The organism is Mesorhizobium sp. CA5 (assembly GCF_020165105.1).
GTDB lineage: Bacteria > Pseudomonadota > Alphaproteobacteria > Rhizobiales > Rhizobiaceae > Mesorhizobium.
The window spans coordinates 111,141-161,319 of sequence record NZ_JAIUHJ010000016.1 but is presented as its reverse complement, the minus strand read 5'-3'; the positions used below and the strand labels follow the sequence as shown (position 1 = coordinate 161,319).

The 50,179-nt window shown below is 63.9% G+C and carries 54 protein-coding genes and 1 pseudogene (1 of these 55 running past the window's edge); 28 read left to right on the top strand and 27 right to left on the bottom strand.

Features of this window, described 5'->3' with window-relative positions:
• Nucleotides 1–293: 293 nt before the first annotated feature.
• The 4 genes from msrB to LB529_RS20905 form a co-directional block, all read right to left on the bottom strand.
• Nucleotides 294–797, bottom strand: a complete 504-nt coding sequence (gene msrB, locus LB529_RS20920) for a peptide-methionine (R)-S-oxide reductase MsrB (protein WP_224712195.1) — start codon at nucleotides 795–797, stop codon at nucleotides 294–296.
• A gap of 233 nt (nucleotides 798–1,030) precedes the next feature.
• Nucleotides 1,031–1,588, bottom strand: coding sequence for a fasciclin domain-containing protein (locus tag LB529_RS20915; protein ID WP_224712194.1), 558 nt, complete (start codon nucleotides 1,586–1,588; stop codon nucleotides 1,031–1,033).
• A 207-nt stretch (nucleotides 1,589–1,795) separates the two neighbouring features.
• A complete protein-coding gene (locus tag LB529_RS20910; RefSeq protein WP_224712200.1) occupies nucleotides 1,796–2,512 on the bottom strand; it encodes an anti-sigma factor domain-containing protein in 717 nt (238 codons plus the stop codon).
• The gene (locus LB529_RS20905; RefSeq protein ID WP_140845335.1) at nucleotides 2,509–3,048 is read right to left on the bottom strand and encodes a sigma-70 family RNA polymerase sigma factor; all 540 of its coding nucleotides are present in this window, start codon (nucleotides 3,046–3,048) and stop codon (nucleotides 2,509–2,511) included. Before LB529_RS20905 ends, LB529_RS20910 begins: the two co-directional genes overlap by 4 nt.
• A gap of 153 nt (nucleotides 3,049–3,201) precedes the next feature.
• Between LB529_RS20905 and LB529_RS20900 the strand changes: the two genes are divergently transcribed.
• Together LB529_RS20900 and argB are read left to right on the top strand one after the other, a co-directional pair.
• Nucleotides 3,202–3,618 carry an RNA polymerase sigma factor region1.1 domain-containing protein gene (locus LB529_RS20900; RefSeq protein WP_181174873.1) on the top strand — a complete coding sequence of 139 codons (417 nt, stop codon included), beginning with the start codon at nucleotides 3,202–3,204 and terminating at the stop codon, nucleotides 3,616–3,618.
• 99 nt (nucleotides 3,619–3,717) lie between these two features.
• The gene (argB, locus tag LB529_RS20895) at nucleotides 3,718–4,611 is read left to right on the top strand and encodes an acetylglutamate kinase (protein WP_140845333.1); all 894 of its coding nucleotides are present in this window, start codon (nucleotides 3,718–3,720) and stop codon (nucleotides 4,609–4,611) included.
• 43 nt (nucleotides 4,612–4,654) lie between these two features.
• Here the strand turns inward: argB and bchE are convergent, their stop codons facing one another.
• Entirely contained in the window at nucleotides 4,655–6,223 is a 1,569-nt protein-coding gene (bchE, locus tag LB529_RS20890) for a magnesium-protoporphyrin IX monomethyl ester anaerobic oxidative cyclase (protein WP_224712193.1), read from the bottom strand.
• Nucleotides 6,224–6,325: 102 nt separating this feature from the next.
• Complete coding sequence (locus LB529_RS20885) at nucleotides 6,326–6,802, bottom strand: Lrp/AsnC family transcriptional regulator (RefSeq protein WP_095769494.1); 477 nt, start codon at nucleotides 6,800–6,802, stop codon at nucleotides 6,326–6,328.
• 135 nt (nucleotides 6,803–6,937) lie between these two features.
• Between LB529_RS20885 and phhA the strand changes: the two genes are divergently transcribed.
• Entirely contained in the window at nucleotides 6,938–7,774 is an 837-nt protein-coding gene (phhA, locus tag LB529_RS20880) for a phenylalanine 4-monooxygenase (protein WP_224532159.1), read from the top strand.
• Nucleotides 7,775–8,392: 618 nt separating this feature from the next.
• On the opposite strand, the gene LB529_RS20875 is transcribed toward phhA, so the two are convergent.
• The 3 genes from LB529_RS20875 to LB529_RS20865 form a co-directional block, all read right to left on the bottom strand.
• Nucleotides 8,393–9,832, bottom strand: coding sequence for a GMC oxidoreductase (locus LB529_RS20875; protein WP_224712192.1), 1,440 nt, complete (start codon nucleotides 9,830–9,832; stop codon nucleotides 8,393–8,395).
• Nucleotides 9,829–9,987, bottom strand: coding sequence for a hypothetical protein (locus tag LB529_RS20870; protein ID WP_224532161.1), 159 nt, complete (start codon nucleotides 9,985–9,987; stop codon nucleotides 9,829–9,831). The genes LB529_RS20875 and LB529_RS20870 overlap by 4 nt, the downstream gene beginning before the upstream one ends.
• A 173-nt stretch (nucleotides 9,988–10,160) precedes the next feature.
• Nucleotides 10,161–10,922, bottom strand: coding sequence for a GGDEF domain-containing protein (locus LB529_RS20865; protein WP_224712199.1), 762 nt, complete (start codon nucleotides 10,920–10,922; stop codon nucleotides 10,161–10,163).
• Nucleotides 10,923–11,072: 150 nt separating this feature from the next.
• On the opposite strand from LB529_RS20865, the gene LB529_RS20860 reads away from it, so the two are divergent.
• Nucleotides 11,073–11,780: a pyrimidine 5'-nucleotidase gene (locus LB529_RS20860; RefSeq protein ID WP_140725294.1), complete on the top strand. Its 708-nt coding sequence runs from the start codon at nucleotides 11,073–11,075 to the stop codon at nucleotides 11,778–11,780.
• Nucleotides 11,781–12,177: 397 nt separating this feature from the next.
• On the opposite strand, the gene LB529_RS20855 is transcribed toward LB529_RS20860, so the two are convergent.
• From LB529_RS20855 to LB529_RS20845, 3 genes are all read right to left on the bottom strand, one after another.
• The gene (locus tag LB529_RS20855) at nucleotides 12,178–12,639 is read right to left on the bottom strand and encodes a hypothetical protein (RefSeq protein WP_224712191.1); all 462 of its coding nucleotides are present in this window, start codon (nucleotides 12,637–12,639) and stop codon (nucleotides 12,178–12,180) included.
• Complete coding sequence (locus LB529_RS20850; protein WP_095769486.1) at nucleotides 12,639–13,091, bottom strand: hypothetical protein; 453 nt, start codon at nucleotides 13,089–13,091, stop codon at nucleotides 12,639–12,641. The genes LB529_RS20855 and LB529_RS20850 overlap by 1 nt, the downstream gene beginning before the upstream one ends.
• A 191-nt stretch (nucleotides 13,092–13,282) precedes the next feature.
• Complete coding sequence (locus LB529_RS20845; protein ID WP_176477154.1) at nucleotides 13,283–13,699, bottom strand: hypothetical protein; 417 nt, start codon at nucleotides 13,697–13,699, stop codon at nucleotides 13,283–13,285.
• Nucleotides 13,700–13,808: 109 nt separating this feature from the next.
• Between LB529_RS20845 and LB529_RS20840 the strand changes: the two genes are divergently transcribed.
• A complete protein-coding gene (locus LB529_RS20840) occupies nucleotides 13,809–14,630 on the top strand; it encodes a sensor histidine kinase (protein ID WP_224712190.1) in 822 nt (273 codons plus the stop codon).
• Nucleotides 14,631–14,922: 292 nt separating this feature from the next.
• Nucleotides 14,923–15,546, top strand: coding sequence for a response regulator (locus LB529_RS20835; RefSeq protein ID WP_246673605.1), 624 nt, complete (start codon nucleotides 14,923–14,925; stop codon nucleotides 15,544–15,546).
• 37 nt (nucleotides 15,547–15,583) lie between these two features.
• Here LB529_RS20835 and LB529_RS20830 read toward each other — a convergent pair whose 3' ends face one another.
• Nucleotides 15,584–16,423, bottom strand: a complete 840-nt coding sequence (locus LB529_RS20830; protein WP_224712198.1) for an LOG family protein — start codon at nucleotides 16,421–16,423, stop codon at nucleotides 15,584–15,586.
• A 144-nt stretch (nucleotides 16,424–16,567) separates the two neighbouring features.
• Between LB529_RS20830 and dapD the strand changes: the two genes are divergently transcribed.
• The 3 genes from dapD to LB529_RS20815 are packed head-to-tail and all read left to right on the top strand — an operon-like array spanning nucleotide 16,568 to nucleotide 18,592.
• A complete protein-coding gene (dapD, locus tag LB529_RS20825) occupies nucleotides 16,568–17,422 on the top strand; it encodes a 2,3,4,5-tetrahydropyridine-2,6-dicarboxylate N-succinyltransferase (protein WP_140845325.1) in 855 nt (284 codons plus the stop codon).
• Nucleotides 17,423–17,446: 24 nt separating this feature from the next.
• Complete coding sequence (locus LB529_RS20820; protein WP_095769482.1) at nucleotides 17,447–17,818, top strand: DUF805 domain-containing protein; 372 nt, start codon at nucleotides 17,447–17,449, stop codon at nucleotides 17,816–17,818.
• Between the two features lie 6 nt (nucleotides 17,819–17,824).
• Nucleotides 17,825–18,592 carry a hypothetical protein gene (locus tag LB529_RS20815; RefSeq protein WP_224712189.1) on the top strand — a complete coding sequence of 256 codons (768 nt, stop codon included), beginning with the start codon at nucleotides 17,825–17,827 and terminating at the stop codon, nucleotides 18,590–18,592.
• Here the strand turns inward: LB529_RS20815 and LB529_RS20810 are convergent.
• The gene (locus LB529_RS20810) at nucleotides 18,501–19,535 is read right to left on the bottom strand and encodes a 2-dehydropantoate 2-reductase (protein ID WP_224712188.1); all 1,035 of its coding nucleotides are present in this window, start codon (nucleotides 19,533–19,535) and stop codon (nucleotides 18,501–18,503) included. The genes LB529_RS20815 and LB529_RS20810 overlap by 92 nt on opposite strands.
• Before the next feature lie 173 nt (nucleotides 19,536–19,708).
• Here LB529_RS20810 and dapE point away from each other — a divergent pair, with 173 nt between their 5' ends.
• Both dapE and LB529_RS20800 read left to right on the top strand, forming a co-directional pair.
• The gene (gene dapE, locus LB529_RS20805) at nucleotides 19,709–20,908 is read left to right on the top strand and encodes a succinyl-diaminopimelate desuccinylase (RefSeq protein ID WP_224712187.1); all 1,200 of its coding nucleotides are present in this window, start codon (nucleotides 19,709–19,711) and stop codon (nucleotides 20,906–20,908) included.
• Nucleotides 20,909–20,910: 2 nt separating this feature from the next.
• Entirely contained in the window at nucleotides 20,911–21,516 is a 606-nt protein-coding gene (locus tag LB529_RS20800) for a transporter (RefSeq protein WP_224709311.1), read from the top strand.
• Nucleotides 21,517–21,854: 338 nt separating this feature from the next.
• On the opposite strand, the gene truA is transcribed toward LB529_RS20800, so the two are convergent.
• From truA to def, 5 genes and pseudogenes are all read right to left on the bottom strand, one after another.
• A complete protein-coding gene (gene truA / locus LB529_RS20795) occupies nucleotides 21,855–22,619 on the bottom strand; it encodes a tRNA pseudouridine(38-40) synthase TruA (RefSeq protein ID WP_224712186.1) in 765 nt (254 codons plus the stop codon).
• A 23-nt stretch (nucleotides 22,620–22,642) separates the two neighbouring features.
• Nucleotides 22,643–23,149 (bottom strand): GNAT family N-acetyltransferase, encoded by a 507-nt coding sequence (locus tag LB529_RS20790; protein WP_224712185.1) that lies wholly within the window; start codon nucleotides 23,147–23,149, stop codon nucleotides 22,643–22,645.
• Nucleotides 23,146–24,081, bottom strand: a complete 936-nt coding sequence (gene fmt, locus LB529_RS20785; RefSeq protein WP_224712184.1) for a methionyl-tRNA formyltransferase — start codon at nucleotides 24,079–24,081, stop codon at nucleotides 23,146–23,148. The genes LB529_RS20790 and fmt overlap by 4 nt, the downstream gene beginning before the upstream one ends.
• Before the next feature lie 57 nt (nucleotides 24,082–24,138).
• Nucleotides 24,139–24,267 (bottom strand): annotated as a pseudogene (locus tag LB529_RS20780) (plasmid stabilization protein); the annotation flags it as partial.
• A gap of 108 nt (nucleotides 24,268–24,375) precedes the next feature.
• On the bottom strand, nucleotides 24,376–24,906 hold the full coding sequence (def, locus tag LB529_RS20775) for a peptide deformylase (protein ID WP_224712183.1): 531 nt from the start codon (nucleotides 24,904–24,906) through the stop codon (nucleotides 24,376–24,378).
• Between the two features lie 103 nt (nucleotides 24,907–25,009).
• Here def and LB529_RS20770 point away from each other — a divergent pair, with 103 nt between their 5' ends.
• Nucleotides 25,010–26,263, top strand: coding sequence for a DNA recombination protein RmuC (locus LB529_RS20770; protein WP_224712182.1), 1,254 nt, complete (start codon nucleotides 25,010–25,012; stop codon nucleotides 26,261–26,263).
• A 249-nt stretch (nucleotides 26,264–26,512) separates the two neighbouring features.
• Here the strand turns inward: LB529_RS20770 and LB529_RS20765 are convergent, their stop codons facing one another.
• Together LB529_RS20765 and LB529_RS20760 are read right to left on the bottom strand one after the other, a co-directional pair.
• Complete coding sequence (locus LB529_RS20765) at nucleotides 26,513–26,917, bottom strand: GFA family protein (protein ID WP_140845317.1); 405 nt, start codon at nucleotides 26,915–26,917, stop codon at nucleotides 26,513–26,515.
• A 35-nt stretch (nucleotides 26,918–26,952) separates the two neighbouring features.
• Nucleotides 26,953–27,912 (bottom strand): cation diffusion facilitator family transporter, encoded by a 960-nt coding sequence (locus LB529_RS20760; protein WP_224606653.1) that lies wholly within the window; start codon nucleotides 27,910–27,912, stop codon nucleotides 26,953–26,955.
• Between the two features lie 198 nt (nucleotides 27,913–28,110).
• Between LB529_RS20760 and LB529_RS29045 the strand changes: the two genes are divergently transcribed.
• Both LB529_RS29045 and sugE read left to right on the top strand, forming a co-directional pair.
• Entirely contained in the window at nucleotides 28,111–28,236 is a 126-nt protein-coding gene (locus tag LB529_RS29045) for a hypothetical protein (protein WP_095769470.1), read from the top strand.
• A gap of 187 nt (nucleotides 28,237–28,423) precedes the next feature.
• Complete coding sequence (sugE, locus tag LB529_RS20755) at nucleotides 28,424–28,738, top strand: quaternary ammonium compound efflux SMR transporter SugE (protein ID WP_140544826.1); 315 nt, start codon at nucleotides 28,424–28,426, stop codon at nucleotides 28,736–28,738.
• Between the two features lie 74 nt (nucleotides 28,739–28,812).
• On the opposite strand, the gene LB529_RS20750 is transcribed toward sugE, so the two are convergent.
• On the bottom strand, nucleotides 28,813–29,241 hold the full coding sequence (locus tag LB529_RS20750) for a DUF6481 family protein (protein WP_095769468.1): 429 nt from the start codon (nucleotides 29,239–29,241) through the stop codon (nucleotides 28,813–28,815).
• Between the two features lie 228 nt (nucleotides 29,242–29,469).
• Between LB529_RS20750 and LB529_RS20745 the strand changes: the two genes are divergently transcribed.
• Nucleotides 29,470–30,531 (top strand): LLM class flavin-dependent oxidoreductase, encoded by a 1,062-nt coding sequence (locus tag LB529_RS20745; RefSeq protein ID WP_224712181.1) that lies wholly within the window; start codon nucleotides 29,470–29,472, stop codon nucleotides 30,529–30,531.
• Nucleotides 30,532–30,558: 27 nt separating this feature from the next.
• Here LB529_RS20745 and LB529_RS20740 read toward each other — a convergent pair whose 3' ends face one another.
• Together LB529_RS20740 and LB529_RS20735 are read right to left on the bottom strand one after the other, a co-directional pair.
• Nucleotides 30,559–31,398 (bottom strand): helix-turn-helix domain-containing protein, encoded by an 840-nt coding sequence (locus LB529_RS20740; RefSeq protein ID WP_224712180.1) that lies wholly within the window; start codon nucleotides 31,396–31,398, stop codon nucleotides 30,559–30,561.
• Nucleotides 31,399–31,536: 138 nt separating this feature from the next.
• On the bottom strand, nucleotides 31,537–32,100 hold the full coding sequence (locus tag LB529_RS20735; protein WP_224712179.1) for a carboxymuconolactone decarboxylase family protein: 564 nt from the start codon (nucleotides 32,098–32,100) through the stop codon (nucleotides 31,537–31,539).
• Nucleotides 32,101–32,361: 261 nt separating this feature from the next.
• On the opposite strand from LB529_RS20735, the gene LB529_RS20730 reads away from it, so the two are divergent.
• The 4 genes from LB529_RS20730 (at nucleotide 32,362) to LB529_RS20715 (ending at nucleotide 36,367) form a co-directional block, all read left to right on the top strand.
• Nucleotides 32,362–33,528 carry an AI-2E family transporter gene (locus LB529_RS20730; protein WP_224712178.1) on the top strand — a complete coding sequence of 389 codons (1,167 nt, stop codon included), beginning with the start codon at nucleotides 32,362–32,364 and terminating at the stop codon, nucleotides 33,526–33,528.
• A gap of 147 nt (nucleotides 33,529–33,675) precedes the next feature.
• Nucleotides 33,676–34,497, top strand: a complete 822-nt coding sequence (locus LB529_RS20725) for an arylamine N-acetyltransferase family protein (protein WP_224712177.1) — start codon at nucleotides 33,676–33,678, stop codon at nucleotides 34,495–34,497.
• A gap of 3 nt (nucleotides 34,498–34,500) precedes the next feature.
• Nucleotides 34,501–35,499: an LLM class flavin-dependent oxidoreductase gene (locus tag LB529_RS20720; protein WP_224712176.1), complete on the top strand. Its 999-nt coding sequence runs from the start codon at nucleotides 34,501–34,503 to the stop codon at nucleotides 35,497–35,499.
• Nucleotides 35,500–35,566: 67 nt separating this feature from the next.
• Entirely contained in the window at nucleotides 35,567–36,367 is an 801-nt protein-coding gene (locus LB529_RS20715) for an inositol monophosphatase family protein (RefSeq protein WP_224712175.1), read from the top strand.
• Here the strand turns inward: LB529_RS20715 and LB529_RS20710 are convergent.
• The gene (locus LB529_RS20710; protein WP_095769456.1) at nucleotides 36,357–37,376 is read right to left on the bottom strand and encodes a LacI family DNA-binding transcriptional regulator; all 1,020 of its coding nucleotides are present in this window, start codon (nucleotides 37,374–37,376) and stop codon (nucleotides 36,357–36,359) included. The two genes, LB529_RS20715 and LB529_RS20710, sit on opposite strands and share 11 nt — an antisense overlap.
• Nucleotides 37,377–37,594: 218 nt before the next feature.
• Here LB529_RS20710 and LB529_RS20705 point away from each other — a divergent pair, with 218 nt between their 5' ends.
• From LB529_RS20705 to LB529_RS20665, 9 genes are all read left to right on the top strand, one after another.
• Nucleotides 37,595–39,190, top strand: a complete 1,596-nt coding sequence (locus LB529_RS20705) for a sugar ABC transporter ATP-binding protein (protein ID WP_224712174.1) — start codon at nucleotides 37,595–37,597, stop codon at nucleotides 39,188–39,190.
• Entirely contained in the window at nucleotides 39,187–40,482 is a 1,296-nt protein-coding gene (locus tag LB529_RS20700) for an ABC transporter permease (RefSeq protein WP_224712173.1), read from the top strand. Before LB529_RS20705 ends, LB529_RS20700 begins: the two co-directional genes overlap by 4 nt.
• A gap of 18 nt (nucleotides 40,483–40,500) precedes the next feature.
• Nucleotides 40,501–41,469 (top strand): substrate-binding domain-containing protein, encoded by a 969-nt coding sequence (locus LB529_RS20695; RefSeq protein WP_224712172.1) that lies wholly within the window; start codon nucleotides 40,501–40,503, stop codon nucleotides 41,467–41,469.
• A 521-nt stretch (nucleotides 41,470–41,990) separates the two neighbouring features.
• Nucleotides 41,991–43,907 carry a molecular chaperone DnaK gene (gene dnaK, locus LB529_RS20690; RefSeq protein ID WP_140845306.1) on the top strand — a complete coding sequence of 639 codons (1,917 nt, stop codon included), beginning with the start codon at nucleotides 41,991–41,993 and terminating at the stop codon, nucleotides 43,905–43,907.
• Between the two features lie 201 nt (nucleotides 43,908–44,108).
• Nucleotides 44,109–45,236 (top strand): molecular chaperone DnaJ, encoded by a 1,128-nt coding sequence (gene dnaJ, locus LB529_RS20685; RefSeq protein WP_095769451.1) that lies wholly within the window; start codon nucleotides 44,109–44,111, stop codon nucleotides 45,234–45,236.
• 146 nt (nucleotides 45,237–45,382) lie between these two features.
• Entirely contained in the window at nucleotides 45,383–45,988 is a 606-nt protein-coding gene (gene pmtA / locus LB529_RS20680; RefSeq protein ID WP_224712171.1) for a phospholipid N-methyltransferase PmtA, read from the top strand.
• Nucleotides 45,989–46,342: 354 nt separating this feature from the next.
• A complete protein-coding gene (locus tag LB529_RS20675) occupies nucleotides 46,343–46,939 on the top strand; it encodes an NADPH-dependent FMN reductase (protein WP_224712170.1) in 597 nt (198 codons plus the stop codon).
• Between the two features lie 23 nt (nucleotides 46,940–46,962).
• A complete protein-coding gene (gene pyrF / locus LB529_RS20670; protein ID WP_224548898.1) occupies nucleotides 46,963–47,646 on the top strand; it encodes an orotidine-5'-phosphate decarboxylase in 684 nt (227 codons plus the stop codon).
• Nucleotides 47,647–47,687: 41 nt separating this feature from the next.
• Complete coding sequence (locus LB529_RS20665) at nucleotides 47,688–47,975, top strand: DUF1330 domain-containing protein (protein ID WP_140725241.1); 288 nt, start codon at nucleotides 47,688–47,690, stop codon at nucleotides 47,973–47,975.
• A 253-nt stretch (nucleotides 47,976–48,228) separates the two neighbouring features.
• Here LB529_RS20665 and LB529_RS20660 read toward each other — a convergent pair whose 3' ends face one another.
• Nucleotides 48,229–49,281, bottom strand: coding sequence for a D-alanine:D-lactate ligase-like protein (locus tag LB529_RS20660; protein WP_224712169.1), 1,053 nt, complete (start codon nucleotides 49,279–49,281; stop codon nucleotides 48,229–48,231).
• A 533-nt stretch (nucleotides 49,282–49,814) separates the two neighbouring features.
• A protein-coding gene (locus tag LB529_RS20655; protein WP_224712168.1) for an SMP-30/gluconolactonase/LRE family protein crosses the window boundary here: on the bottom strand, nucleotides 49,815–50,179 show its 3' portion. It continues 508 nt past the right edge of the window; the window shows 365 of its 873 coding nt (coding positions 509–873); its start codon lies off the right edge, out of view — the gene reads right to left on this strand; the stop codon is at nucleotides 49,815–49,817.

The window sequence follows — 50,179 nt, the reverse complement described above, 5'->3', positions numbered from 1 at the left end:
TCACCGGTGGGAAGGGACCGAGCCATGCCACGGCCTGTCCGAAAGGACGACCAGGATTCATTCGGTCTCCTTCCCACCTCAACCATACACCGGAACCAACACACAGGATTCTATGGTCTGCGCCGCGTCGCTTCGCTCCTTGCTCCGCCATAGAATGACGAGGTTGGGGGCGGCTTCAACCAATCTCCGGCGTTTGCGCTGATTTCACGCGAATGAACGGAAAATCTTGCATCAAGACAAACGGCAACCTTAAAATCCCTGTGTCGGGGACTAGACACTTTTCCTGGAATTGCTCAAGCCGCCGCCGACTTGAAGCTTAGCGCCACGCCGTTGATGCAGTGGCGCAGGCCGGTCGGCGGCGGGCCGTCGTCGAAGACATGGCCGAGATGGCCGCCGCAGCGCCGGCAATGCACCTCGGTGCGGGTCATGCCGAGCGAGCGGTCTTCGGTCTTGCCGATGGAGTTCGGGATCTCCTGCCAGAAGCTCGGCCAGCCGGTGCCGGAATCGAATTTCGTCTCCGACGAATAGACAGGCAGGTCGCAGCCGGCGCAGGCGAAGATGCCCTTGCGATGCTCGTTGAGCAGCGGGCTGGTGCCGGGATATTCGGTGCCTTGCTTGCGCAGCACGTCGAAGGCCTCGTCCGACAGAATGGCGTGCCATTCGGCATCGGTCTTGGTGATTTCGAACGTCTCGGCGGCGAGAGCGGGCTTCGGTCCGCCGGCACGCAGCATCGCTGCGGATCCGACGATGAGAGCGGTGGCGGCGGCCCCGCTCCAGAGAAAATCGCGACGGTTCATGGCCGTTCCTCCTGACGCATTTTGCCAAGATAGAGCCCGGGCCGGAAATCAAAAGCCGGTGACGCCCCATCTCTTCGTTCGAGCAATTCCGGACAGAACCTTCCTGGAACGCTCCGGATGCTGCTCCGCGCCGCCCTTGCGGGACGGACGCGGAGCACACCCCTGCCGGCGGCGCGAATCTTGAATGATACGGCCAGCGCTCAGCCATGTCTTCGCCGGCCAGGCCCGCTTTGTTACATCTTCGGCAAGAGAACCTTGTCGATGACATGGATGACGCCGTTCGACTGGCGGACATCGGCGATGGTGACATGGGCGACATTGCCGTTCTCGTCGGTGACGGTGACCTTGCCCTTCTCCGCCTTCAGCGTCAGCTCGCAGCCGCCGACCGTCTTGACCTGGTGGGCGCCGCCATCGGCCTTGGCCATCTTGGCGACGTCGGCGGCCAGCGCCTTGGCGGCGACGACATGGCAGGTCAGCACCTTGGTCAGCTTGTCCTTGTTCTCGGGCTTGAGCAGCGTGTCGACCGTGCCGGCCGGGAGCGCCGCAAAGGCCTCGTTGGTCGGCGCGAAAACGGTGAACGGACCGGCGCCCTGCAGCGTGTCGACCAGGCCGGCGGCCTTGACGGCGGCGACCAGAGTTGTGTGGTCCTTCGAATTGACGGCATTCTCAATGATGTTCTTCTTGGCATACATCGGCGCGCCGCCGACCATCGGATTGGCAGCGTAGGCAACGGCGCCGAGCGTCGAAAGGCCAAGTGTAGAGGCAAGCAAAAGGGTAGCGAGTTTACGCATGATGTCAGTCTCCTCGGGTTGTTTTCTTCCCGTCCGTGGGAACACGAGGAGATACGGGCCCGAAAAACGTTAGTTTCACGAAGGGCGCGCGATTTTTATTCGGGTGCTTTATTGCATCTGTGTCACTGATGGCGACAGCGAAATTTTACCGCCTAGAAAGGGCAGGATGTAGACTTCAGTTAGTCTTCGGTAACCGGCTGACCAGGGTCAGATGCCCTTCAGGTCACCCGCGGCGACGACCGGACCGGTAGGCTGGCCGGTCGGCGAACCGCCAGAGGGCTCGAGGCTGACGGCGAGCACGGCGCCTTGCGCCAGCTTCTGCTGGACGGCCGGCGTGACCGCCATGCGCGCGGTCGGGCCGGCGGGAATGACACCCATCGAGACCGGCGCGTTCTTGCCCTCGATCATCCAGAGCTCGAAATCCTTGCCGGCGCCGCGGTCGCCGGAGACCAGCGATAGGCCGACCTCGTGGCGGGCGGCGTCATAGACGGCAAGATATTTGACGTTGCTGTTGTCGGCGGCCAGAGAGGCGACCAGCCTGGTCTCGGGCGGCTGGACCGGCTGGTTGACGTAAGGCAGGGCGACATAGACGGCCAAAGCGGCGACGGCCGCCGCGGCGAGGCCGCGCCAGAAGGCAAGGCTCGCCCACAGGCCGCCGCTGGGCGCCGTGGACGCGGACGAAGCAAATAGGCGGCGGTCGATTGCCACTTTCACGGAAGCCGGCGGCTCGACCGCGGCATAGGCGGCGGCCATCGGCGCGAAATGGGCTTCCCAAGCGTCGACCAGGCGGGCGAATGCCGCCTCGGCATCGATGCGACGGGAAGCGATCTGGCGCTCGTCGGCTTCCAGGACGCCGAGAACGTATTCGGCGGCGAGCAGGTCGTCGCCTCCACGTTCCGGTCCGTTGTCCTCTGCCAGCGTCATCTTTCCAGGCATTCTCTCAGTTTCAGCAGGCTTCGCCGCAGCCAAGTCCGCATCGTGTTCAGCGGAACCTTGAAGCGCTCCGCCAGCTCGGCGTAGCTTTCGCCGCCCAGATAGGCGCCCCGGACGGCCGCTGCCCGGTCTTGTTCCAGTTCGTCGAGGCAATGGTAGATGCGTTCGGTCTCGCCGCCCGCCACAGCCATGGCCTCGGGTCCCGGCGCCGGATCGGCGACGTCGAGGGCCGTATCGATGTTGGCAGAAGGACTGCGCCGCGACCGGATGCGATCGATCGCATGATTGCGCGCAACGGCCACCAGCCAGGAAATCGGGCTCAGATCGGAAACCGCGAAACGATCCGCCTTCGTCCAGATCTTGACGAAGACCTCCTGCAGCGCTTCTTCCGCATCACCCCGGTCCCTCAAGACACGAAGGCAGACGCCGAAAAGTTTCCCGCTGGTCTGCTTGTAGAGCAGATCGAACGCCGCCCGGTCCTTCATCGAAGTCCGAACGATCAGCTTGCTGATGTCCTGAGGCCCCATGCAGGCAAATTAGAAGATTGCGATCTAATTGCAACGGGCCGCCCAGTCTTACTGATGTGAGAAGAGGCTTTGTCCGCCGAAGATTGCCGTGCCGTTGGTTTTATCGAATCCCGATTCGATTTGCGATAGATTTTGGCTAACGAGGGGATGCGGATGTCGATCGAGCGGGTGCTTTGGGAACAGGATGCGACCGGCCTTGCCGAGCTCGTCCACAAAGGGGAAATTGCAACGCAGGAGCTGGTCGACGCGGCGACGAGGAAACGCTGTTGTCTTTCGCCGAGCAGATGGAGAAGCATTCGGGGTGGCTGGGACGGCGGGCCCGCTCAAGGTGCCGCAATAGGCCAGCGCCTTGAAAATTATCCGCGCCGCCCGATTTCTGCGCGGATGACCAATTTGCCAGACCAAATCAGAAGCGCGATCCTCGATTTGATCGGCCGGTGCCAGGAGCGCGGGTCGGTCACGCTGGACGAACTCAATCTCGTGCTTGCGCGTCATCATGACCTGGATTCGGACGACATCGACGGTGTCTTTGCGTTGATCGTCGACAGCGACTTGCGGATCGAAGAATAGGCCGATCGCATCGCACATAATGTTGCTTGCCGAACCATTTGCTCCGCGCGGCAATTCCCGCTAAGAGGCCGCCATTCACGCTAGCTGGGATCGATACCGATGACGGACATCGCCGCCAACGCCGAAATGCAGGCCGCGCTGCTCTCTCGCGCGCTGCCTTATATGCAGCGCTACGAGAACAAGACGGTGGTGGTGAAATACGGCGGGCATGCCATGGGCGATACGGAGCTCGGCAAGGCGTTCGCCCGCGACATCGCGCTGTTGAAACAATCCGGCGTCAATCCGATCGTCGTGCATGGCGGTGGGCCGCAGATCGGCGCGATGCTCACCAAGATGGGTATCGAATCCAAGTTCGAGGGCGGCCTGCGCGTCACCGACCAGAAGACTGTCGAGATCGTCGAGATGGTGCTGGCCGGCTCGATCAACAAGGAGATCGTGGCGCTGATCAACGCCGAGGGCGAATGGGCGATCGGGCTCTGCGGCAAGGACGGCAACATGGTGTTCGCCGAAAAGGCGCGCAAGACCATGGTCGATCCGGATTCCAACATCGAGCGGGTGCTCGATCTCGGCTTCGTCGGCGAGCCGGTCGAGGTCGACCGCACGCTGCTCGACCTTCTGGCGCGCTCGGAAATGATCCCGGTGCTGGCACCGGTGGCGCCCGGCCGCGACGGCCACACCTACAACATCAACGCCGACACCTTTGCCGGCGCCATCGCCGGCGCCTGCCGCGCCTCGCGCCTGCTCTTCCTCACTGACGTGCCGGGCGTCCTCGACAAGAACAAGAAGCTGATCGACGAGCTGACGGTCGCCGAGGCCAGGGCGCTGATCAAGGACGGCACGGTTTCGGGCGGCATGATCCCGAAGGTCGAGACCTGCATCGAGGCGATCGAGCGCGGCGTCGAAGGCGTCGTCATCCTCAACGGCAAGACGCCGCATTCGGTGCTGCTCGAGCTGTTCACCGAGCACGGCGCCGGCACGCTGATCGTTCCGTAAGAAAGGCAAGTTCACCATTTCCATGCAATGGTGAATCGCCATGTCAGCCGGCTAACTTTCTTGCCGCCGGCGCGCCTCGATCTTCAATGACCGGCGCGACGGACTTGCGTGGCTGACGCCCGACGATCATCGATTCCTCCTCGGCGTCCTGCGGCGCGCCCCAGAATTCGGCTAATGTCGGCCCATCCGTGATGCGGCCGTCGCGGACCAGAAACCCCCAGACCTCGCGGAACCAGACGCGGCGGCCCATCTTCGTGTACCAGCGCATCGAATGGCGCTGCTCGGGATCGGGGTGGAACAGGATGCGCGCCAATGCTTTCGGCCGCGACTGCACCGCCACCTCGATCAGCTTGACCGCCAAGAACAGCATCCAGGGTTTCAGCCTGGTCATGTGCAGAACCTGGTGCTTGTAATCCCACAGGCGCACGTCCTTCTGAATCACCTTGCGGTCCTTGGCGATGCGGAAGAACGGCGTCCAGCGATGCGGCGTGACATAGAGCGCCTGGATCTGGTCGGGGTCATAGGCGATGAGCTGGCGGAAGCCGCGCCAGAGATCGCGCAAGGTCTCGTCCTCGAAGCCGGCGACCCAGGTCGCCATCGACAGGATGCCGTGCCGCCTGAGCAGCCGGATCGCCTCGCGGTCGGACTTCGTGCTGCCGCCCTTGCGGATCAGCGACAGCGTGTGCTCGTCGGTGTTCTCCATGCCGAGCAGCCAGCGGATCACGCCGGCCCTGCGATAAAGATGCAGGATATCGGCATCGCGCACGATATCGTCGGCGCGGGTCGAGCCGACGATCAGCACCGGCACGTTCTCGGCGATCATGGCGTCGAGAAAGGCGCGCCAGGCCTTTTTCGAGGAAGTCGGGTTCTCGTCGGCCAGATTGATCAGCTCGACGCCGTGCTCGCGATAGAGCCAGGCGATCTCCCTGGCGAATTTGACCGGGTCGCGGTGGCGCCAGCGGGTCCAGAAACCGCGCTGGCCGCAATAGTTGCACAGATGCGGGCAGCCGCGCGAGAACTGCATGACCACGGCCCGCTTGCCGCCCCAATAGGAGTAGCGGCGGTGATCGATCAGCTCCCAGCCGACGCGCCAGGCATCGAGGTCGGCTATGGTCATCGCCGCCTGCGTCGCAACAGGACGGCCGAAATCGTCGCGATAGGCGATGCCGGCGACGCTCGCCACCGGCTGGCGCATCTCGATTGCCTCGATCAGCGCCGTCGCGGTCGCCTCGCCTTCGCCGCGCACGATGAAGTCGAAGACGTCGGTCGCGGCGAGAATGTCGCGCCAATGATAGGTCGGGAAGACGCCGCCATAGATGACGACGACACCCGGCGCGCGGGCCTTGATCATCTCGGCGATCTTCAAGGCCGTCGGATGTGCCGAGGTCGAGCCGGAATGGCCGATCAGCACGAAATCCGGATCGTCGCGCAGCGCCTCGTCCACCACCGCCGCAAGCGGCATCGGACCGAACTCGGCGTCGACCAGGCGTACCTGATGGCCGGAATCGATCAGCGGTCCGCCGATGGCCAAAAGACCGAGCGGCGGCAGGTGGTCGTCGGGCACACGGCTGCCGATGGCGGTGTGCGGCGGATTGATAAGCACGATGTTCAAGGCGGACCTCCATATTGGTCCGCTTGTGCTAATGACAGATGCCGAAGCCGCCTTGGCGCGGTTCAGCAGTTTCCACACAGCTTTTCGCCAGATTTGACCGGATCAGCGCCGTAGATGGCTGAGCGGCACGTGGCCGGGTCCCTTGATGTTCTGCAGCACCAGTTGCGTATGGACGTCGCGCACGCCGGGCAGGCGCATCAGCCGGTGCATGACGAAGGCGTTCAAGTCGTCCACCGACGGCACCAGGACATGCAGCAGGAAATCGTAGTCGCCTGTCATCGTCCAGCAGGACGAGACCTCGTCCATGCGCTGCACGGCGGCGATGAAGCTTTCGGGCGAGCCGTCGCTGTGGCTGACCAGCCGCACCTGGATGAACACCTCGACGGTCAAGCCCACGGCGCGGCGGCTGAGCACGGCGGCAAAGCCCTTGATGATACCGGCTTCCTGCAGGGCCTCGAAGCGGCGCGCGCAAGGCGTGGTCGACAGGCCGATCTCTTGCGCCAGCTCCGAGACGGGCTTGCGGCCGTCGCGCTGCAGGATGTCGAGCATCCTTATCTCGAAATCGTCAAATTGAGGCATTTTTTCTCAGACTTGCGTTGAACTGAGCGTTTTTACCCCCAAAACAGCTAGTGTGCCATAAACAAAGCTGATTTGCCTCAGCGGTCGCTTCTAAACTCCCCTTCACGATCCGCCGATCACGATCTTGAGGAGGATATGATGACGATCAGCGTTGCCGATTATGCCGCCGAATGCGCGGCGCAGGGTCTGCGGGGCGACTATTCGGTCTGCCGCAGCGATTTCACCGTGGCGCAGGGCTACGGCTACTCCGCCGAGGAGCAGGCGGTGTGGCGCACGCTCTGCGACCGCCAGACGAAGCTGACGCGGAAGCTCGCGCACCGCTCGTATCTGGACGGCGTCGCGGCGCTCGGCCTGCTCGACAGGATTCCGGATTTCGATGCCGTCAGCGAAAAGCTCGCCAGGCTGACGGGCTGGGAGATCGTTGCGGTGCCCGGCCTCATTCCGGCCGGCCCCTTCTTCGATCATCTCGCCAACCGGCGCTTCCCGGTGACCAATTGGCTGCGGACGAAGAAAGAGCTCGACTACATCGTCGAGCCGGACATGTTCCACGATTTCTTCGGCCATGTGCCGATCCTGACCCAGCCGGTGTTCGCCGATTTCATGCAGATGTATGGCCGGAAAGCGGAAGATCTGATCGCGCTCGGCGGCGACGAGATGATCACGAGGCTTTACTGGTATAGCGCCGAATACGGCCTCATCCAGGAAGCCGGCCAGCCGTTGAAAGCTTTCGGCGCCGGGCTGATGTCGTCCTTCACCGAGCTGCAATTCGCGGTCGAGAGCAAGGACGCGCACCATGTGCCGTTCGACCTCGAGACGGTGATGCGCACCGGCTATGAGATCGACAAGTTCCAGCGCGCCTATTTCGTGCTGCCGTCCTTTGATGCGCTGCGCGATGCTTTCGCCCATGGCGACCTCGCCGGCATCGTGGCGCGGTTCAAGGGCCAGCCGGCGCTCGACCCGGCGACGATCTGAGTGTTGTTTACGCAATTCCGGACGGAAAACCGCAACGCACTTTTCCTGGAATTGCTCTGAGGTCGGTTTTCGCCCAACCGACATTCAGCGCGGTTCAGCTGCCGACAGGCGGCTGGGCCGCTTTGTGCCTTTTTGCAATCTAGTTCCCCAGCACAGGGATTTTGACCGCTTGGCTATGTTTGCGTTGGCAGATGCCATGCCTTGGCGGTTAGCCGAAACGCCCACCCAGTCGTCATCCACGGGCGGAGCAAGGAGCGAAGCGACGCGCGCAGACCCGAGGATCCATTCCGTGTCGCATGAAGCGCTGCCGCGGTGCAGAATTCTGCTCAGCTGCACTCTTTGATCAGAATCACGGAATGGATTCCAGGGTCTCCGCGACGCCGCTTCGCGGCTGCTTCGTCCTGAAATGACGAGGTTGGAAGGCTTCCGGCAATCGCCAGCGTCTGCGCTGATTTCACCGAAAGAAACGGTGAAAATCGTGCCCGTCGATAAACGGCAATTTTTCAAAATCCTGCGCTGATCCTCTGGCTATGCCTTGTCAGGCTCGGGCTTGATCCTGGCCAGCTGCTCGCTCTGCAGGGCATGTGCCGCATTGATGAATGCACAGCACGGTCGAGATCAGACGGCGATCACCTTGCCCAGATGCTCGCCGAGGCGGCAGGCGAGCGCGGTGATGGTCGTCGTCGGATTGCACTGGCCCGACGTGCAGAACACCGAGGAGCCGCCGACATAGAGATTGTCCATGCCGTGCACCTTGCAATTGGCGTCGACGACGCTCTTCAAGACGTCGGTTCCCATGCGGGTGCCGCCCATATGGTGGTGGCCGGCCGTTTCCTCATTGGTCGGGTAATCGCCGCCATTGCCGATCCAGTCGTCGATGCGGACGCGGCCGAGATTCTTCTGCGCCATGGTCGTGCCGAAAAGCCTGAGGCCTTCGAGCAGCGTGCGGCGCTCGAGCGGCGATTTCTTCCAGTGCAGTTCGATACGCGGCACGCCGGCGTGGTCGACATCGGCCTTCGACAGCGCGATCTGATTGGAGGCAAGCGGCGCCTGTTCCCAGGCGACGTAAAGCTGGGCGGCGCAACGCAGCCTCTGGTCCAACTGGGAAGACATCCATTCCGCCATATTGGGGGCCGTGCAGGCGAGATCGGCGATCAATTTTTTGACATTGGGATAGGGGCTCTCGATCAGGCGGATACCGAAATTCATGATCTGCAGCCGCTCCATCGCGGCAAGCGTCGGCGAGAAGAAGGCTTCTTTCGAGGCGTCGACCTCGAACTCCGAGTAATTGGCGAGGATGGCATTGCCGCCCTGGAAGGTCGGATGCTCCATCCAGTAACGGCCGAGCGCCGCCGCGTTCGGCACCACGCCGCCATTCGAGCGCTCATTCGACCACAACAGCAGCCGCGAGTTCTCCAGCCCGCCGGTGCAGGTGACGATATAGTCCGCCGCGAAGGTGCCGGCATCCTGGCCGTTCGACCAGAGCTTTGCGCCGGTGACGCGCTTGCCGTCGCCGGTGAGCTCGGTCGCGTAGGTATTGAGCACGACGGCGATGTTCCTGCTCTTGTCGAGCTCGTCGGCGAACTTCTCGCCGAAGCGAACCGCCGGGCTCTTGACCAATTGAACCCAGCGGATGTCGTCCGAAACCGGGACGTCGGGACGGAAATCGGGCAGCTCGAGGATATCGTGAACTTCGCCAAGATAGGGCTCGATGTCGGCGCGGCCGATCGGCCAGCCGGTGTCCGGCGCCCAGGCCTTGGGCTCGAAGTCCTGTTTGTCGAGCACGCGGCACCAGCCGGCCCAGTGATTGGACGAGCCGCCCATGAAGCGCAGCCTGGTGATGTCGAGGTCGAAATAGAAATCGCCAACCGTCTTGCCGCGGTAGAAATCCTGCGACTCATCGCTGAATTCGCGCGAGCCCGCCTCCAGCACGACCACCGGGATGCCGGCTGCGCCGAGCTTCCTGGCGATCGTCGTGCCGGCCGGGCCGGAGCCGAGAATGCAGGCCTTGGGTTTGAAGCCGGCCTGCTTGTAGGCCTCGTAGCTGTCGAAGATCATGCGAGGTCGCTTCGCCGCAGGATCCAGCCATTGATCTCGACGATATCATCGGCATCGACCACGGGCTGCTGGCTGCGGAACAGCGACAGGGCAGGAAGCGCGATCAGCGCCTGCACGATCGCGCGGCGCGACATTTTTTTCATGAACCTGCTCATGACACGCCTCTCGACAGGGGCCTCGATCCACGCATGCCGTTCCTCAACGGCACATGTGTCGCCTGGGAGGCCAATTCCGTGCCAGACCCAGGTGAAAACGGCGTTACACCAGGAAGTTTAGCGCGGTTGAATATGGACATGGTTAGGGCATTCCTAACGCCTGCGGCGAGGCTTCATGCCGCCTCGGGCAGCTCGCGGTCGAGAATCGAACGATTGCGGCCGCGGTTCTTGGCTTCGTAAAGCCTGCGGTCGGCGGCGCGCATCAAATCCGAAATGGTCGCACTCTCGCCGCAGCAGACCCCGCCGATCGAAACCGTGAGCGGCACGGTCCGCTCGTCGACCGGGCGGAAACGGATCAGCTCGACCTCGCGGCGGATGCGTTCGGCGATATGCTTGGCTTCCGGTTCGCTGGCGCCAACCAGGAAAGCCGCGAATTCCTCGCCGCCTATGCGGCCGAGCAGGTCGCCGCTGCGAATGCCGCGTTCGATGGCGCCGGCGATCAAAAGCAGCGCTTCGTCTCCGGTCAGATGACCATAACTGTCATTGATCCTCTTGAAGTGATCGGCGTCGATGATGAGCAGCGCGCCGCGATCGCTCTTGCGCCGCGAACCGTCGAGCGCGGCGAAAAAGGTCTCGCGGTTGAGCATGCCGGTCATGTCGTCCCGGCTTGCCTTTTCCGACAGGCGCCTGTGCGCCGCCGCGAGCTGCGCATGCGCCCGGGCAAGCTCGCGATGAGCATTCTGCAACCGATCGCTCTGCCAGAAGCTGCTGGCGCTGGCGGCCCAGGCGAGCACGAGCGGGCAAACCGTCGACGCCAGCCAGACCGTGCGGCTCATCGGAAAGCCCATCGCCGGCATCACAATCAGCGTCAACAACAGCGAGGCAGCGACCGAAGCGAACGCCACGGCAGCGGCCCTCAAAAATATGCGACTCATCACTTGCTCCCAAGGGTCAGCTTGTGTGCCAGCAAGCGTTAAAGGCGACCTTTCCAGGACTTTTAAAATTTGAAGCGAGGCGCCATTTTCACATTTCGTGACGCGCATAAGTTGTGGATAAATCCAGCGCCGGCATGCCATAAGAAATCCATGACAACGACACCCGATCCCGCCCGCTTCGCCCATGTCACGGACTGGGTGTTCGACCTCGACAACACGCTCTATCCGCATCACTCGAATCTTTTTGCGCAGATCGACGTGAAGATGACCGCCTATGTCGGGGAGCTGCTGACGCTTTCGCGCGACGACGCGCGCAAACTGCAGAAGGAGCTCTACCTGGAATACGGCACGACGCTGAACGGGTTGATGAAGCGGCACGGCATCGATCCCGACGATTTCCTCGAGAAGGTGCACGACATCGACTATTCGCGGCTGGTGCCGGATCCGGTGCTGGGCGCGGCGATCCGCCAGCTTCCCGGGCGCAAGTTCATCTTCACCAATGGCGACCGCAGGCACGCCGAACGCACCGCGCGCCAGCTCGGCATACTGGAACATTTCGACGCCATCTTCGACATCGTCGCGGCGGGGCTGAACCCCAAACCGGAGCGCCAGACCTATGAGCGTTTTGCCGAATTGCACTCGGTGACCGGGCACAATGCGGTGATGTTCGAGGATCTGGCGCGCAATCTGGCCGTGCCGAAAACGCTCGGCATGACGACCGTGCTGGTGGTGCCGCGCAATTTCGAGCCGACCTTCTCGGAGATCTGGGAACGCGACCCCGCAAACGAGGACGACGTCGATTTCGTCACCGACGACCTCGCGGGTTTCCTGACCGCGATCGTCGACGTCGTAGCCTAACGATGTTTGCATAGGCATGCCTTGGCGATTGGCCGAAACGCCCATCGCGATCGTCATCCACGGGCGGAGCAAGGAGCGAAGCGACGCGCGCAGACCCGAGGATCCATTCCGTGACGTATGAGCGCTGCCGCAGAATTCTGCTCCGCTGCACTCTTTGATCAGGGTCACGGAATGGATTCCAGGGTCTCCGCGACGCCGCTTCGCGGCTGCTCCGCCCTGGAATGACGAGGTTCGGGCGACTTCAGCCAATCGCCGGCGTTTGCGCTGATTTCGGAAATGGGCGGTGAATATCTGGCCTAGGCCTGCGACCTTGTATCGAAGACCTAGGGCCGTTTCACGGAAACGGCGAAACGCAATTCCGGGCGGAAGACCGCTGCGCACTTTTCCCGGAATTGCTCTAGTCGAAGTCCGGAATCGTGCCGGGCGGCAGTCCCAGTCGGCCGTTCAGCTCCTTCAAAAACCGGCACAGGTCCGGATTGCCTGCTGCTCTCGTACTATTGCCATTACCGTCCGACGCATAGCCATTGCCGTGGCCATTGCCGCAATTGGCGTTGCCGTTGAAGCTGCCGCCATTGAAGTTGCCGCTGAAACTTCCAGCATTGCCGTTGCCGTTGAAATTGCCGCTGTTGCCATTGCCGTTGAAGTTGCCGGAATTTCCGTTGCCGTTGAAATTTCCGGTATTGCCAAGACCGTTGGCGATACCGGCCCCGATTGGAAGGTCGGCAATCCTGACCAGTGTCGAGCCGTCGGCGGCCAGGAACGCGGCAAGCAGCGTGCCCAGCGCGAGGCCGTTGCCGTCAAGCAGCCTCGCCGCCACCCGGCGCCTGCGAGGCCGGGTGGATGAGCTCAAGCCGGTCATCAGCGGTTTCCCCGGCCGTTGGAGTTGCCGTTGAAGGCGCCGACATTGCCGTTTCCGTTGAAGTTGCCGCCGTTGAAGTTGCCATTGCCGGCACCGATGTTGCTGTTGCCGTTATATTGGCCGGTGTTGGAGTTGCCGTTGAAGGCGCCAATGTTGCCGTTGCCGCTTGTCGGCGAGGTGTTGTTGTTGCCGTTGAAAGCGCCGACATTGCCGGTGCCGCTGTTGAAGGCGCCGACATTGCCCGTACCGCTGTTCTTGTAGCCGACATTGCCGCCGAAATTGCCGAGCGGGTTCATGCCCCTGACGTTCGCGCCGATGGATTGGCCGTATTTGCCGACCGCTCCCTGGACGGCCGACATGCCGAAGGCCTGGCTGCCCGTCGTGGTGTCAGCCTTCGCCGCGGTTGCGCTCAACAACCCCAGGCATAGCGCCGGTATGACGTAGCGTTTCATCTGCGAGCTCCTTCCATGGCTTAGCTTTTGAAATTGGGATCTGTTGCAAAAAGGATTGGGCGAAAAGGACTGGGACCGTCGGCGACATGTCGCGGTAGCCTTGCGCGGGGGACGGGCGCTTGGCTCGACGGTCCCAGAGCCATCAGCGTCTTTCCAAACTGAAGTTTGGCGACGCCGGCGGTTGGGCGGGGCTAGTGGTTCCCGTTGCCGTTTCCGTTGCCGTTGCCGACACCGGCGTTGCCGTTGCCGTTGGCGCTTCCGTTTCCGATGCCCCAGTTCCCGTTGCCGTTCAGGTTGCCGTTGCCGAGGCCGAAATTGCCGTTGCCGTTGCCGTTGCCGTTGGCGGCGCCGGCATTGAGGTTGCCGTTATAGTTGCCGTTGAAGGCGCCCATATTGGCGTTGCCGTTCCCGTTGCCGTTGCCGAAGCCGAAATTGCCGTTGCCGTTGAAGTTGCCATTGAAGGCGCCGGTGTTGGCGTTGCCGTTGCCATTGCCGTTGCCGACGCCAACATTGCCGTTGCCGTTGCCGTTGCCGCTACCGACCGAAAATGCGGATGCCGAACCGGTCAGAGCCGACAGCACGGCCGCGGCCAGGATGATCTTTCTCATGACGTTCTCCTTGGTTGGTGTTGAGCTTCCCGGCCAGCTCAAGATGACCGGGAGGACGCCCTAAGGATGCACGCGGAAATAGCGCCCATGAATTCGGGCTGATCGGCAGGTGCGGCCGGTTTTTCTGCTGACCCCCGTGTCAGGAAAAGTTGAAGCAATCAGGAAAAAACTGACAGGCATAAAGGCGTATGCCGGGTGTATATTGCGCACAGCATCAACCCTTGCGCCTCTTCTCGCGGGCGCGGCGTTGACGGTGGAGGGTGGCATCGACACCGGCAAAGGTGAAAGCTCGGGAAAGCGCCGTGGTCTGGCGCGGCATCTGGTTGCCGTGCAGGAAGAGCAGCGCCTGCGCCTGTCGCGCGAGCTGCATGACGATCTTGGCCAGCTGCTCGCCAGCGTCGCGCTCGAATTGCACATCGTTCGCGCCGGCTCGCCGGAGATGGACGCCCGCCTCGAGCGCGCCGCGATGCTTATCGACCAGCTGAGCGCCAGGGTGCATGACGCCGCCTGGAGCCTGCGACCCGCAGACCTCGATCGCCAAGGACTCAGAGCTTCGGTCGAGGACCTGGCCACCATGCTTTGCGGTCAACTTGGCATTGCATGCGAGATGGATGTTGAAGCCCTGTCGAGCCCGCCGCCTGCCGAGATCGCGCTCACTTTGTACCGCATTGCGCAGGAAGCGCTCACCAATATCGGCAAGCATGCCGCGCCGAGCCGCGTAAGCGTCACGGCGCACATCCAGGACGATCGGATACGCCTGACGATCGAGGATGACGGCCGCGGCTTCGACGCCAGCGCCGAACCGGGTCCGGGCCATTTGGGCCTTGCCGGAATGAGGGAGCGGCTGGCGCTGGTCGGTGGCAAATTGTCGGTTGAAACCGCCAGGGGCAAGGGGACCACCATTTACGCCGATGTGCCTCTGGCCTGCTGATCGGCGGTCCGGCCGACAAGACGCGAACAAGTCTGAAATGGCATCTTCGGCGTCAGGTGGGGTTACGTGAAGCGCTGCACATCCCGGACATTAGCGGTGGCTTACAGTCCGGCTTCATTGGGTTAGGCGGGGGATGGCTTACCCGTTGCGGCCGTTCAGGCCGCCAGAACAGACGGGCGTCCCGCGCCAGGCGGGCCAGTTGCCTAGACCATCAAGGACAAGAGGACCCTTTCCGCGTGACAGGGCCTTTGGCAGACTGATGGAGGTTAAGGTGTGCTGCAGGCGCATATTCGTGGTCGATGACCATCCGATCATCCTGTCGGGGGTCGGCGCGATGATCGACAGCCAGGACGATCTGACGATCGTCGGACTGGCCGGAAACGCCGAGGATGCTCTTGAAGGGATCGGCAAGACGTTACCCGATGTCGCCGTGGTCGACATATCGCTTCCCGGCGTCAACGGGGTCACGCTGATCGAACGGCTTGGCGAACGCTTTCCCGAGGTCAGCTGCATAGCGCTGACGGCGCATGAGGACCCAGGCTGCCTGCGCCAGGTGCTTGCGGCCGGCGGCCGCGGCTTCGTGGTCAAGCGGTCGACGGCGACGGACCTGCTGCAGGCCATCCGCTGCGTATTGGCCGGCGACAACTATGTCGATCCGGCGCTCGCCGCGCGTATATTGAGCCCGCGCGGCGCCACCCAGGGCGATCCCGGCAATCTCAGCGAGCGGGAACGGTCGGTCATCCAGCTGGTGGCGCTCGGCTACAGCAACAAGGAAATCTCGTCCCGGCTCAACCTCAGCATAAAGACGATCGAGACCTACCGCACCAGGGCAACCGAGAAGCTCGCGCTGCACTCACGGGCGGCCATCGTGCGTTTCGCGCACTCGAATGGCTGGCTGGTCGAGCTGCCGGTGTAGGCAGACCGGCAGGTTTGTTTTGCCGCCCTTGCCGCCCTTAAAGCTTGTAGAAGCGGCGGATGATCTCCCAGGCCTCTTCGGCCGTGTCGACGAAATCGATGATGTCCTGGTCGCCGGGCGAGATCGTGCCCTGCTCGGCGAGGAAATCGAGATCGATCGCCTTTTGCCAGAACGCCTTGCCGAACAGGATGACCGGGACGCGCTCCATGCGTCCCGTCTGGATGAGTGTCAGCGTCTCGAAGAACTCGTCCATCGTGCCGAAGCCGCCCGGAAACACCGCGACCGCCTTGGCGCGCATGACGAAATGCATCTTGCGGACGGCGAAGTAGTGGAAGTTGAAGCACAGCTCCGGCGTGACATAGGCGTTGGGCGCCTGCTCGTGCGGCAATACGATGTTCAAGCCGATCGACGGCGCGCCGACATCGTCGGCGCCGCGGTTGCCGGCCTCCATGACGCCGGGCCCGCCGCCGGTGACGACGACATATTCACGATAATAGGAGGTGGCCGACTGCTGCGAGCACAGACGCGCGAATCTGCGGGCTTCCTCGTAATATTTGCTGTTCGCCTCGAGGTTCTTCTTCTGCGTCTCGTTCTTGGCCGCCCAGGCTTCGCCGCCGGGTTCCGGCAGGCGGGCGCCGCCGAACAGGATGACCGTCGAATGAATGCCGCGTTCGGCCAGTATCATTTCCGGCTTCAGGAGCTCGAGCTGCAGCCGCACGGCGCGCAATTCGCGACGCGTCATGAACTCGGGATCGTTCCAGGCCAGCCGGTAGGTCTCGGCACGCGTCTGCGGGGTATCCGGCACGCCTTTCGAGCGCTCCAGATCCTCGTCCGAATGCGGCAGCGGCGTCCACCCTGCCTTTTCCATGGGAGTCATCGAATCCACCCGTCCAATTCCTTCACTTGCGCCGTCCCGTGCCGCAGGCGCGATTGACCCCCATTGAGCCTTAACATAGGGTCCGCGCGACTTTTAAACAGGTTAAGGCGTGGCCCCTTAACAGCTTGGTAATGGAGCGAAATCATGTCGAAGCCCGATCTGGCGAGCCTCGAAAGAACCATCGAGAAGGCCTTCGAGGAGCGCGACGCGATCTCGACCGCGACGCGCGGCGAGACGCGCGACGCCATCCAGTCGGCGCTCGACCTGCTCGACCGCGGCGTCGCCCGCGTCGCCGAACGGCAGGACGACGGCAAGTGGCACGTCAACCAGTGGCTGAAGAAGGCGGTGCTGCTCTCCTTCCGGCTGAACCCGATGGAGATCATCAAGGGCGGTCCCGGCCAGGCGGTGTGGTGGGACAAGGTGCCGTCCAAGTTCGACGGCTGGAGCGCCGTCGACTTCGAGAAGGCAGGCTTCCGCGCCGTGCCGTCCTCGATCGTGCGCCGCTCGGCCTATGTCGCGCCGGGCGCCGTGCTGATGCCGTCCTTCGTCAATGTCGGGGCCTATGTCGATACCGGCACCATGGTCGACACCTGGGCTTCGGTCGGCTCCTGCGCCCAGATCGGCAAGAACGTGCATCTTTCCGGCGGCGTCGGCATCGGCGGCGTGCTGGAGCCGATGCAGGCCGGCCCGACCATCATCGAGGACAATTGCTTTATCGGCGCCCGCTCCGAAGTGGTCGAAGGCTGCATCGTGCGCGAAGGCTCGGTGCTCGGCATGGGCGTGTTCATCGGCCAGTCGACCAAGATCGTCGACCGCGCCACCGGCGAGGTCTTTTACGGCGAGGTGCCGCCGAACTCGGTGGTCGTCGCCGGATCGCTGCCCGGCAAGCCGCTGCCCAATGGCGAGCCGGGCCCGAGCCTCTACTGCGCCGTCATCGTCAAGCGCGTCGACGCCAAGACCCGGTCGAAGACCTCGATCAACGAATTGCTGCGCGATTGATCCTCCACGACGGAGCGGACGTCATTGGCTGAACGATCGCAATTCCTCTGGCTGTTCTTCAGCCTTTCGGGGCGGCTGAGCCCGGTCGCCTATGCGCTGGCCGGGATTTTGCTGGTCCTTGTCCAGTTTTTTCCGTTCTACCAGTTCGCGCGGGTGGAGCTGAACACGACCGCCAGCCAGAACTGGGCCATGATATGCTGGGGCGTGTTGCTGATCTCGGCCTGGGCCACGTTCGCGGTGACGGCGAAGCGCTTTCATGATTTCGGCAAGCCGACCTATTTTGCGCTGATCTCGCTCATCATCGGTCCCATCCTGCTCATCATCCTTTCCTGTTTCCGCAGCGATCCCGGACCGAACCGCTACGGCAGGCGCACCAACGCGCCGGGCGATAGCTGAGGTCGCATGCGCTATCGCACGCTCGACCCGGCGCGGATCATCGAGACTGCGCAAAGGCTCGAGGAGCGCGTTGCGGAGCGTTTCCCGGAAAGGGGCCTGCGCGCCGTTGCCGGCGAACTGGTGTCGCTGTCGCGCGACCTCGCCAAGGCCGCCAGGGAACTGGAAGCGCCGATCTGGTGGCTGCGCGGCGTTATCGTCGCGGCCTTCGTCGCCGGCGTGGCGATGTTCCTGTTCGTCGGCACCATTCTGCCGCTCGACCGCATTTCGGGCGCCGACGATGCCGTGCAGTCGATGCAAGGCATCGAGGCGACGATCAACACGGTCATCCTCGCCGCGCTCGGGCTGCTGGCGCTGATCCGCGCCGAGGAGCGGATCAAGCGCAAGAAGGTTTTCCGGCAGCTGTACGGGCTGCGCTCGCTGATCCATGTCATCGACATGCATCAATTGACCAAGGATCCGGCGACCTTGTCGGCCGATTTCAAGCCGACCTCGCACTCGCCCGCCCGCATCACCGATGCGGGCGACCTGGCGCGCTATCTCGACTATTGCTCCGAAATGCTGTCGATCGCCGGCAAGGTCGCGGCGCTGTTCGCGCAATCGGTCAATGACGATGTTGTCGTCAACGCCGTCAACGATATCGAGAATCTTAGCTCCAACCTGTCGCGCAAGATCTGGCAGAAGATCACGCTGATCGAGGACCGCCGCCGACCGCTTCCGGCCCGAGCCCGGGCGGACCGCGCTTTTCCGCTTCCGCCTGACGCACCAGCGCGGTGACGCGTTCGTTGATCGGCGTCGGGGTGCCCGTTTGCCCGGCCAGGCGAATGACGGCGCCCTGCAATTCGTCGATCTCGGTCGGGCGGCCGCGTTTCAGGTCGTCCCACATCGACGAGCGCGCCTGAGGGTCGATCGCAAGCATGCGGCGAGCCAGAAGCCCGAACAGCCAGTCGGGCAGCCGCAGCACTTTCGGCAGCAGCGACGGCGGCAGGCCGGTGATGCGCGCAGGTGCTATGCCCGCCGCCCACATCGCGGCGAGCGCTTCATCGATCTGGCCGGCCAGGATGACGCGCCAGCTTCGGTCGGCCAATTGCTTCGCCAGCGGCAGATCGGAAAGCGCGACGAGGGCATTGTTGAGGTTCATCAGCAATTTGCCCCACTGCACCGCCTTCATGTCGGCGCGCGCTTCGACGGCAAGCCCGTCGACGTCGAGCAGATCGACGAGGCCGGCGACGCCGTCGTCGATCATCACCTCGCCCTGACTGGCGCGATGCGCACGCAACGGCGCCTCGCCATCGGGCGACAGGACGACGTTGAACATCACCATGCCGGTCAGCACCCGCCGTCCAGGAAGCGCGGCGCGCAACCTGTCCGCGTTGTCGACGCCGTTCTGCAGGCTGACCACCACGGCATCAGCGCGCGCGTGGGCGGCGACCAGCCCGGCCATCTCCTCGGTTGCGCCGCTCTTCACCGTCACCAGGATGACATCCGCATCGGGGAGCGCTGCCGCCGGATCGTCGGTGGCCGAAATCGCTTGCGCTTCGATGCGGCGTTCGCGGCCGTCAAGATCGCTGACGCGCAGCCCGCTTTCGCGCATGGCCGCGACGACACGGCCGCGGCCGAGGAAGACGACCTTGCGTCCGGCGAGCGCCAGGCAGCCGCCGACATAGCAGCCGATGCTGCCGGCGCCGGCTATTGCGATCGTCCTCGTGTCACGGGCCATGCACTCGTCCTCGCTTGGCCGCCACCTTACTATTGGGCATGTCGTTCTCCCAGAACTGCCGCACACTTGCGGGCGACATGCATTTACCGTCATGAAAACCATATTGTCGGCGGCATGAGCGGCGATCATCTGCCACCGTGACACGACAAACGCTTTCGACTATCGCTTTGCCCATGACATTGCCTACCGATCCCGCCGCGAATCTTGCCGCCCTGATCCGCTGCCCGTCCGTGACGCCCGCCGAGGGTGGCGCGCTTGCGGCCCTTGAAGACATGCTGAAGCCGCTCGGCTTTTCGGTCGAGCGTCCAATCTTCTCTGAAGACGGCACGCCGGATATCGAAAATCTCTATGCGCGGCGCTCGGGCAACGGCCCGCATCTGATGTTTGCCGGCCATACCGATGTGGTGCCGGTGGGCGACGAGGCGGCCTGGACGCATCCGCCCTTCGCCGCCGAAATCGCCAATGGCGAGATGTACGGCCGCGGCGCCGTCGACATGAAGGGCGGCATCGCCTGCTTTATCGCCGCGGTTGCGCGCCATGTCGCGCAGAATGGCGGCCCGAAAGGCTCGGTGTCGCTGCTGATCACCGGCGACGAGGAAGGTCCGGCCATCAACGGCACCACCAAGCTGCTCGACTGGGCAGCGGCCAAGGGCGAGAAGTGGGACGCCTCGATCGTCGGCGAGCCGACCAATCCCGATGCGCTCGGCGACATGATCAAGATAGGCCGGCGCGGCTCGCTGTCAGGCAGCGTGACCGTCAACGGACGCCAGGGCCATGCCGCCTATCCGCAGCTTGCCGACAATCCGGTGCGTGGCCTGATGAGCCTGGTCGACGCGCTGCTCCATCCGGTGTTCGACAAGGGCACGAAGGATTTCCAGCCGACCAACCTCGAAGTGACGTCGATCGATGTCGGCAATGCGGCGACCAACGTCATCCCGGCGAAGGCGACGGCCATTTTCAACATCCGCTTCAACGACACCTGGGACGCCGAATCGGTCCAGGCCGAGATCCACAACCGGCTCGACCAGGCCGCCGGGCGCAAGAAATACCGGCCGGGCAAGAAGGCGCCGGTCGACTACGAGCTTGTCTGGCGCGACCGGCCGAGCCATGTCTTCCTCACCCGCGACGACAAGCTGATCGATACGCTGAGCGGTTCGGTCAAGGCGGTGGTCGGCAAGAGGCCGGCGCTCTCCACCTCCGGCGGCACGTCGGACGCGCGCTTCATCAAGGATTATTGCCCGGTGGTCGAGTTCGGGCTGGTCGGCAAGACCATGCATATGGTGGACGAGCGCGTCGCGCTTGCCGACCTCGAGACGCTGACGCAAATCTACGAACGCTTTATCGAAGACTGGTTCGGACAAGGCCCTTCGTGACCATGCTTTCGGCAGATGAAACCTATGCTTCGCTGGCCGGCGCCTGGCGGCTGATGTTCGGCAAGGCTGATGGCCTGCGCCTGCTCGACCTTTCGGCCGACGGTTTCTGGAATTCCTTCTTTGCCATCGTCGTGGCGGCGCCGGCGCTGATCGTCGGCTGGGTCGGGATAGCCAATGAGGTCGGCGACCCCGATGCCTTCGCCGGGCGCCTCGGCATGCTGATAAGGCTGGCGACCGTCGATATCGGCTCCTGGGTGCTGCCGCTGGTGGCGCTTGCGCTGGTGGCGCCCCGCGCCGGCATCGGCGGCCGCTTCGTCCACTATGTCGTTGCGTCCAACTGGGCGTCGGCAATCATCGCCTGGCTGATGCTGCCCTCGGCGCTGCTCAGGCTGCTCCTGCCTTCCGCCAGCGAGGTCAGCAGTCTCGTGTCGCTGGCGCTGTTCGCCCTGTCGATGGTGCTGACCTGGCGCATGACTAATACAACCATCGGCAAAGGCGCCGCGGTGGGCACGGCCGTGTTCATCGGCATGTTCGTTGCCTCGCTGCTGGTCCTGTTCGGCCTGCAGGCGCTGCTCGGCATCGACATACCGGACGGTACGACGGGTTGACGTTGCAGCGGGGGCGGCTGTTTCCAGAACAGTCGCTTCGGATTTGAATCCACCCCTCGTTTTTCACCATTCAAAGTCAGCGCTGCCCATCACCTGCCTGCCGGCATCCTCTCCCCGTATAGTGACGGGGAGAGGGGCGCTGTCATCCGCGGCTTCGCCAATCGCTAACGGTGCAGGAAGGAAGCCGGCGCTGCGGCCAGCCCCTTCTCCCCGTCACTATACGGGGAGAAGTGCCCGGCAGGGCGATGAGGGGCAGCGCCGACGCCGACAATTCCCGTCTCCAGCACAAGTTCGAAGCTGAAACAATTGCCTCGCGTCATTGGCAGACTGAGAGGCTTTCACTTGGCCGTCTCTGTCTCCGGGTAATCCACCCCAACGAGAAACAGCCCATCCGGCGGCGCTACCTGGCCGCAGGCGGCGCGATCGCGCGCTTCGAGCGCCGCCTTGAGATCGGCGGCGCGCCAGGAGCCGTCGCCGACGCGCTTCAGCGAGCCGACCATAGAGCGAACCTGGTTGTGCAGAAAAGAGCGCGCCGAGCTGCGCAGCTCGATGAAGTCTCCATCGCGGCTGACGTCGAGGCGGTCAAGCGTGCGGACCGGGCTTTCGGCCTGGCACTGGGTTGAGCGGAAGGTGGTGAAGTCATGCTTTCCGAGCAGCACCTTGGCCGCCTCATGCATGGCCTCGGCGTCGAGCCGCTTCGGCACCCACCAGACCTTGCCCTTTTCCAGCGCCGCCGGCGCCCGGCGGTTGAGGATGCGATAAAGATAATGCCGGCCGGTGGCGGAAAACCGCGCGTCGAAACCGTCGGCGACGACGGCGGCCTTCAGAATGGCGACACGCGTGCCGGCCGCATGCAGATGCGCGTTGACGGCGTCGCGCACCTTGTCGCCCGACCACGCTTTGGCCAGGTCGACATGGGCGACCTGCGCAGTGGCGTGCACGCCGGCATCAGTGCGGCCGGCGGCACGTATTCTTACCTCTTCGCCGCAGAACTTCTCGATCGCCTGCTCGATCGCCTGCTGCACCGAGGGCTGGTCGGCCTGATGCTGCCAGCCGGCGAATTGGCTGCCGTCATACTCGATGTCGAGCCGAAAACGCGGCATGTCCTGCGGCGCTTGCCGCTCGCCTAGGCGGCTAAAGCGGTAAAGGCGGAAGCGTAGACCAGCCTGCCGGTCTCGGGCGCGTCGCCCCAGGCCAGCGCCTGCAGCGCCTCGCCCTGGTACTCGCTCTCGAATCCTGCGGCGCGGGCATGGCTGTAGCCGAAGCGGCCATAATAGACCGGATCGCCCAGCACCACGGCCAGCATCTCGCCGGCTTCCTTGAGGCGGACATGCGCCTCGCGGATCAGCGCGCCGCCGATGCCGGTACCGTGGAACGACGGCTCGACCGCCAGCGGCGCCAGCGCAACGGCGGCGAACTGCTTGGTGCCGTTCTGAACGAACAGTCGCGAGAAAAGAATATGGCCGACGACCTGCCCGTCTTCCTCTGCAACCAGCTCGACGACAGCATCGCCGCCGGTGACAAGCGCGTCGACCAGGCCGGCTTCCGCCTGCTGGCCAAAGGCATGTTCTTCGACGAGGCGGATCGCCTCGCGATCCCGCGGCGTCGCCGCGCGTATCGACATCATGCTCATGTGAGTTTCGTTCCTTTTTCGATCTTGGCTCCGCGCAAAAACTCCTGCGCAGTGGCAGGCTTTCCGCCCGCCCGTTGAACTTCGACCAGCCTGACCGCGCCTGTCCCGCAGGCGACCGTCAGCCCGTCATCGAGAATTCCTCCCGACTCGCCGACGCCATCCGAGAGCGTCGAGCGAAGCAGTTTCAGCCGCTCCATGCGGCCGCCAATGTCGACCTCGCACCACGCGCCCGGAAAGGGCGAGAGGCCGCGAATGTGATTGTGGACTTCGCCAGAAGGCCGCGTCCAGTCTACGCGTGTCTCCGATTTATCGATCTTTCGGGCGTAGGTCACCCCTGCCGTTGCCTGTTGGGTAAATGTCAGACAATTTATCCCCAACTGCGCAAGCGCCTCAACCATCAGCGAAGCGCCTTGAATCATCAGTCGGTCATGCAATTCGCCGGCTGTCATGTCGGGCGCGATGGCGACTTTTTCAACCATTGCCACCGGCCCGGTGTCCAGACCCTCTTCCATCTTCATGACCATCATGCCGGTCTCGGTATCGCCGGCCATGATGGCGCGCTGGATGGGAGCAGCACCACGCCAGCGTGGCAAAAGCGAGGCATGGCCGTTGAGGCAGCCCAGCCTTGGCGCGTCCAGAACGGCCTTTGGCAGCAGCAGGCCGTAGGCGACGACCACGGCGACATCGGCCTGCAGGGCTGCGAAAGCCTGCTGCTCGGCCTCGCTTTTCAGCGACGTCGGCGTCCGAATGTCGAGCCCCAGCCGCTCCGCCTCGCGCTGCACCGGCGAGGGCGTCAGCTCCAGCCCGCGCCGGCCGGCGGCGCGCGGCGGCTGGGTGTAGACGGCCGCGATCTCGTGGCCGGCCTCGGCGATGGCGCGCAAGGTCGGCACGGAAAAATCCGGCGTGCCCATGAAGATGACGCGAAGCGGCATGACGGATGTGCTCCTCTTCCTACCGCCCGCTTTGGCGCTTGCTTTCGCGAATCTCGATCAATCGTCGAAATCGCGGCCGAAATCGCGCTTCCTCTGAGCCTCGATCTCATTCATCATATCGGCAAATTCGTCGCTGATCGCGTCTTCAGACACGAATGCGCTGCGGATCGCATCCCATGTGGAGACTTGTGGCTTTGGGCCAGGTTCAGGAATGTTGCTGATCGGGGTGTCGCCCATCGAAACCTTCGACTGATATCATGATCCAGGGTTCTTTCAGGCGCGGAAAGGCGTCGCCTAGCCCACCATCTTGCCCGGCGCCTTGTCCTTGGCGAGCTTCTTGAACTTCCGCACCACCATGTCGCGCTTGAGCTTCGAGATGTGGTCGATGAACAAAACGCCGTTGAGATGGTCCATCTCGTGCTGCAGGCAGGTGGCCATCAGGCCTTCCGCCTGCATCTCCTGCAGCTTGCCGTCGCGGTCGAGATACTTCACCCGCACCGAAGCCGGGCGCTCGACCTCGGCGTAATAGTCGGGGATCGACAGGCAGCCTTCCTCATAGACGGACCGCTGGTCGGAACTTTCGAGCACTTCCGGATTGACGAAGACATGCGGCTGAGGCTCCTCGCCTTCCTTGGCAAGGTCTATGACCAGCAGCCGCCGCGGCTCGCCGACCTGGATCGCCGCGAGGCCGATGCCCGGCGCGTCATACATGGTCTCCAGCATGTCGTCGGCGAGCTTGCGCAAATCGGCATCGACGCGCTCGACCGGCTTGGAAACCTGGCGCAGGACGGGATCGGGAAGGATGATGAGCGGCTTGATCGACATGGCGTCTCACCTAAGACCTCGCTTGAAAAGCGTCAACCGGGGCATCTTTGACCTGTTCACGTTTTGATCTGTGCCAGGAGGCCGAATCGGTTATGCTGCCCAAATGAACGACATGACCTCCGTCCTTTCCGAGCCCATCGCGCGGCTTGGCGCCACGACCGTGACGCTTGGCCAGGCGCTGGCTTTCGGCGCGATCCTTCTGCTTGCGCTGTCCGTGGCGCTCGTCGTCGCCTTGTGGCGCGCGGCCGGGGCACGCGCGGCGGCGGCCGCCGAAGCCGCCGACCATGCCCGCGATGCTGAGGCGAGGATGGCCGACATCATGCAAGCGCAGGCAGAGATGCAGGGGCGCATGGGGGCGATCGCCGAGGTGTTCGGGGCGCGGCAGGCCGAGCTCACCCAGTCGCTCGGACAACGGCTCGACGCCATGACCGGGCGCCTCGGCCAGACCATGGCCGAGCAGACCAGGTCGACGCATGAGAGCCTGGCCAAGCTGCAGGAGCGGCTGGCGGTGATCGACACCGCGCAAGGCAACATCCAGTCCTTGGCCGGCCAGGTCGTGCAGCTGCAGGCTATCCTCTCCAACAAGCAGACGCGCGGCGCCTTCGGCCAGTCGCGGATGGAAGCGATCGTCGCCGACGGCCTTCCGCACGGCGCCTACGAGTTCCAGGCCAGTCTCTCCAACGGCAGCCGGCCCGATTGCCTGGTGCGGATGCCCAACGGCGCGCCGTCACTCGCCATCGACGCCAAGTTTCCGCTGGAGGCGTGGAACGCCATCCGCGCCGCCGAGGGCGAGAACATGCAGAAGGCGGCGGCGCAGGCTTTCCGGCGCGACATCGAGGTGCATATCCGCGATATCGCCGAAAAATATCTGATCCAGGGCGAGACACAGGACACCGCCTTCATGTTCGTGCCGTCGGAATCGGTGTTCGCCGAGATCCACGAGAATTTCGAGGCGGTGGTGCAGAAGGCGCATCGCGCTCGCGTCGTCATCGTCTCGCCCTCGCTGCTGATGCTGTCGATCCAGGTGATCCAGGCGATCCTCAAGGACGCGCGCATGCGCGAGCAGGCGCATCTGATCCAGGGCGAGGTCATCCGCCTGATGGAGGATGTGGCGCGGGTCGACGAGCGGGTACGTCGGCTGCAGACACATTTCGGCCAGGCGGCGCGCGACATCGACGACATCCTGGTGTCGACGTCGAAGGTGACCAAGCGCGGCCAGAAGATCGAGGCGCTGGAATTCGCGGAAGGCGAGACCGAGGCCGCGCGAAGCGCAGCGCCAAAAGCCGAAGGCGGTTCGCGGGTAGCGGACTCCAAGACGGGTCAGCTCAGGCTGCGCGTCGTCGAGGGCGACGAGTAGTCGCTCGACGCCGATGTTGGAACGACCGATTCTTCCTTCGCTGGCGAGGTCGCATCCCTTGGAGATTGTCTGGAACGCCGATCACTTGCATGCCATGAGGCTAACGCATTGAGACGGCTAAGAATTTTGCTCCGCCGAGCCCCTCATATCGGTCACGGCATGGATCTTCGGGTCATGCCCGAGGATGACGAAGGCGCGAAACAGTCAGCCAATCGCCGAGGCTTCCGTCAACGGGCCGATCCGACAGTGCTACTGCTCCTCGATGGTCGCCATGCCTTCAAACTCCGGCAGCCAATGCAACGCCGAGCGGTGCCAGACTTGTCTTCTCGGCACCAGTTGGTCGCGCTGGCGCGCCGTGCCCACCCTAATGCCATAGATTTTCGGTCCATCGCCAACCGACGTCGCATAAAGATGCGATCCGCATTCGCCGCAAAACCCCTGCGCGCGCTTGGCCCCGCTGGATCCGGTCTTGATATAGACTTTCGGTGTGCCCTTGGTAATCCGGTAATGCTCTTCCGGCGCGCCGACGGTCACGCGAAAGGCTGTGCCGGTCAGCTGCTGGCAGTCGGTGCAGTGGCAGATCGAGGTCTTTTCCGGATCGACCTCCGCCTCATAGGCGATCGCGCCGCAATGGCATCCGCCGTCGATCTTCATAGGCCTTCCTCCTGACAAGTTCGCGCTGTCAAAATCTATCCCTCCTCCGAGGCCTCGGCCATGGCCTTGCGCCGCCGCTCCCATGTGCCAGTTGCCTGCGGCTTGACGAAGAGCCTCGATATTTGCGGCATTTCCTTCTTGAGCCTGGCTTCCAGGCGCTCGACGCAGGCCTCGATATCGGGCGCGCTGAGATGATCCTCGAATTCGATGCTCAAGCCCGCGACGATTTCCTCCGGCCCGATATGGACGCTCAGGATTCCGTTCGCGCGCTGCACCGCCGGATCGTCCTGGACGATCGCCAGCACCTTCTTCTGCACTTCGGATGAGGCAGGTTCGCCAAGCAGCAGCCCTTTGCTCTCGCGCGCCAGGAAGATGGCGGTCGCGCCGAGGATGATGGCGATGCCGATCGAGCCGAGGCCGTCGAGCTCGGGGATTTTGAGAAGCTGGGCCGACAGGATGCCGGCGAAAGCGACTGCCAGCCCGAGCAGCGCGGCGCTGTCCTCGAACAGCACCGTGTAGACGCTGGGATCCTTGCTCGATTGCACGGCCTGCAGCCAGCCTTGCTTGCCCTTCTGCTGCCGGAACTCCTTCAGCGCTAACAGCCATGAGCTGCCTTCGAAGACGAAGGAGAGGGCAAGCACGATGTAGTTGACCTTGGCGTTGACGAACGGCTCGGGCGCCATGATGTGGATGACGCCTTCATAGAAGGAAATGCCGGCGCCGAGCGCGAACACCAGAAGCGCCACGATAAAGCTCCAGAAATAGAGCTCGCGTCCGTGGCCGAGCGGATGGGTGCGGTCGGGCGGCCGTGCGGCGCGGCGCATGCCGTGGAGGAGCAGCGCGCCGTTGCCGGTGTCGACCAGCGAATGCACGCCTTCCGACAGCATGGCGGACGAACCGGTGAGGGCGGCCGCCGCGAATTTGGTCGCCGCGATCGCCAAATTGCCGGCGAGCGCGGCGTAGATCACCCGTCTCGACCCGCTATGTCCTGCCATGCGATCTCCGAGCTGCCCCGCGCCCGAGCCTAGCGGCCCGCCTCACAGACAATGCACCAGCCCGTGCGAGGTTTCGAACCGCGCTGTGCCCGGAAATCGGTTGACAGCCGGTCGACCGGCTTCGCAAAGCAGCACAGCCTCTTGCAGCCGGGCATTTCTCTTGTTTCACTCGCACGTCCACAATCGGAGGAGCGAATCATGGCTAAAGGTGCGATGAAGGCGGGCAAGGAAGCCCGCAAGCCGAAGAAGGACGCCAAGAAGCCCGCCGCGGCCCCGGCTCCGAAGGCGCCGCCGGTCAAGGCGTTGCGTATCAAGGAAAAGTAAGCGGCCGAATTCGGCCGACCCGGCTCAATGCTGACTTTGAACCGGCGGCATGACAATGCTGCCGGTGTTTTGTTGATCGAGGCCACCCCATATCAAAGGGCGAGGACGACCTCGCTTCCCCGAAAACCGGCCGGGACGACCCGCCGCCAAGCATCTCAGGCGATGCTGGAATGACGGAGTGTCTTCGATGTCCTGGATTTTTCTTTTCTTCGCCGGCCTGTTCGAGATCGGCTGGGCCATCGGCCTCAAATATACCGACGGCTTCTCCAAGCCGCTGCCGACCCTTCTCACCATCGCCTCGATGATCGTAAGCCTCGGCCTGCTCGGGCTGGCGCTGAAGACGCTGCCTGTCGGCACGGCCTATGCGGTGTGGACCGGCATCGGCACCGTCGGCACGGCGCTGCTCGGCATCTGGCTGCTCGGCGAGCCGGCGACGATCGTCCGGCTCGCCTGTATCGGCCTGATCGTCTGCGGCATCGTCGGGCTGAAACTGGTCGCCTAGCCTGCTATCCGTAGCACAAACACGTTCAGGGCCGCTTTCGGCGACCCTGACTTAATGTTCCAACGAATCCGAACCTAGCGGGCGGAGAAGCCCGGAGGCGTACGGCCGACACGTGCCTTGCGGGCGGCGTAGCGTGCGTCACGCTTGGCCTTGCGCGCGGCCTCATCGGCAAGCTCGAAAGCGATGCGCTCGGATTCCTCGGCCTCGCGGCGCTTGGCCTCTTCGGCCGCCGCCGCTTCCGCCGCGAGACGCGCCGCTTCGGCAATCGCCTCGCGCTCGGCCTTCTCGGCCGCTTCGCGTGCCAGCTTTTCCTGCTTCAGCCTTGCCTTTTCCGCCTCGCGGATGGCGCGGGCCTCAAGGATCGCCTTGCGTTCGGCCTGGCGAGCCAGCACTGTCGGATCATCCGCCGCCGGCTTTGCCTTGAAGCGCTCAAGCAGCGCCTTCTTTGCCTCGTTCGCGGCATTGCGCCGCTCGAAAATGTCTTTTTCCCTGTAGATAGCCAAGTGTACTTCCCTGCAGTCTATTCGCGACGCTTACATACGCGTGAAAGCGCCAAGTTCAAGCGCCAAAACGGTATGGCAGCCATGAAAAATCCGGGCTTGTTGCCGCAGGGATACGGCCCGGCAGCGCGATGCACTGTTCACAGACCGCGCGTCTGGCGGGCAGAACGGCGGATGGTTACCTCTAGCGCCGACGACAAATGCTGACATGAACATTGAGGACGCAACCAGATGGAACTCGGTCTCTACACTTTCGCCGATGTCAGCCCGGAGCCGGGCCCCGGCGCGATCGGCCCGCATGAGCGGCTGCGCAACCTCGTCGAGGAAATCGAGCTGGCCGACCAGGTCGGCCTCGACGTGTTCGGCCTCGGCGAGCATCACCGTCCAGACTATGCCGCCTCGGCGCCGGTGGTGGCGCTGGCCGCGGCGGCCGAGCGCACGAAGCGCATCCATCTGACCAGCGCGGTCACGGTGCTTTCCTCCGACGATCCGGTGCGCGTCTTCCAGCAATTCGCGACGCTTGACCTTCTGTCCGGCGGCCGCGCCGAGATCATGGCCGGGCGCGGCTCCTTCATCGAATCCTTCCCGCTGTTCGGCTACAATCTCGAGGACTATGACGAGCTCTTCGCCGAGAAGCTCGACCTGCTGCTCGCCATCCGCGACCAGGTGACAGTGACGTGGCAGGGCAAGCTGCGCGCGCCGATCAACGGCCGCGGCGTCTATCCGCGTCCGTTGCAGGAAAAACTGCCGGTCTGGATCGCCATCGGCGGCACGCCGCAATCCGCCGCGCGCGCCGGCGTGCTCGGCCTGCCGCTGGCGCTGGCCATCATCGGCGGCGAGCCGGCGCGTTTCGCGCCGTTGTTCGATATCTATCGCGAGGCGGCGCGGCGCGGCGGCAACGATCCGGCCAGGCTCGCCACCAGCATCAACGTGCACGGCTTCATCGCCGAGACGACCGAACAGGCGGCCGACGATTTCTACGGACCGCAGGCCGAGGTGATGAACCGCATCGGCCGCGAGCGCGGCTGGGGCCCGACCTCGCGCGCGCATTTCGATCACGCGCGGGGTCCCAGTGGGGCCCTCTTCGTCGGCAATCCTGAGGCCGTGGCGGAAAAGATCGTCGCCCAGCACAAGATCTTCGGCAACGACCGCTTCCTGCTGCAGATGGCGATCGGCACCATGCCGCACGCCAAGATCATGAAGGCAATCGAGCTTTACGGCACCAGGGTGGCGCCGGTCGTGCGCAAGGAGACGGCCAAAACCGCGCCCGCCATCGCGGCGCCGGTCGACTGAGCGGCAGTCGACGCCGGTCTCCAGATGCTAGGCCGCTGGATGCCCGGCGCCGACGGCCATCATTTCGGCATGAAGCGTCTCGGTTGCCTCGTCGGCCGGGAACATGCACTCGACACGCAGTTCCTGGGCAGCGACGGTTTGCGGCGTCCCGACCGTGGTGACCATTGAAAAGTAGTTGAGAACCCTGCCTTCCCTGACGAACCCCAGCGGAATGACTGGCGTGAAGCCCAGTGCCACCGGGTTTTTCCATTCGTTTTCAACATCCGGATAGGCGAGCAATTCCGCCAGCAGGGCCTTCGTCTTCTCGTCGACAACGCGGCCGATGGATTCGCGATAGACACGCTCGAACAAGCTCCTGGCGACATCGGGCCAATTGGCGATGAACGGACGCATGCCTTGCGGATCGAACATCAGATGCAACATGTTGCGCGGTCCCTGGCGGGCGGACATGTCGATGAAGCAGCCGAAGAAGCGCGGCGCGGATTCATTGGCCATGAGCACGTTCCAGTAGCGATCCATCACGACTGCTGGAAAGGGCTCGTGCTGCCGCAGGATGCGCGTCAGGGCGTCGGTAACGCTTTTCATTTCCACTGAATCCCACGCGCTTTCGGAAAACATCGGCGCATAGCCCGCGGCGAGCAGCAATGTGTTACGCTCGCGTAAAGGCACATCGAGCCCCCGGGCGATAGCCATCAGGGTTTCGCGGTTGGGCACGCTGCGTCCGCTTTCGATGAAGCTGATCTGTCGTTGGGAGATGCCGGTATCAAGCGACAGATCGAGCTGGCTTGTGCCGCGCAAATCGCGCCAGTGGCGCAAGAGCACACCCAGATCGGGCGTCATGCCTGTCCTGATATTCGACGGGTTCATGGTCAGCAATCCTCGGGCACCGCCGCTGCGATACGCTTCAATCCGGCTCAAGTTTTGGCGGCGCAGGGATCGTGCCGATCCATGCGCCGCCAATCACGCTGAAGTGCGTCGCGCTCCAGGTCTCGGTTTTTATGCGGGTCAGGCTGCCACCGCGAGCGGAGACCATGCCTGCGCCCGGAAGCGCTCCTCGATCGGCGTACCTGCCATGTTGGTCGTGGTTGCCGCCATTGTCGAAACGCCGACGCCGGTCACCACCTCCAGAACTTGGGCTTTCGAGTAACCCGCCGCGGTGAACGCATCGATGTCGGCATCGGTGACGTTTCCCTTTTTTTCGATCAACGTCTTCGTCAACGCCGAGAGCGCCGCGTATTTCGGGTTGGCTGGCAGCCTGCCCTTTCGGATCGCTTGGACTTCGCCCTCGTTGATGCCGTCTTCGATGGCGAATGTCGAATGCGCGGCAACGGTCCAGGGGCACTTGATCGTCACCGCATTGGTAAGCAGCAGGACCTGCTTTTCGATTTCATCGAAGCTGCCGCCGTGAAAACTGCCGAAGGTGGCGACGAATCCGTTGAGAAGCACCGGACTGTTGGCCATAGTCGCCATGACGTTCGGAAGAAAGCCGAACTTCTCTTCCAACGCCTTGAGCGCAGGCCTGGATTTTTCGGGTGCCGAGCCGATCGTCTGGAGGTTGAACCTTTGCATTGTAACGTCCTCTTGCAAAATCGGATGTGATCGCGCGGACGAAGTTGTCGCCGCGTCAGCCTTCTGCTCTGTCGTCGCAAAAGCCTGCCCCGTATTAGGCCTGGCCGACGCAGCGGCTCAATTACACGTCATGTAATAGCGCGACCGCATGTGCGATGCCGCGGACAGCCGGCTCATGGAACCTTGCCCGGAACTCCCGCGTTTCGCCCAAAAGCCTGCCATGCATTCATTGTTTGGGTGGTGGGCTTGCAAGGGGAACCGATGAAAGCCGAGCCGATCGTTTCGGGCGCGAGCGTTGCCGAAAGCCCTGATCCGCGTGCCAGCGCCCGGGCGGACATGCGCTTGACGCGGTCGCTGGTGATCGGGATCTTCATTCTGATGACGGCGGCGGCGCTGTACTTCGCGCGCGCCTTCTTCATGCCGGTGATACTCGCCTTCCTGCTGGCGCTGACGCTGACGCCGATCGTGCGTTTGCTGCGCAAGCACGGCATCCCTGAGGTTGTCTCGGCGACGCTGCTGGTGCTGCTTTCGATCTGCGTCTTCGCCGCCGCAGGCTATCTGCTCAGCGGTCCGGTCATCGACCTCATCAACAACAGCTATTCGATCGGCCAGCAACTCACCGAGCGGCTGGCGCCGTTCAAGCGGCCGCTCGAACGAATGACGGACCTCGCACATCAGTTGGAGGCGCTGACGGAGACGTCTCAGGAACCCGGCCTTCAGCGGGTCGCGGTAGCGCCTTCCGGCATCCTGTCCGCGGCGGCCAGCAACATCCTGGAAGCAGGCACCGCGATCACCATCGTCTTCGTGCTGTCGCTGTTCCTGCTCGCCTCCGGCACGCTGTTCTACGAGAAGATCGTCCAATCCTTCGCCAGCATGACGCAGAAGAAGCGGGCGCTGCGCATCGTCTATGACGTTGAGCGCGAGATTTCGCACTATCTGCTCACGGTCTCCATCATCAATGTAAGTCTCGGGACGGTGATCGGGCTGGGCTTGTGGGGGCTCGGCATGCCCAACCCGCTCGTCTGGGGGGCGATGGCGGCATTGCTGAATTTCTTGCCATATGTCGGCGCGCTGATGACGGTCGTGATTGTCGCCATCATCGCGCTGATCAGCTTCGACACGATCGCCTATGCGCTCTTGGCGCCGGCCTTCGTGGTGCTGTGCGACATCATCGAAGGCCAGTTCGTGACGCCGACGGTGGTCGGGCGGCGCCTCGAGATCAATGCGGTGGCGATCTTCATCGCCATCGCCTTCTGGTCCTGGCTGTGGGGCTTCGTCGGCGCGCTGATGGCGGTGCCGTTGCTGGTCGTCATCAAGGTCTTCTGCGACCATTTCGAGGGCCTGAGCCATGTCGGCAACTTCCTGGCGGCGCAGCAGTCCATGGCCATCGAGGAAGAGCCGGCCGAAAACAATCACAAACCGGCCTGAAGCACGTCGCGCTGAAAAGTCCCAGAACCGCTGCGCACTTCCGGGCGACATGCATTGGCATGTGGCCCAATCGCAAAGCGTGGCCGTTATTTGCAGCGTTGGCGGGCAGTGCCTATATCGGGCCGGTCAAGCCGGACCTGCCCCTGAATGAGCGACTTCGATCTCGATGGCTATTTCGCCCGCATCGGCTATGACGGGCCGACCGACGTTTCGCTCGCCACGCTGCAGGCGCTGCACGCAACTCACCCGCAGGCGATCCCGTTCGAGAACATCGACGCCTTGATGGGCGTTTCCGTCGGGCTCGACATCGCCTCGCTGCAGGACAAGATTCTTGGCCAGGGCCGCGGCGGCTATTGCTTCGAGCACAATCTCATCTTCATGCATGCGCTGAAGGCGCTCGGCTTCACGACCAGCGGGCTGGCGGCGCGCGTGTTGTGGGGCCAGCCTGACGATGCCGTCACCGCGCGCAGCCATATGCTGCTGCGCGTCGAGCTCGGCGGCCGCACCTATATTGCCGATGTCGGCTTCGGCGGCCTGACGCTGACGGCGCCGCTGCTGCTTGAGCCCGGGCTGGTGCAGCAGACACCGCACGAGACCTTCCGCATCGTCGAGACCGGCGACGATCTTCGCCTGCAAGCAGGCATTGGCAGCGATTGGCGCACGCTCTACCGCTTCGACATGAGCCAGGCCTATGAGGTCGACTGCCTGGTCGGCAGCCATTTCCTGTCGACCCATCCGAGCTCGCATTTCCTGTCGACCCTGGTTGCCGCGCTCGCCTTGCCCGACCGGCGCTACGCGCTGCGCAACAACCGGCTGTCGACACATTATGCCGGCGGTAGCAGCGAGCAGCGCGAGATCGCGACGGCCACTGAGCTCGCCGGCGTGCTGGAGATGCAGCTCGCCATCGTCATTCCCGACCGCGCCGCCTTCGAGGCGAAACTGCGGGAAAAACGCATCGTGGAGACCTGACCAATGACGGCCCTTTCGGTTCTCGACCTGTCGCCGATCACGCAAGGCAGCACCGCCTCGCAGTCGCTTGCCAATTCGCTCGACCTTGCCCGCCATGCCGAGCGGCTGGGCTACCGGCGCTACTGGCTGGCCGAGCATCACAACATGCCGGGCATTGCGAGCGCGGCGACGTCCGTCGTGATCGCGCATGTCGCCGGCGGGACGAAGTCGATCCGCGTCGGCGCCGGCGGCATCATGCTGCCCAACCATGCGCCGCTGGTGATCGCCGAGCAGTTCGGCACGCTGGCCGCACTTTTCCCCGGCCGCATCGATCTCGGCCTCGGCCGCGCGCCGGGCACCGACATGCTGACCGCGCGGGCGCTGCGGCGGAATCTCGAAAGCGCCGACAATTTCCCGCAGGACGTCGTCGAGCTGATGAGCTATTTCCAGCCGGCCGAGGAAGGCCAGCGCATCCGCGCCGTGCCCGGCGAGGGCCAGAGCGTGCCGGTCTGGATCCTCGGCTCCAGCCTCTATGGCGCGCAGCTCGCAGCCCTTCTCGGCCTGCCTTACGCCTTCGCCTCGCATTTCGCCCCGGCCGAGCTCGATCATGCGCTGGAGGTCTATCGCACGCGCTTCCAGCCATCGGCGCAACTCGACAAGCCTTATGTCATGCTCGGCCTCAATGTCTTCGCCGCGCCGTCGGACGCCGAGGCGAAGCTTCTGTTCAGCTCGCTGCAGCAGGCCTTCGTCAATCTGCGCAGCGGCCGGCCCGGCCAATTGCCGCCGCCGGTGGAGAATTACGACCGCGACCTCGATCCTGCGGCGAAAGCCATGCTTGCCCAGGCGCTGTCCTGCGCCGTCGTCGGCTCGCCGGAGACGGTGCGCCAAGGCATCGACGCCTTCATAAGCCGCACCGGCGCCGATGAATTGATGGTGACGGCGCAGTGCTTCGACCATGCGGCGCGCGTGCGCTCCTTCGAGATCCTCGCTGACGTGCACAAATCGATGTCGAAGGCAGCCTGACGGCGCCATGGCTTCTGACATATCCATCTGTTAAGGGCAGTCTCCCCGCCAACGCGCGAGCCTGCACATGACCCATGATCTCGACGACCGCATGCATTTTGCCATCGACCTGGCGCGGCGCGCCGGCGAGCTGGGGCTGAAATATTTTCGCGACCTCGACAACCTGGCCGTCGAGAGCAAGGGCCACCAGGACCTGGTTTCCGAGGCCGACCGCGAGGTTGAGCTGTTCATCCGCGCCGCGATCGCCGAGGCCTATCCGCAAGACGGCATCGTCGGCGAGGAGCACGCGGCGGTGACCGGAACAACCGGTCATGTCTGGGTGATCGACCCGATCGACGGCACCGCCAATTTCGTGCGCGGGATTCCCGCCTGGTGCGTGGTGATCGCCTGCGCCAGGGATGGCGAGACGATCGTCGGCGTTATCCACGAACCCTCGACCGACGAAACGTTCTACGCCCGCCGCCTCGGCGGCGCCTTCCTTAACGGCAAGCCGATCAAGGCCAGCAATGCGGCGTCGCTTTCCGACGGCGCCGTCGGCACCGGGCTCTCCAACCGCGCCTCGACCACGAATGTCGTCATTCTCATCGGCCTGATCATGGGCGAGGGCGGCGTCTTCTACCGCAATGCTTCCGGAGCGCTCATGCTTGCCTATGCGGCGGCCGGCCGGCTGCTCGGCTATCTCGAGGAGCACATGAACGCCTGGGATTGCCTGGCCGGCATGCTGCTGGTCGAAGAGGCCGGCGGCACGGTGCTGAAAGCGGACCCCAAGACGGTGATCGGCAAAGGCACCCGTGTGGTCGCCGGCGGCCGGGGCATCTTTCCGAGGCTGCAGCTGCTAGGCGAGAGCTCCTTCGGATTTACGCGCTGACGCTCTGCGCGAGCGCGCCCAGCGGCCGGCAGGAATTGCGGATCATCAGCCGGCCCTTCAGTACGAGCTTGCGCGGCGGCGCCTCCCTGTTGCCGGCAAGCCGGTCAAGCAGGAGGTTCGCCGCCTGCTCGCCGATCGCCTGCACCGGCTGCGCCACGGTGGTCAGCTGCGGCACGAACACGTCCGACCAGGGAAAATCGTCGAAACAGGCGACCGAAATGTCTTCGGGGCAGCTGAGGCCGATGTCGCGGATCGCCTTCATGGTGCCGATCACCATCGGATTGTTGGCCGAGAAGATCGCGCTTGGCCGGTCGTGCAGCGAAAGCAGCTGCATTGTGGCGTTATAGCCGTCGATCTCGTGGAAATTGCCGGAGCGTATGAGCTCCTCCGCCACTGGCAGGCCGGCGGCCTGCAGCGCCTCGCGGTAGCCGATCATGCGGTCATGCATAGGGGATATGTCGGATGCGCCGGTGATATAGCCGATGCGGCGATGGCCGAGATGGATCAGATAGGTGACGGCATCGAACACGGCGCGCTGGTTGTCCAGCACCACCGCATCGGTGTCGACGCCTTCGCAGAGGCGGTCGAGCAGCACCACCGGCACGTTGGCGTCCCCGACGATGCCCTTCAGGATACCGCCGTCGCCGACGCGCGCTACGATCAGCCCGTCGACCATGCGGTCGAGCAGCAGCCGGATCTGGTCGTCCTGCGTGTTCAGGTCCTCGTCCGTGCAGCACAGCATGACGGCATAGCCGGCGCGGTCGAACGCCTGCTGGATGACCGAAACGACATCGGTGAAGAACGGGTTAGTGATATGCGGCACGGTCAGGCCGATGGTCCGCGTGGTGCCCATCTTGAGGCTGCGGGCAATGGCGTTGCGCTTGTAGCCGATGTCGCGGATCGCCTGCTCGATGCGCTGGGTAAGCTCCGGACTGACGGTGGCGGTGCCGTTGAGCACTGCCGACACGGTGGCCACGGACACACGCGCCGCCTCAGCCACATGCAGCATGGTCGGTGCCGTGGATTTCCGCTGTTTTTTCCGCCCTGACACCGTCATTTTCGAAACGTTTAACCGCCCCTATTTGGCCAAACCTACGCAAACCCGGCTTTTTTCGCAAGAATTGAAATGCATCAATCCTCAGCAACCAGATATGTGCTTGACACATTCGAAACGTTTAGATTAGCGTTCAAACCATCGAAGACGACGGAGGGAGGCCGTCCTTTGCCATGCAGCGCGTTGATTCCACCACGACTGGCAATGCGGCCGCCGACGGTCCAACCGTCGTCCTGAGCGCGACCGGCATTTCCAAGCGGTTCGGCGGCATCGCCGCGCTGTCCGATGTGAGCCTGGACCTCAGGCCCGGCGAGGTGCATGCGCTGATGGGCGAGAACGGCGCCGGCAAGTCGACGCTGATGAAGATCCTGTCGGGCGTCTATACCGACTACGAAGGCGCCGTGGCGATCGACGGTCAGGTAGTCCGCTTCACCGGCGTCCGCGACGCTGAGGACGCCGGCATCGCCATCATCCACCAGGAGCTCAACCTCGTCCCCGAGCTCAGCGTCGCCGACAACATCTTCCTCGGCCGCGAAAAGCTGATCGCCGGGCTGGTCGTCGATCGCAAGGCGAGCAGCCGCACTGCCAGCGCGTTGCTGCAGCGTCTCGGCATCGAGCTCGATCCCGAGGCGCGTGTCGGCACGCTCAGGGTTGGCGAGCAGCAACTGGTGGAGATCGCCAAGGCGCTGTCGAAGTCGGCGCGCATCCTGATCATGGACGAGCCGACCTCGGCGCTGTCGCCGGCCGAGTGCCAGAGACTATTCCGCATCATCGGCCAGCTCGCGGCAAGCGGCGTTGCGATCGTCTACATCTCGCATCGCATCGACGAGGTCATGCATCTGGCCAGCCGGGTGACGGTGCTGCGCGACGGACGCCACGTGCTGACGCGGGACATGGCAAAGCTGGACGAAGACGCCATCATCTCCGCTATGGTCGGGCGCGACCTTCTCGCTTCCTCCGATCATGAGCGCGGCCCGGGCGGCGAAGCGGTGCTCTCGGTCAGGGACCTGTCGCTATCGAAGCCCGACCGGCATGGCTGGCGCACGATGATCGACGGCGTCAGCTTCGATCTTTCGGCCGGCGAGATCCTCGGCATCGGCGGGCTGCTGGGTTCCGGCCGCACCGAGATCCTGGAGGCGATCTTCGGCTCCAGCGACGGCCGCACCGGCGGCGAGATTCGGCTCGACGGCGTGCCGGTCGAGATCGGCTCGCCGCGCGAGGCCCGCCGGCTCGGCATTGCTTTGGTGACCGAGGATCGCAAGACGCAAGGCCTGCATCTCCAAGCCTCGATCACCGACAATGTCGCGCTGCCTCTGGTCGGCGCGCTGGCGCGCTTCGGCCTGCGCTCGCGCTCGGGCGAGCGCGGCCTGGCACGCGACGCGGTCGGCGCGCTCGGCATACGCTGCGAAAGCATCGAGCAGGCCGCCGGCACGCTGTCCGGCGGCAACCAGCAGAAGGTGGTGATCGGCAAGTGGCTGGCGACCCGGCCGCGCGTGCTTCTGCTCGACGAGCCGACGCGCGGCATCGATGTCGGCGCCAAGCGCGAAATCTACGACCTCGTCTTCAAGCTGGCCGGCGACGGGCTGGCGATTGCCGTGATCAGCTCCGAACTGCCCGAGCTTCTGCATCTGGCCGACCGCATCCTGGTCATGGCCGAGGGCCGCCAGCGCGGGATCCTGTCCCGCGCCGAGGCCAGCGAGGAGGCGATCATGCGGCTTGCCGCGCCAAGACTTGCCACACCAAGACGGGCAGCGAGACCAGCCGCATGAACCTTATCAGCCTTGTTTCCCGCACCAAGCTGTACTGGGGGCTGATCGCCATCTTCCTAATCGGCGTGTTCGGCTCGCCGATCAGCTCCAAGGGCAACAACATCTTCCTGTCCTACGGCAACCTGCTCGACGTGCTGCGCCAGGTGTCGACCACCGGCCTCATCGCCACCGGCATGACGGCGGTGATCCTGACCGGCGGCATCGATCTTTCCGTCGGCTCGCTGATGGCGATCTGCTCGGTCGTCTGCGCCATGCTGCTCACCGTGCCGGGCGTCACGCCCTCGGCGGCGCTCGGCGTGCCGACGACCGCGCTGGCGGCGCTTTGCCTCGGCGCGCTGGCCACCCGCTTCATCCTGCTCAACATCGAGAAATCCCGCGCCGGGGCGGAAGCCGGGCGCGACGCGCGGCTGGACAAGGCGCGCGGGCTGGTCATTCCGGGCGTCGTCGGCGTGGCGCTGTGCTGCCTTTCGCTGTGGTACCTGCTGCCGCAGGTCGAGACCAAGTTCGGCGTGCTCGGCGTGCTGCTGGTGGCGCCTTGCGTCGGCCTTCTGTTCGGCACCATCAACGGCTTCATTATCGTCGCCGGCCGGCTGCAGCCCTTCATCGTGACACTTGCGATGATGGTGACGGCACTCGGCATCGCCAGGCTCACCGCCGGCCAGAACAACGCGGTGCTGCCGGTCTATACCGGCTCGAACGCCACCGCCGATTTCGAGATCCTGCGTTCGCTGGTGTTCGGCATCGTGCCGATGCCGGGCCTGTTCTTCCTCGGCGCGGTCGTGATCTACGGCGCGGTGCTGCGCTTCACGCCCTTCGGCCGCTATGTCTACGCCATCGGCGGCAATGAGGAGGCGGCGCGGCTTTCCGGAATCGCCGCCGGGCGCGTCAAGATAGCCACCTATGCGGTGTCGGGCCTGCTCGCCGGCATCGCGGCGGTGCTCTACGTGGCCCAATACCGCCAAGGCAAGCCCGATGCCGGCGCCGGGCTGGAGCTCGACGCCATCGCCGCCGTGGTCATCGGCGGCACCAGCCTGATGGGCGGGCGCGGCAGCCTGGTCGGCACCTTCTGTGGCGTGCTGATCTTCGGCCTGCTGTCAAACATCTTGCAGCTGCACAACATCAATTCGAACCTTCAGCTGGTTCTGAAGGGGGCGATCATCATCGGCACCGTGCTCGTGCAGGAGCGCAACGCCGGCGATCTTCTCAGCTATCTGCGCCTGCCCGGCGGACGGACGGCGCAAAAGGAAACGGCCGCAGCCAAGCGGCCGTCACAGGAGACCTCGTCTCTATAATCCGGAGGAAACAGGACCATGAAACGACGTGAAATGCTGAAGCTCGCCACCTTCGCGGCGGCGCTTGTGACGACCACCGCGCTCTTTTCCGGCAACCATGCCTTTGCCCAGGACAAGAAGTGGAAGATCGGCTTCTCGCAGGTGACGACCATCGAACCATGGCGCGCCCAGTTCAACAAGGACATCATCGCGGAAGCCGCCAAGCACCCGGAGGTCGAGCTGATCATCACCGACGGCGAGGACAAGACCGAAAAGCAGGTCGCCGACGTCGAGAACCTGATCCGCCAGGAGGTCGACGCGCTGCTGGTCTCGCCGAAGGAATCGGCCGGCCTGACCGGCGTGGTGCAGCAGGCGATCGACGCCAAGATCCCGGTCTTCGTGCTCGACCGCAATGTCGAAACCAAGGACTACACGCAGTTCGTCGGCGGTGACAACAAGCTGATCGGCCGGGCGGCTGGCGAATATGCTGTCGAGCTCCTGGGCGGCAAGGGCAAGGCGGCCGGCAACGTCGTCGAGATCTGGGGCGGCATGGGCACGCAGCCGGCGCATGACCGCCATGACGGCTTCCATGAATTCACCGACAAGGAGCCGGGCATCAAGTACCTGCTCGACCAGCAGTCGGGCGACTGGAAGCAGGACCAGGCCTACAACATCATGGCCAACGCGCTGAAGACCAACGAGAAGATCGATCTCGTCTACGGCCACAACGATCCGATGGCCTATGGCGCCTATCTCGCGGCCAAGGATGTCGGGCGCGAGAAGGACATCAAGTTCATCGGCATCGACGGCCTGCCCAACGAAGGCGTGCAGATGGTGAACAAGGGCGAGCTGACCGCGACCTTCACCTATGTCACGCCGGGCGCCGAGGGATTGCGCCAGGCGATCAAGTTCCTGAAAGGAGAGAAGGTCGAGAAGACCATCACCCTGCCGACGGAAAAGATCACCAAGGACAACGCCGCCAAGATCCTGAAGGACAACGGGCTCTAGGTTCTGTTCGACGCAATTCCGAACGGAAAACCGCTGCGGCTTTTCGTGGAATTGCTTGAAGTCCGCAACCCCTGCCGGGCCACGCGCCCGGCAGGGGTTTGCCCGAGCGCAAGGCGCTCCCCACAGCTTGCCGCCGGATGCGCGAAGCGTCGCCGCAATGCTGGTTTTCCGCTCTTTCGCGACCGAAAGTCACGCCCGAAACAGCAAGTCCTGACCTTCGCGGTCGGCAGATCTGTGTGCCCTAAGCGGCGCCGTTTCAAAAAAACCAAGCTGGAACAGTGAGATAGATCGACCTCAGACTGGCTCAGGCGCAGAGCGCGGCGGGTGTCTTCCGGCTCGCTGCCGAGACGATGGACAGCTTACGCAGGATGCTTGCGCCTTGTGTCGCCTGTTCTTATATACGCGCCAGCCGTCCAGCCCTAAAAAGCGGGGACCATGACGGGATTTCTTGTGAACAGGGGCTTTCGTCGGAACGCCTTTTGAAGGGTCCAGAGAGCCTGCTTAGAGGAGAGATTAGAACAATGGCAAAAGTTATCGGTATCGATCTCGGCACCACCAACTCGTGTATCGCCATCATGGATGGCAAGGACCCCAAGGTGATCGAGAATGCTGAAGGCGCGCGCACGACGCCTTCCATCGTCGCCATTTCGAGCGACGGCGAACGTCTCGTCGGCCAGCCGGCCAAGCGCCAGGCGGTCACCAATCCGGAAAACACCATCTTCGCGGTCAAGCGCCTGATCGGCCGCCGCTATGACGACCCGGTGACGGAGAAGGACAAGAAGCTTGTCCCCTACAAGATCGTCAAGGGCGACAATGGCGACGCCTGGGTCGAGGCCGGCGGCAAGAAGCAGTCGCCCAGCCAGATCTCGGCCATGATCCTGCAGAAGATGAAGGAGACGGCGGAAGCCTATCTCGGCGAGAAGGTCGAGAAGGCGGTCATCACCGTTCCGGCCTATTTCAACGACGCCCAGCGCCAGGCGACCAAGGACGCCGGCAGGATCGCCGGCCTCGAGGTGCTGCGCATCATCAACGAGCCGACGGCCGCCGCACTTGCCTATGGCCTGGAAAAGAAGGACGGCAAGACCATCGCCGTCTATGACCTTGGCGGCGGCACCTTCGATATTTCCGTGCTCGAGATCGGCGACGGCGTCTTCGAGGTGAAGTCGACCAATGGCGACACCTTCCTCGGCGGCGAGGACTTCGACATGCGCCTCGTCGAGTACCTGGCGGCCGAGTTCAAGAAGGAACAGGGCATCGACCTCAAGGCCGACAAGCTTGCCCTGCAGCGCCTCAAGGAGGCCGCGGAAAAGGCCAAGATCGAGCTGTCGTCGACGACGCAGACCGAGATCAACCTGCCCTTCATCACCGCCGACGCTAGCGGTCCGAAGCACCTGACGATGAAGCTCACCCGGGCGAAGTTCGAAAGCCTGGTCGAGGATCTCGTGCAGCGCACCATCGACCCCTGCAAGGCGGCGCTCAAGGATGCCGGCCTGAAGGCGGGCGAGATCGACGAGGTGGTCCTGGTCGGCGGCATGACCCGCATGCCCAAGATCCAGGAGATCGTGAAGCAGTTCTTCGGCAAGGAGCCGCACAAGGGCGTCAACCCGGATGAGGTCGTGGCGCTTGGCGCCGCCATCCAGGCCGGCGTGCTGCAGGGCGACGTCAAGGACGTGCTGCTGCTCGACGTGACGCCGCTGTCGCTCGGCATCGAGACGCTGGGTGGCGTGTTCACCAGGCTGATCGAGCGCAACACCACGATCCCGACCAAGAAGAGCCAGACTTTCTCGACCGCCGAGGATTCGCAGTCGGCGGTGACGATCCGCGTCTTCCAGGGCGAGCGCGAGATGGCGGCCGACAACAAGATGCTCGGTCAGTTCGACCTCGTCGGCATTCCGCCGGCGCCGCGCGGCGTGCCGCAGATCGAGGTCACGTTCGACATCGACGCCAACGGCATCGTCAACGTCTCTGCCAAGGACAAGGGCACCGGCAAGGAGCACCAGATCCGCATCCAGGCTTCGGGCGGTCTGTCCGACGCCGACATCGAGAAGATGGTGAAGGACGCCGAGGCCAATGCCGACGCGGACAAGAAGCGCCGTGCTCTCGTCGAGGCCCGCAACCAGGCCGAAGCGCTGGTGCATTCGTCCGAGAAGTCGCTGAAGGACTATGGCGATAAGGTCTCGGAGGCTGACCGCACCGCAATCTCGGATGCGATCGCCGCGCTGAAGACCGCAGCCGAAGGCGACGACCCGGCCGACATCGAGGCCAAGTCGCAGTCGCTCGCCGAAGTGTCGATGAAGCTCGGCCAGGCCATGTACGAGGCCTCGCAGAAGGAAGCGGCCGAAGCCGACGCCAAGGCGGACGCCGCCAAGGATTCGGACGTGGTCGATGCCGACTTCGAGGAAATCGACGAAGACGACGAGAAGAAGAAGTCGGCCTGAGCCGGCTGACGGCGGATTATGCGAAAAGCCCGGCGGAAGGCCGGGCTTTTTTGCAACCCCAGTCGAAAAAGTGACAGAAAAACCCGGAGCGGCCCGGCTTAGTACTAGCATCCGGGAAACATCGCTCCTAAATCCAAGAACGTGCCGGCAAACGTCGCCAACAATGCTTGAAGACATTGAGCATCCGGACAGCGGGAAAAAATGAAAGCTGATTTCTACGAAACGCTGGGCGTGCAAAAAGGCGCCGACGACAAGGAACTGAAGAGCGCTTTCCGCAAGCTCGCCATGCAGTTCCATCCCGACCGCAACCCCGGCGACCACGCCTGCGAGCACAAGTTCAAGGAGATCAACGAAGCCTACGAGACGCTGAAGGACCCGCAGAAGCGCGCCGCCTATGACCGTTTCGGCCACGCCGCCTTCGAGGGCGGTATGAACGGCGCAGCGCACGGTTTCGGCGCCGGCGGCTTCGCCGACATCTTCGAGGATATTTTCGGCGACATGATGGGCGGCCGCCAGCGCCGTTCGTCGGGCGGCCGCGAGCGCGGCGCCGACCTGCGCTACAACATGGAAATCACGCTGGAAGAAGCCTTTTCCGGCAAGACGGCGCAGATCCGCGTGCCGGCCTCGATCTCCTGCTCGGAATGCTCCGGCAGCGGCGCCAAGCCCGGCACGCAGCCGGTGACCTGCTCGATGTGCCACGGCCACGGCAAGGTGCGCGCCACGCAAGGCTTCTTCTCGATCGAGCGCACCTGCCCGCAATGCCAGGGTCGCGGCCAGACGATCAAGGACCCCTGCCCGAAATGCGCCGGCCAGGGCCGCGTCACCGAGGAACGCTCGCTGTCGGTCAACATCCCGGCCGGCATCGAGGACGGCACCCGCATCCGGCTGGCCAATGAGGGCGAGGCGGGCCTGCGCGGCGGACCGCCCGGCGACCTCTATATCTTCCTGGCGGTCAAGCCGCACGAATTCTTCCAGCGCGACGGCGCCGATCTCTATTGCAAGGTGCCGATCTCGATGACGACGGCAGCCCTTGGCGGCTCCTTCGAGGTCACCACGCTCGATGGCACCCAGACCAAGGTCAAGGTGACGGAAGGCACGCAGAACGGCCGCCAGTTCCGCTTGAAGGGCAAGGGCATGCCGGTGCTGCGCCAGCCCAATGTCGGCGACCTCTACATCCAGACGGCGGTCGAGACGCCGCAGAACCTGACGCGCCGCCAGCGCGAACTGCTGGAAGAGTTCGAGCAGATCTCCTCGAAGGACAATTCGCCCCAGTCGAGCGGCTTTTTCGCGCGCATGAAGGACTTCTTCGAGTCGTTCGGCGAAAACTGATTGCCGCAGGCGCGCATTTCGCACGGCATCGGGGGCGATCCGGTGCCCAAGCATCATCAACACCTTATGCCAGCTTGACGCCTTGCCTTGTCCCACCCACCTGCTAAGTAGCGGAGCGGGAGGCTGAGCATTGAGGAGAGCTCGTGATGGCACGTAGTCCCGGGTTGCGCAAAGCGCTGGCCGAAAAATTCGACGACGAGCTGAAGTTCTTCAAAGGCTGGATCGACAAGCCGAAAACGGTCGGCTCGATCGTTCCCACCAGTTCCATCACCGCCCGCAAGATGGCGTCGATCGTCAATCCGGGATCGGGCCTGCCGGTGCTCGAGGTCGGGCCCGGCACCGGTGTCATCACCCGCGCCATCCTGGCCCAGGGCGTGAAGCCCGAAAACCTCTACGCGGTCGAATATTCGACCGACTTCGTGCGCCATCTGCGCGGGCTCTATCCCGGCGTCAACGTGATCGAGGGCGACGCCTTCAATCTCAATGCCACGCTCGGCGACAAGCGCGACATGGTGTTCGATTCGGTCGTCTCCGGCGTGCCGCTGCTCAATTTCCCCGTCGCCCAGCGCATCGCCTATATCGAAAGCCTGCTCGACCGCATTCCGGCCGGACGGCCGATCGTGCAGCTGACCTATGGCCCGCTGTCGCCGATCCCAGCCGGGCGCGGCGACTACACAGTCGAGCATTTCGATTTCATCTTCCGCAACATCCCGCCGACGCAGCTGTGGATCTACCGGCGCGCAGGCCATTAGTTTCTACCTGCGAAAGTGTTTCGGGCATCGCCAGTGGCGGCAGCGTGCTGGCGACTGGCCGAAACGCCCGTCGCTTCGTCATCCACGGGCGGAGCAAGGAGCGAAGCGACGCGGCGCAGACCCGAGGATCATTCCGTGACTTCGAAGCGTTGCGACGATCCAGAATTCTGCCCCGCTGCGCTCTGCGATTGGGGTAACGGAATGGATCCTCGGGTCTTCGCGACGCCGCTTCGCGGCTGCTTCGCCCGTGGATGACGAAGTTGGTAGGTGGCGACCAATCCTCGAACGTTTTCTGCCACCCCTCGTTGATTTGAATGCTCCTTGGCTGTACCTGTCCCCGAACAAGGGTGGCCAATGGCAGTGATCCCACGAATTCTCGTCTTCGCCGGCTCGGCCCGGACCGGCGCCTTCAGCGGCCGGACCGCCGATGTGGCGCAGAAGGAACTGGCCATGCAGGGCGCGGAGGTGACGCGCATCTCGCTCGGCGACTATCCTCTGCCGATCATGGACGAGGACCTGGAAAAGGAAAAAGGCATCCCCGAAAACGCCATCAAGCTCGGCCGGCAGATCGCCGCGCATGACGGGCTGCTGATCGCGACGCCCGAATATAACGGCTCGATCCCTCCATTGCTCAAGAACTCGATCGACTGGGTGAGCCGGGTACGGCGCGAGGGCAGCCATACGTTTAGGCCGCTTGCCGGCAAGCCTGTCGGGCTCTGTTCGTCCTCAGGGGGCCAGTTCGCCGGCATACGTTGCATCAACCATCTGCGCGCGGTGCTGGTGCGCTGCCAGATGGAGGTGATCACGCCCGAATGCTCGGTCTCCGAGGCCGGCGAAGCCTTCGCCGAGGACGGACAATTCAGGGACGCCAGACTACAGCAATCGATGGAGCGCCTATGCCGTACACTGATCGAAACCTCGCGCATGCTGTCCACCCGGATCGAGGCGTGATCAATTTCGCGGAGGCCGACACTATGCGGGACAGGCTGATCGTTGGGCTGGACCTGCCGACGCTGAAAGAGGCCGAGAAGGCGGTGCGCGAGCTCGAAGGCGCCGTTTCCTTCTACAAGATCGGCTACCAGCTCGCCTTCGCCGGCGGATTGGACTTCGCGCGGGAGCTCGCCAGCGGCGGCACGAAGGTGTTTCTCGACATGAAGCTGCTCGATATCGACAACACGGTCGCCAAGGGCGTCGAGAACATCGTCAAGATGGGCATGACGATGCTGACGCTGCATGCCTATCCAAAAACCATGAGAGCGGCTGTCGAGGCGGCCAGGGGCAGCGAGCTCTGCCTGCTTGGCGTGACGGTGCTGACCTCGATGGACGAGCAGGACGTGATCGACGCCGGCTATGAATACGACCCGCACACGCTGGTGCTCAGGCGCTCCGAACAGGCGCTGCATGCCGGCATGGGCGGCATCGTCTGCTCGGCTGAGGAGGCCGAGGCGGTGCGCCGCATCGTCGGACCCGATCTGGCGGTGGTGACGCCGGGCATCCGGCCGGCCGGCAGCGCCCATGGCGACCAGAAACGCGTGGTGACGCCGGCGCAGGCGATCCGCAACGGCTCCAGCCACCTTGTCGTCGGCCGGCCGATCGTCGCCGCGCCTGACCGCCGCGCCGCGGCCGAGGCTATCCTCGCCGAAATGCAATCCGCCTGAGGACCGGCCCTCTTTCGCGAAAAACAAACAGGAGAAAAAGAATGCCGAAGGGATATTGGATCGCCCGTGTCGATGTGCGCGACGCCGAGGGCTACAAGGACTATGTCGCCGCCGCGAAGCTCGCCTTCGACCGCTTCGGCGCGAAGTTCCTGGCGCGCGGCGGCGAGCACGAAAAGGCCGAAGGGCCGGGGCGCGCCCGCAACGTCATCATCGAGTTCGAATCACTGGCGACCGCGCATGACTGCTACCACTCGCCGGAATACCAGCGCGCCGCCGCCATCCGCCAGAAAGTGGCCGACGGCGAGATCGTGCTGGTCGAGGGCGTCTAGGTTCGGCGAAGCAGGCAGATCTCGTCGTCATCCACGGGCGGAGCAAGGAGCGTAGCGACGCAGCGCAGACCTGAGGATCCAGGCCGTGACTTCAACGCGCCGCTACGGTCCAGAATTCTGCTCCGCTGCACTCCGTGGCCAAGGTAGCGGCATGGATTCCAGGGTCTGCGCGCGTCGCTTCGCTCCTTGCTCCGCCCTGGAATGACGAAGTCGTTAGGGCTCAGCCAATCGTGAATGTCATAACGTCGACCTGTTAACCCAAGAGCCGGTTGCCAGCCGTCTCCGCCATCGCGTCCGCGAGGCTCAGGCCCCACTGCTTGCGGCAATAGTCGCGGAAATCGAAGCAAGGCAGGCCGGGGCAGACTTCGAACTCGATGAGGTGCACGGTGTCGTCGGCCTCGACCCTGAAATCGACGGAAAAGACATCCCGCAGCCCAAGAGCGCTTATCAGCTTTTGCGCGATGGCGCGGATTCTCCGATCAGCTGCCGGTTGGCTTGAGGCGACGGCCTCGAGTTCCGGCTCGGCATAGGTGCCGGCATCCTTCGCCGCCTGGCCGGTGTCGCCATAGAGCGCCATCGAGTCGGCCATGGTCTGGAAATCGCCGCCGGAATCGACAAAAACGATGCCGAGCGCGTCCGTGCCGGTTTCCTGTTTGAGCCCGAGGAAGCTCGCCCGCACGTTGCGGCCGGCGACATAGGGCTGGACGACGACATCGTCGCGGTAATGCGAAAAAATACGCCGGCTAAGCTCCAGCGCATGGCCGAGATCGGCGGTGCGCGAATCCGGCCAAATGCCGATCTTGGCGCCGAGCCGGTTGGGTTTCACGAACCAGCCCTTGGGCGAGGCCGGTGGCTCGACCAGCCATGTGCCGTTGCGCGCAAGGCCGGCCTGCGGCGCCGGCAGGCCGAGCGCGCCGAGCACGGCGCCGGAACGCAGCTTGTCCTGGCAGAGCGCGAACAGCGAATCGTCGGCGCCGACGGTGCGCAGCCCCTTTAGCCGCGCCAGCGCCGGTGCTGCGCCGCCACGGAAGTAGGCGATACCGTCAGTAAGCGTCCAGACCAGCGTCGTTGCCGGATCGGCCCCCGCCAGAACCGGCGCCGCGTTGTCGAGCTCGACAGGCCTGAAGGCGAGGCCGCGCCTTTCGCAAGCCTCGGCAAGCTGGTTGAATTCCGGCGCCAAGTCGGTCGACTGCGCCAGATAGGACGAGATCTCGATGGCGCGCTCCGCTGGATAACCCTGGGCGACCAGCCGGTCGAAACAGGCCGTTTCCGGTTCGTAGACGAGGATCAAGGTCGGCTGCGGCATCGAAAGCTCCGGGAATCAGGCGCGTACCATCTCATGCCCGAAGTGGCCGGCTTGCGGGAAACCGACCGAACCGAGGCGATTGCGCGACAGTAAGCCGGCCGCCGCATCTCTTGTCTTGATGCAATTCCGGATGGAACACTCCGGCGAAGATTGCTCCCAATACCCCAGCACGGATTTGACCGCGGGCTATGTTTGCCTTGGGGAGCGGCCTTGGAGATTAGCCGAAACCCCCATCACGATCGTCATCCACGGGCGGAGCAAGGAGCGAAGCGACGCGCGCAGACCCGAGGATCCATTCCGTTACGTCGAAGCGCCGCTCACGGTGCAGAATTCTGCTCGGCTGCACTCCACAGCTCAGGTCACGGAATGGATTCCAGGGTCTGCGCGACGCCGCTTCGCGGCTGCTTCGCCCTGGAATGACGAGTTTGAGAGGCTTCGGCCAATCTCCAGGGTTTGGGCTGATTTCATGGAATGAACGGTAAAAACCTTGCCTGCCGACAACCAGGACGCTTTCAAACCCCTGTGTCGAGGAATTATGCGATCAGCACGCGCGGCTCGAAGCGCCCCTTGACTGGAATGTCGAGCAGGAAGGTCATGCCGGCCTGCGGGTCGAGCGCGCGCTGCTTCTCGTCCTTGCCTTTCCAGGCGGAGGTCACCGCCAGCCGGTCCGCTTTTGCGCCGACAAAGGCCGGACAGGAGGCCTGCGTCACCGGCATGGCGATCTCGCGCAGCAGCGTGCCGTCTGGCGCATAGGCCTTCACCGCCTTGCCGCCCCAGACGGCATTCCACAGCACGCCGTCGCGGTCGACGACCGAACCGTCGACATAGCCTTTCGAGGAGCGATGATCGACGAACACTTTCACTTCGCCGGCCGGCAGGCCGGTCGCCGGATCGCAGG

Coding starts and splice junctions, on each gene's coding strand:
- LB529_RS20810 (WP_224712188.1), bottom strand. CDS start 19,535: ATGGCCCGTGACACGAGGACGATCGCAATAGCCGGCGCCGGCAGCATC.
- LB529_RS20660 (WP_224712169.1), bottom strand. CDS start 49,281: ATGCCGCAGCCGACCTTGATCCTCGTCTACGAACCGGAAACGGCCTGT.
- LB529_RS20770 (WP_224712182.1), top strand. CDS start 25,010: ATGAACGACATGACCTCCGTCCTTTCCGAGCCCATCGCGCGGCTTGGC.
- dapD (WP_140845325.1), top strand. CDS start 16,568: ATGTCGAAGCCCGATCTGGCGAGCCTCGAAAGAACCATCGAGAAGGCC.
- dapE (WP_224712187.1), top strand. CDS start 19,709: ATGACATTGCCTACCGATCCCGCCGCGAATCTTGCCGCCCTGATCCGC.
- LB529_RS20720 (WP_224712176.1), top strand. CDS start 34,501: ATGACGGCCCTTTCGGTTCTCGACCTGTCGCCGATCACGCAAGGCAGC.
- LB529_RS20715 (WP_224712175.1), top strand. CDS start 35,567: ATGACCCATGATCTCGACGACCGCATGCATTTTGCCATCGACCTGGCG.
- argB (WP_140845333.1), top strand. CDS start 3,718: ATGACGGACATCGCCGCCAACGCCGAAATGCAGGCCGCGCTGCTCTCT.
- LB529_RS20885 (WP_095769494.1), bottom strand. CDS start 6,802: ATGCCTCAATTTGACGATTTCGAGATAAGGATGCTCGACATCCTGCAG.
- msrB (WP_224712195.1), bottom strand. CDS start 797: ATGAACCGTCGCGATTTTCTCTGGAGCGGGGCCGCCGCCACCGCTCTC.
- LB529_RS20695 (WP_224712172.1), top strand. CDS start 40,501: ATGAAACGACGTGAAATGCTGAAGCTCGCCACCTTCGCGGCGGCGCTT.
- LB529_RS20675 (WP_224712170.1), top strand. CDS start 46,343: ATGGCAGTGATCCCACGAATTCTCGTCTTCGCCGGCTCGGCCCGGACC.
- LB529_RS20815 (WP_224712189.1), top strand. CDS start 17,825: ATGCGCTATCGCACGCTCGACCCGGCGCGGATCATCGAGACTGCGCAA.
- sugE (WP_140544826.1), top strand. CDS start 28,424: ATGTCCTGGATTTTTCTTTTCTTCGCCGGCCTGTTCGAGATCGGCTGG.
- LB529_RS20830 (WP_224712198.1), bottom strand. CDS start 16,423: ATGACTCCCATGGAAAAGGCAGGGTGGACGCCGCTGCCGCATTCGGAC.
- LB529_RS20900 (WP_181174873.1), top strand. CDS start 3,202: ATGTCGATCGAGCGGGTGCTTTGGGAACAGGATGCGACCGGCCTTGCC.
- LB529_RS20905 (WP_140845335.1), bottom strand. CDS start 3,048: ATGGGGCCTCAGGACATCAGCAAGCTGATCGTTCGGACTTCGATGAAG.
- LB529_RS20790 (WP_224712185.1), bottom strand. CDS start 23,149: ATGAGCATGATGTCGATACGCGCGGCGACGCCGCGGGATCGCGAGGCG.
- LB529_RS20800 (WP_224709311.1), top strand. CDS start 20,911: ATGCTTTCGGCAGATGAAACCTATGCTTCGCTGGCCGGCGCCTGGCGG.
- pmtA (WP_224712171.1), top strand. CDS start 45,383: ATGGCACGTAGTCCCGGGTTGCGCAAAGCGCTGGCCGAAAAATTCGAC.
- LB529_RS20740 (WP_224712180.1), bottom strand. CDS start 31,398: ATGAACCCGTCGAATATCAGGACAGGCATGACGCCCGATCTGGGTGTG.
- def (WP_224712183.1), bottom strand. CDS start 24,906: ATGTCGATCAAGCCGCTCATCATCCTTCCCGATCCCGTCCTGCGCCAG.
- LB529_RS20845 (WP_176477154.1), bottom strand. CDS start 13,699: ATGAGAAAGATCATCCTGGCCGCGGCCGTGCTGTCGGCTCTGACCGGT.
- LB529_RS20705 (WP_224712174.1), top strand. CDS start 37,595: ATGCAGCGCGTTGATTCCACCACGACTGGCAATGCGGCCGCCGACGGT.
- LB529_RS20915 (WP_224712194.1), bottom strand. CDS start 1,588: ATGCGTAAACTCGCTACCCTTTTGCTTGCCTCTACACTTGGCCTTTCG.
- LB529_RS20870 (WP_224532161.1), bottom strand. CDS start 9,987: ATGAGCAGGTTCATGAAAAAAATGTCGCGCCGCGCGATCGTGCAGGCG.
- LB529_RS20765 (WP_140845317.1), bottom strand. CDS start 26,917: ATGAAGATCGACGGCGGATGCCATTGCGGCGCGATCGCCTATGAGGCG.
- fmt (WP_224712184.1), bottom strand. CDS start 24,081: ATGCCGCTTCGCGTCATCTTCATGGGCACGCCGGATTTTTCCGTGCCG.
- LB529_RS20665 (WP_140725241.1), top strand. CDS start 47,688: ATGCCGAAGGGATATTGGATCGCCCGTGTCGATGTGCGCGACGCCGAG.
- LB529_RS20735 (WP_224712179.1), bottom strand. CDS start 32,100: ATGCAAAGGTTCAACCTCCAGACGATCGGCTCGGCACCCGAAAAATCC.
- LB529_RS20730 (WP_224712178.1), top strand. CDS start 32,362: ATGAAAGCCGAGCCGATCGTTTCGGGCGCGAGCGTTGCCGAAAGCCCT.
- LB529_RS20865 (WP_224712199.1), bottom strand. CDS start 10,922: ATGAGTCGCATATTTTTGAGGGCCGCTGCCGTGGCGTTCGCTTCGGTC.
- truA (WP_224712186.1), bottom strand. CDS start 22,619: ATGCCGCGTTTTCGGCTCGACATCGAGTATGACGGCAGCCAATTCGCC.
- LB529_RS20700 (WP_224712173.1), top strand. CDS start 39,187: ATGAACCTTATCAGCCTTGTTTCCCGCACCAAGCTGTACTGGGGGCTG.
- dnaK (WP_140845306.1), top strand. CDS start 41,991: ATGGCAAAAGTTATCGGTATCGATCTCGGCACCACCAACTCGTGTATC.
- LB529_RS20860 (WP_140725294.1), top strand. CDS start 11,073: ATGACAACGACACCCGATCCCGCCCGCTTCGCCCATGTCACGGACTGG.
- LB529_RS20760 (WP_224606653.1), bottom strand. CDS start 27,912: ATGGCAGGACATAGCGGGTCGAGACGGGTGATCTACGCCGCGCTCGCC.
- LB529_RS20850 (WP_095769486.1), bottom strand. CDS start 13,091: ATGAAACGCTACGTCATACCGGCGCTATGCCTGGGGTTGTTGAGCGCA.
- pyrF (WP_224548898.1), top strand. CDS start 46,963: ATGCGGGACAGGCTGATCGTTGGGCTGGACCTGCCGACGCTGAAAGAG.
- LB529_RS20710 (WP_095769456.1), bottom strand. CDS start 37,376: ATGCTGCATGTGGCTGAGGCGGCGCGTGTGTCCGTGGCCACCGTGTCG.
- LB529_RS20875 (WP_224712192.1), bottom strand. CDS start 9,832: ATGATCTTCGACAGCTACGAGGCCTACAAGCAGGCCGGCTTCAAACCC.
- LB529_RS20745 (WP_224712181.1), top strand. CDS start 29,470: ATGGAACTCGGTCTCTACACTTTCGCCGATGTCAGCCCGGAGCCGGGC.
- phhA (WP_224532159.1), top strand. CDS start 6,938: ATGATGACGATCAGCGTTGCCGATTATGCCGCCGAATGCGCGGCGCAG.
- LB529_RS29045 (WP_095769470.1), top strand. CDS start 28,111: ATGGCTAAAGGTGCGATGAAGGCGGGCAAGGAAGCCCGCAAGCCGAAG.
- LB529_RS20910 (WP_224712200.1), bottom strand. CDS start 2,512: ATGACGCTGGCAGAGGACAACGGACCGGAACGTGGAGGCGACGACCTG.
- LB529_RS20855 (WP_224712191.1), bottom strand. CDS start 12,639: ATGACCGGCTTGAGCTCATCCACCCGGCCTCGCAGGCGCCGGGTGGCG.
- LB529_RS20725 (WP_224712177.1), top strand. CDS start 33,676: ATGAGCGACTTCGATCTCGATGGCTATTTCGCCCGCATCGGCTATGAC.
- dnaJ (WP_095769451.1), top strand. CDS start 44,109: ATGAAAGCTGATTTCTACGAAACGCTGGGCGTGCAAAAAGGCGCCGAC.